Annotated in this window: 57 protein-coding genes and 1 tRNA gene (2 of these 58 running past the window's edge); 46 read left to right on the top strand and 12 right to left on the bottom strand. The window is 47.6% G+C overall.

Annotation, left to right across the window (positions count from 1 at the left end; translation table 11 throughout):
- The 39 genes from BM202_RS37250 to BM202_RS15120 all read left to right on the top strand — a co-directional run.
- A protein-coding gene (locus tag BM202_RS37250) for a hypothetical protein (RefSeq protein ID WP_177236599.1) crosses the window boundary here: on the top strand, positions 1–77 show its final stretch. Its footprint begins 85 nt before the window's first position; only the last 77 of its 162 coding nucleotides appear in the window; the start codon falls outside the window, past its left edge; the stop codon is at positions 75–77.
- Positions 77–469 (top strand): hypothetical protein, encoded by a 393-nt coding sequence (locus tag BM202_RS15310; RefSeq protein WP_093827558.1) that lies wholly within the window; start codon positions 77–79, stop codon positions 467–469. Before BM202_RS37250 ends, BM202_RS15310 begins: the two co-directional genes overlap by 1 nt.
- Positions 456–776 (top strand): hypothetical protein, encoded by a 321-nt coding sequence (locus tag BM202_RS15305; RefSeq protein ID WP_093827556.1) that lies wholly within the window; start codon positions 456–458, stop codon positions 774–776. The genes BM202_RS15310 and BM202_RS15305 overlap by 14 nt, the downstream gene beginning before the upstream one ends.
- A gap of 145 nt (positions 777–921) precedes the next feature.
- Positions 922–1365: a response regulator transcription factor gene (locus tag BM202_RS15300; protein ID WP_093827554.1), complete on the top strand. Its 444-nt coding sequence runs from the start codon at positions 922–924 to the stop codon at positions 1363–1365.
- A gap of 813 nt (positions 1366–2178) precedes the next feature.
- Positions 2179–2703: a hypothetical protein gene (locus BM202_RS15295; RefSeq protein ID WP_093827552.1), complete on the top strand. Its 525-nt coding sequence runs from the start codon at positions 2179–2181 to the stop codon at positions 2701–2703.
- A 50-nt stretch (positions 2704–2753) separates the two neighbouring features.
- Positions 2754–3350 (top strand): hypothetical protein, encoded by a 597-nt coding sequence (locus BM202_RS15290; protein ID WP_093827550.1) that lies wholly within the window; start codon positions 2754–2756, stop codon positions 3348–3350.
- 23 nt (positions 3351–3373) lie between these two features.
- Complete coding sequence (locus BM202_RS15285) at positions 3374–6859, top strand: hypothetical protein (protein WP_093827548.1); 3486 nt, start codon at positions 3374–3376, stop codon at positions 6857–6859.
- Between the two features lie 112 nt (positions 6860–6971).
- Positions 6972–7856 (top strand): S49 family peptidase, encoded by an 885-nt coding sequence (locus BM202_RS15280; protein ID WP_093827546.1) that lies wholly within the window; start codon positions 6972–6974, stop codon positions 7854–7856.
- Between the two features lie 55 nt (positions 7857–7911).
- Entirely contained in the window at positions 7912–8355 is a 444-nt protein-coding gene (locus BM202_RS15275) for a hypothetical protein (protein ID WP_093827544.1), read from the top strand.
- 84 nt (positions 8356–8439) lie between these two features.
- Positions 8440–9429 carry a hypothetical protein gene (locus tag BM202_RS15270; protein ID WP_093827542.1) on the top strand — a complete coding sequence of 330 codons (990 nt, stop codon included), beginning with the start codon at positions 8440–8442 and terminating at the stop codon, positions 9427–9429.
- Between the two features lie 93 nt (positions 9430–9522).
- Entirely contained in the window at positions 9523–10212 is a 690-nt protein-coding gene (locus BM202_RS15265; protein ID WP_093827540.1) for a hypothetical protein, read from the top strand.
- 177 nt (positions 10213–10389) lie between these two features.
- A complete protein-coding gene (locus BM202_RS15260; protein ID WP_093827539.1) occupies positions 10390–11106 on the top strand; it encodes a hypothetical protein in 717 nt (238 codons plus the stop codon).
- Between the two features lie 288 nt (positions 11107–11394).
- Positions 11395–12084 carry a hypothetical protein gene (locus BM202_RS15250; protein ID WP_143100698.1) on the top strand — a complete coding sequence of 230 codons (690 nt, stop codon included), beginning with the start codon at positions 11395–11397 and terminating at the stop codon, positions 12082–12084.
- A 24-nt stretch (positions 12085–12108) separates the two neighbouring features.
- Positions 12109–12918 carry a type 2 periplasmic-binding domain-containing protein gene (locus BM202_RS15245; RefSeq protein WP_093827533.1) on the top strand — a complete coding sequence of 270 codons (810 nt, stop codon included), beginning with the start codon at positions 12109–12111 and terminating at the stop codon, positions 12916–12918.
- 190 nt (positions 12919–13108) lie between these two features.
- Positions 13109–13639, top strand: coding sequence for a hypothetical protein (locus BM202_RS15240; protein ID WP_093827531.1), 531 nt, complete (start codon positions 13109–13111; stop codon positions 13637–13639).
- Complete coding sequence (locus BM202_RS15235; protein WP_093827529.1) at positions 13632–15215, top strand: hypothetical protein; 1584 nt, start codon at positions 13632–13634, stop codon at positions 15213–15215. The genes BM202_RS15240 and BM202_RS15235 overlap by 8 nt, the downstream gene beginning before the upstream one ends.
- Before the next feature lie 257 nt (positions 15216–15472).
- Positions 15473–15817 carry a hypothetical protein gene (locus tag BM202_RS15230; protein WP_093827527.1) on the top strand — a complete coding sequence of 115 codons (345 nt, stop codon included), beginning with the start codon at positions 15473–15475 and terminating at the stop codon, positions 15815–15817.
- Position 15818: 1 nt separating this feature from the next.
- Positions 15819–17123 carry a hypothetical protein gene (locus BM202_RS15225; protein ID WP_093827526.1) on the top strand — a complete coding sequence of 435 codons (1305 nt, stop codon included), beginning with the start codon at positions 15819–15821 and terminating at the stop codon, positions 17121–17123.
- Positions 17104–18090, top strand: coding sequence for a DUF6712 family protein (locus BM202_RS15220; RefSeq protein ID WP_093827524.1), 987 nt, complete (start codon positions 17104–17106; stop codon positions 18088–18090). Before BM202_RS15225 ends, BM202_RS15220 begins: the two co-directional genes overlap by 20 nt.
- The gene (locus BM202_RS37245) at positions 18087–18314 is read left to right on the top strand and encodes a hypothetical protein (RefSeq protein WP_093827522.1); all 228 of its coding nucleotides are present in this window, start codon (positions 18087–18089) and stop codon (positions 18312–18314) included. Before BM202_RS15220 ends, BM202_RS37245 begins: the two co-directional genes overlap by 4 nt.
- Positions 18315–18326: 12 nt before the next feature.
- Complete coding sequence (locus tag BM202_RS15210; protein ID WP_093827520.1) at positions 18327–19118, top strand: hypothetical protein; 792 nt, start codon at positions 18327–18329, stop codon at positions 19116–19118.
- An 83-nt stretch (positions 19119–19201) separates the two neighbouring features.
- Positions 19202–19705 (top strand): hypothetical protein, encoded by a 504-nt coding sequence (locus BM202_RS15205; RefSeq protein ID WP_093827518.1) that lies wholly within the window; start codon positions 19202–19204, stop codon positions 19703–19705.
- A 177-nt stretch (positions 19706–19882) separates the two neighbouring features.
- On the top strand, positions 19883–20185 hold the full coding sequence (locus BM202_RS15200) for a hypothetical protein (protein WP_093827516.1): 303 nt from the start codon (positions 19883–19885) through the stop codon (positions 20183–20185).
- Positions 20182–20499, top strand: a complete 318-nt coding sequence (locus BM202_RS15195; protein ID WP_093827514.1) for a hypothetical protein — start codon at positions 20182–20184, stop codon at positions 20497–20499. Before BM202_RS15200 ends, BM202_RS15195 begins: the two co-directional genes overlap by 4 nt.
- The gene (locus BM202_RS15190; RefSeq protein ID WP_093827512.1) at positions 20477–20827 is read left to right on the top strand and encodes a hypothetical protein; all 351 of its coding nucleotides are present in this window, start codon (positions 20477–20479) and stop codon (positions 20825–20827) included. Before BM202_RS15195 ends, BM202_RS15190 begins: the two co-directional genes overlap by 23 nt.
- Positions 20824–21669, top strand: coding sequence for a hypothetical protein (locus BM202_RS15185; RefSeq protein ID WP_093827510.1), 846 nt, complete (start codon positions 20824–20826; stop codon positions 21667–21669). The genes BM202_RS15190 and BM202_RS15185 overlap by 4 nt, the downstream gene beginning before the upstream one ends.
- Positions 21670–21821: 152 nt before the next feature.
- Positions 21822–22370, top strand: coding sequence for a hypothetical protein (locus BM202_RS15180; RefSeq protein WP_093827508.1), 549 nt, complete (start codon positions 21822–21824; stop codon positions 22368–22370).
- Positions 22371–22420: 50 nt separating this feature from the next.
- On the top strand, positions 22421–22786 hold the full coding sequence (locus BM202_RS15175; RefSeq protein ID WP_093827507.1) for a hypothetical protein: 366 nt from the start codon (positions 22421–22423) through the stop codon (positions 22784–22786).
- Positions 22783–23253, top strand: a complete 471-nt coding sequence (locus tag BM202_RS15170) for a hypothetical protein (RefSeq protein WP_143100697.1) — start codon at positions 22783–22785, stop codon at positions 23251–23253. The genes BM202_RS15175 and BM202_RS15170 overlap by 4 nt, the downstream gene beginning before the upstream one ends.
- A complete protein-coding gene (locus tag BM202_RS15165; RefSeq protein WP_093827503.1) occupies positions 23250–25280 on the top strand; it encodes a DUF5977 domain-containing protein in 2031 nt (676 codons plus the stop codon). The genes BM202_RS15170 and BM202_RS15165 overlap by 4 nt, the downstream gene beginning before the upstream one ends.
- 2 nt (positions 25281–25282) lie before the next feature.
- A complete protein-coding gene (locus BM202_RS15160; RefSeq protein WP_093827501.1) occupies positions 25283–25810 on the top strand; it encodes a hypothetical protein in 528 nt (175 codons plus the stop codon).
- Positions 25811–25874: 64 nt separating this feature from the next.
- Positions 25875–26321 carry a M15 family metallopeptidase gene (locus BM202_RS15155; protein ID WP_093827499.1) on the top strand — a complete coding sequence of 149 codons (447 nt, stop codon included), beginning with the start codon at positions 25875–25877 and terminating at the stop codon, positions 26319–26321.
- Between the two features lie 70 nt (positions 26322–26391).
- Entirely contained in the window at positions 26392–30039 is a 3648-nt protein-coding gene (locus BM202_RS15150) for a hypothetical protein (protein ID WP_093827497.1), read from the top strand.
- A 1-nt stretch (position 30040) separates the two neighbouring features.
- Positions 30041–31456, top strand: coding sequence for a hypothetical protein (locus BM202_RS15145; protein WP_093827495.1), 1416 nt, complete (start codon positions 30041–30043; stop codon positions 31454–31456).
- Positions 31457–31516: 60 nt separating this feature from the next.
- On the top strand, positions 31517–31855 hold the full coding sequence (locus BM202_RS15140) for a hypothetical protein (protein WP_093827493.1): 339 nt from the start codon (positions 31517–31519) through the stop codon (positions 31853–31855).
- A gap of 167 nt (positions 31856–32022) precedes the next feature.
- Positions 32023–32331 carry a hypothetical protein gene (locus BM202_RS15135; RefSeq protein WP_093827491.1) on the top strand — a complete coding sequence of 103 codons (309 nt, stop codon included), beginning with the start codon at positions 32023–32025 and terminating at the stop codon, positions 32329–32331.
- 215 nt (positions 32332–32546) lie between these two features.
- Entirely contained in the window at positions 32547–33362 is an 816-nt protein-coding gene (locus BM202_RS15130) for a TIGR04255 family protein (protein WP_093827489.1), read from the top strand.
- Positions 33337–34029 (top strand): hypothetical protein, encoded by a 693-nt coding sequence (locus BM202_RS15125; protein ID WP_093827487.1) that lies wholly within the window; start codon positions 33337–33339, stop codon positions 34027–34029. The genes BM202_RS15130 and BM202_RS15125 overlap by 26 nt, the downstream gene beginning before the upstream one ends.
- Positions 34030–34060: 31 nt before the next feature.
- Positions 34061–34651, top strand: a complete 591-nt coding sequence (locus tag BM202_RS15120) for a hypothetical protein (RefSeq protein ID WP_143100696.1) — start codon at positions 34061–34063, stop codon at positions 34649–34651.
- Between the two features lie 50 nt (positions 34652–34701).
- On the opposite strand, the gene BM202_RS15115 is transcribed toward BM202_RS15120, so the two are convergent.
- The 6 genes from BM202_RS15115 to lipB all read right to left on the bottom strand — a co-directional run bounded on the left by BM202_RS15115 (position 34702) and on the right by lipB (position 40799).
- The gene (locus BM202_RS15115) at positions 34702–35934 is read right to left on the bottom strand and encodes a site-specific integrase (protein WP_093827483.1); all 1233 of its coding nucleotides are present in this window, start codon (positions 35932–35934) and stop codon (positions 34702–34704) included.
- Positions 35935–36040: 106 nt separating this feature from the next.
- Positions 36041–36112, bottom strand: a tRNA-Arg gene (locus BM202_RS15110).
- 79 nt (positions 36113–36191) lie between these two features.
- Positions 36192–38654 carry a ribonuclease R gene (gene rnr / locus BM202_RS15105; protein ID WP_093827481.1) on the bottom strand — a complete coding sequence of 821 codons (2463 nt, stop codon included), beginning with the start codon at positions 38652–38654 and terminating at the stop codon, positions 36192–36194.
- A 102-nt stretch (positions 38655–38756) separates the two neighbouring features.
- A complete protein-coding gene (locus tag BM202_RS15100) occupies positions 38757–39494 on the bottom strand; it encodes a 3'-5' exonuclease (protein ID WP_093827479.1) in 738 nt (245 codons plus the stop codon).
- Between the two features lie 70 nt (positions 39495–39564).
- Positions 39565–39969 carry a hypothetical protein gene (locus BM202_RS15095; protein WP_093827477.1) on the bottom strand — a complete coding sequence of 135 codons (405 nt, stop codon included), beginning with the start codon at positions 39967–39969 and terminating at the stop codon, positions 39565–39567.
- A gap of 68 nt (positions 39970–40037) precedes the next feature.
- A complete protein-coding gene (gene lipB / locus BM202_RS15090) occupies positions 40038–40799 on the bottom strand; it encodes a lipoyl(octanoyl) transferase LipB (RefSeq protein WP_093827475.1) in 762 nt (253 codons plus the stop codon).
- A gap of 109 nt (positions 40800–40908) precedes the next feature.
- On the opposite strand from lipB, the gene BM202_RS15085 reads away from it, so the two are divergent.
- The 3 genes from BM202_RS15085 to BM202_RS15075 all read left to right on the top strand — a co-directional run bounded on the left by BM202_RS15085 (position 40909) and on the right by BM202_RS15075 (position 43305).
- Positions 40909–41262 carry a YraN family protein gene (locus tag BM202_RS15085; protein WP_093827473.1) on the top strand — a complete coding sequence of 118 codons (354 nt, stop codon included), beginning with the start codon at positions 40909–40911 and terminating at the stop codon, positions 41260–41262.
- Positions 41263–41484: 222 nt separating this feature from the next.
- Positions 41485–42960 (top strand): nicotinate-nucleotide adenylyltransferase, encoded by a 1476-nt coding sequence (locus tag BM202_RS15080; RefSeq protein ID WP_093827471.1) that lies wholly within the window; start codon positions 41485–41487, stop codon positions 42958–42960.
- A gap of 165 nt (positions 42961–43125) precedes the next feature.
- The gene (locus tag BM202_RS15075; RefSeq protein WP_093827469.1) at positions 43126–43305 is read left to right on the top strand and encodes a hypothetical protein; all 180 of its coding nucleotides are present in this window, start codon (positions 43126–43128) and stop codon (positions 43303–43305) included.
- A 148-nt stretch (positions 43306–43453) separates the two neighbouring features.
- Here BM202_RS15075 and BM202_RS15070 read toward each other — a convergent pair whose 3' ends face one another.
- Positions 43454–43999, bottom strand: a complete 546-nt coding sequence (locus BM202_RS15070; RefSeq protein WP_093827467.1) for an RNA polymerase sigma factor — start codon at positions 43997–43999, stop codon at positions 43454–43456.
- 261 nt (positions 44000–44260) lie between these two features.
- Between BM202_RS15070 and BM202_RS15065 the strand changes: the two genes are divergently transcribed.
- Both BM202_RS15065 and BM202_RS15060 read left to right on the top strand, forming a co-directional pair.
- A complete protein-coding gene (locus BM202_RS15065) occupies positions 44261–44734 on the top strand; it encodes a DUF6794 domain-containing protein (protein WP_093827465.1) in 474 nt (157 codons plus the stop codon).
- A 601-nt stretch (positions 44735–45335) separates the two neighbouring features.
- Positions 45336–48065 (top strand): bifunctional YncE family protein/alkaline phosphatase family protein, encoded by a 2730-nt coding sequence (locus BM202_RS15060; protein ID WP_093827463.1) that lies wholly within the window; start codon positions 45336–45338, stop codon positions 48063–48065.
- 143 nt (positions 48066–48208) lie between these two features.
- Here the strand turns inward: BM202_RS15060 and BM202_RS15055 are convergent, their stop codons facing one another.
- The 5 genes from BM202_RS15055 to BM202_RS15035 form a co-directional block, all read right to left on the bottom strand.
- Positions 48209–48838 carry an HAD family hydrolase gene (locus tag BM202_RS15055; protein WP_093827461.1) on the bottom strand — a complete coding sequence of 210 codons (630 nt, stop codon included), beginning with the start codon at positions 48836–48838 and terminating at the stop codon, positions 48209–48211.
- 57 nt (positions 48839–48895) lie between these two features.
- A complete protein-coding gene (locus tag BM202_RS15050; protein WP_093827459.1) occupies positions 48896–49987 on the bottom strand; it encodes a sensor histidine kinase in 1092 nt (363 codons plus the stop codon).
- 563 nt (positions 49988–50550) lie between these two features.
- Complete coding sequence (locus BM202_RS15045) at positions 50551–50952, bottom strand: LytR/AlgR family response regulator transcription factor (protein ID WP_093827457.1); 402 nt, start codon at positions 50950–50952, stop codon at positions 50551–50553.
- 354 nt (positions 50953–51306) lie between these two features.
- Complete coding sequence (locus BM202_RS15040) at positions 51307–55416, bottom strand: hybrid sensor histidine kinase/response regulator transcription factor (protein WP_093827455.1); 4110 nt, start codon at positions 55414–55416, stop codon at positions 51307–51309.
- Between the two features lie 278 nt (positions 55417–55694).
- On the bottom strand, positions 55695–56276 hold the full coding sequence (locus tag BM202_RS15035; protein ID WP_093827453.1) for a hypothetical protein: 582 nt from the start codon (positions 56274–56276) through the stop codon (positions 55695–55697).
- A 56-nt stretch (positions 56277–56332) separates the two neighbouring features.
- Here BM202_RS15035 and BM202_RS15030 point away from each other — a divergent pair, with 56 nt between their 5' ends.
- Both BM202_RS15030 and BM202_RS15025 read left to right on the top strand, forming a co-directional pair.
- The gene (locus BM202_RS15030; RefSeq protein WP_245776671.1) at positions 56333–56998 is read left to right on the top strand and encodes a response regulator transcription factor; all 666 of its coding nucleotides are present in this window, start codon (positions 56333–56335) and stop codon (positions 56996–56998) included.
- A 394-nt stretch (positions 56999–57392) separates the two neighbouring features.
- Positions 57393–57671, top strand: partial view of a DUF4468 domain-containing protein gene (locus tag BM202_RS15025; RefSeq protein WP_093827451.1) — the 5' portion only. It continues 300 nt past the right edge of the window; the window shows 279 of its 579 coding nt (coding positions 1–279); its start codon is at positions 57393–57395; the stop codon falls past the right edge of the window.

Raw genomic sequence — 57671 nt, 5'->3', positions numbered from 1 at the left:
CGTTTAACGTGGCCACATTTGGCGTTGATGAAGCCCAAAAATTAAAGTATTTCCCACTCTTCAAACAGAAACGATAATGAGCCACACAGAACAACCCATTCAATTAGGAGCAACCAAAAAAAAGAATGTAGTCATCAATTACATTCTTCAGCAAATGGCCGTTCTGATGCTGGCTGAAACGCGCCCGGATGACAAGTTCACCAGAGCCGTTCAGGAAGCCGCCGACAAGACCCGGAAGCGGTTGTTGGCTTCCCATACGGAAGATGAATTGAAGCCGATTATGATAATGAAGGACGTGGCCGTGGGCATGGCGTTAAAACTGACAACCGTGGAAAGTTTTGACGCGTTGAATTTATGCCGCCACTACATGGAAGAATTAACCGCCGGGCGTGTCATCATTATGGAAAATGACTTGGATGTTGACCCGGACCAACTAACCCTTCCCGCTTCAGATAATGACCAACAATAGGTTTGTTCAACTCTTTACGTGGTGGACAAACCCAACCGGAACGCGTCAGTTTTGCGTAGTGGAAAAGTTTGGCAAGTTCACCTATCAGGAACGCGCCGGGGGTAAAGTGGAACTATGGGAGACTACCCAAGTGAAGCTGATTGAAGTACTGAATCCAAACCCCATAAATTGGGATACAGACAAGTTTTGGGACTTGGTTGACCGCGGCAAGCTGATTGAATACATTCCAGGCGTCACAACGTTTACTGACGCTAAAAATGAGTCAATTCCATGGCGTAATCCAGAGAACGAATTTTTAACCGTTTAAAACAGAATCCCCGTACTGAAAAGCTTGGCGGCAACAGTACGGGGATATAAACACCCAACCAAAAATCAAATGTTTACCCGGCAAAAATACGCTTCCCGTTTGAGGGATGCAACCGCGCTGACGGGTAGGCTTTACTCTATCAGCTATGAAAAAAATAAGCAGCTTAGACCAAGACGCTCTGACGGCCCTGAAAACGGCGTTAGACGGCTTACAACGCTTTGATTCAGACGGAACCATTCATCCCTACTTCCGGCGAATTATAAACGCCTTACTTGGCTCAACGGATGACATTAATGTTTGGGCAATCCGGGAATTAATCAACAAGGAAGACGAACGAAGAAGCCGCCGGACGACGCTTCAGATAGCAGACCCGGACGCCTTCAAACGGATTAAATCATTGGGACCACAGGAAATCCGGGTCATGAAGTTAATAGGGGAAGGCTACCATAATGAAGCCATTGCGGGCCTGTTATCTATCAATATTCGGACCGTGGCCAACCATAAAACTAACATAGCTTCCAAGCTGGGTTTGGCCACGGTCCGGGACCTTCCACGGTTCGCGCAAGCCAACCTGACAGTCCTTCAATAAACAAACACACATCCGCTTTTAAGCCGCTTCAGCGGCACACCAACACGTCCGCTTTTATAGCCCACTAAAAAAAGATCGTCCGTCAGGAAGCAAGTGTGGAATCTTAGGAAGTTACAATTCAAAAGGCCCGGAAACGGGTCTTTTTTTTTGCCCATGCCCGGCCCTTTGGTTTCCTTGCAACCTTCCCAACAAAAACCCTACGGATTTTTGTAACATTGTAAACATAGGACGATAGTACTACTTACAAGTCTCAAAATCAGCCGATAAGGTTTTATTTTATTTTTGTTAACAAGTATAAAATGTTACAAAAAATAAAAATATAATAGTAAAGGGGGGGGCCGCTTTTAGCTGGAAATAAGGGGTGTTACAAAAAAAAAGGGAGTTGTTATAAAACGAAAAAGAGAGTTTGTAACAAAAACGGCGTTGACGCTCAGTCAATTGACACCCAAAAATGCAATGTTACAGAGTTACAAAAAAAATTGACCTTCAGACCTTGGCGTGGTGGGGACGGCGGCCGGGTTTTCGCGTTGGCCAAAAAGGGCGATTCTTCAGGAAGTACAATTTCACGCCCATGTTGGCCCCATGCCCACTTCCGTCCAAGGAAGCCCGGTTCCGCGGACGTCATCTTTATGTCAGGCAGTAAAATAATTACTTCCAAGTGGGGAAAAGTGTAGAGAAATTTCCACACTTTCTTTGTATCTTAGTAACAACAAAAAACGCCCGCGGGAACGGGCGTTTTGGGGAATGTCTGCCGGAAAGCAGGTGTGTTGACAGTGTTGCGCTGTAAATATACCCTAAAATACTTTCTATCAGATGACCTTATCAATACCTGTAAAGCCTCACATCAAAGAATTTTTTCAGTCTGTTGAGATTTTTGGCCCGGAACCCATAGCTGTCCGGCGCAACTCCCGTTTGGGCGAACTGGTAGCCGCTACCTTTAGTCAGTACCCATTGCGGTCTGAAGACTTGGAAGACTTAGAAGCGGTGGACCTGTTGGAGCCAACCCACTTGAATCTGAAGCTGACATTTGAGCTTCAGACGCGCTTGATTACGGACGGCAAATTGCTTCAGTTCGGTAAGGTATTGGAAATATTTTTTGAACTCTATTCAATCGCCTTTGTGAAAGGGAGAATGGATGTTTACCCAACCATGAACGGAGCCGCGGACCGATTTGTCAAGGTTCATCAAATCTCAGATGAACATTATTCCGCGGACGCAATACGGAAGATGGTTCAACGGAGCCGTTCCGCGTCAGACCCGTTCTTCACTAAGTTGTCCGTGAACGAAAAAAGAAATGTTGTCCAACTTTCGGCAAAACCCGTCCAACTTGCGGCCTAACGTGTCCAATGGAAGGGGTGTTTTGTCCAACCACTTTTCACGCCTAAAAAATGCAATTGCCAATCCTTTTTGAGCCGGAAGATTTAGTCTTCCCCCAAGAATCAACCAACGTCGGGGGATTGCGGACGCTTCGGATTTGCCCGGCTAGGCACGTTAGTCTGATAGCGCCGGAACGGTTCGCCTTGCCCCAACATTTGGGCTACTCGGATTTTACCGTGTCATCCCAGCATTTAATTTTTTCGGCCGGGGCAATCCTGACGAATGTGGATGTCATACCGGACTACTGTTCTTTTTCGGATGACATGGAAACCAGTGGCCACGGCGAACTTTTCAAGCCAACGATTCAACTGATACTTCCCAAGGTCCGGCCGGACGTGGTGGTTTGGGTGCAGAAATACCGGGCGGTCCGCTGGCTGGCTTTCTTGGAAGATCGCAATGGCTACTGCCGATTAGCCGGAACGCCGGAACAACCCTTGGAACTTGGCGTAAAATCCGGTCAGGAGTTGGGCAAAGGTCGCAATCAGACGGTCTTGACGTTTTCAGGACTTGCCCAACAACCGGCGTATTTTTTAACCGGCATAACGGACGCCGATTTAATGTACGAAGGTCCCTTTGACCCGGCTTTTGGATTCGCTTTTGACGCTTAAAATTCTTTCATTTTTTCTTCACTATGGACTTAAATCAAATCAATTCAGAGATTGACGCGGTTATCAAAGATTCACCGCCCAAAAACATTTCCACGTCCCGGTTTCGGACATTGCTGAAAAGTATGACGTCTTACATACAGGCAACGTCCACAACGGTTTTGCAAGCCAATAATTTCAAGCCATTGGCAATCTGGAACGGAACCAAATTGAAGCTTCAGAACCCGGACGGTTCCTATACGCCGGAAGTGGATTTGGTGGGACCGGCGGGTCCGGGCTTGGGTTTGGTGGATGTCGATGCAAGCGCCAGTTCTATACTTGCTCAGTCGATGACGGACCAAATTGTTTCGGCAACGGTAGCTGAAAAAATTACGCCCGGCGTCGTTCCCCATACGGCCGTTGTAGGCATTTATTCGACGTACGGAAATGGCCGGAAGGGGTATATGACCCAAGCCAAGATGTTGAGCAACAAACTGATTTCCCGCTTGGGAATCTACATTGGCGGGGCGGCCGTATCCGGTGGAACGGCCACAGCCTTCAGCGGTCAGTTACTCGTGAAGGTGTTTTTAAATAATGCGCTGGTTGATACGGTAACAGTCTCCAATGCTACGTTAAATACAAAAGTGGCCTTCACCTCAGTGGCCAACGCGGAATTATTGGTCAACCTGAATAAAACGATTTACGCCCGGACCAATGACCTGCTGACGGTAGCCTATGAGCATACGGGGCCGGAATTTCTGGCGCTGTTTTATAACTCGGCCGCGGTTGATGCCGCAAAGGAACTTGGCGCAAATATGCACACGGATTGGACGGTGGACTATGTGGGTTCTCTGACGGCTAAACCAACCTTTTCGTCAAACAATACATCATTCTACGTGGCATTAAAGACGTATAGCGTAGTGAAGTTAGATCAGAATGTGGCTACGTTGCCACTGACGACAAGCGCCGTGGCCGCTATGTCATTGGTGGATAAAACGAACTATATTTTTGCTCCCAGAGTGGCCAACGATGCGAATATTGTTTATAATTCATCGAATAGTTTTAGGCGGAAGGCCCAAGCCGTGTTCCTGAAGGGATTAACGGTGAAGAATTTCAACGCTATAACCATTCCGCTAGTAAGGAATCTAGTAGACGAAACATTTTTTACGGACGGGATAACGGTTAAAGTCTTCCTGCGTAGTGATGTGGCCATTACCAAGGTTATTCCATTCTCCGATTTGGCGTATTACAATACCCTGACACGCACGGACACGGCGGATAAGTTTGATTACACGTTGATTCTGGATACACCGTTGGTACTAAATCCGGGGGACATCCTGTATGTAGGTTGGGAGTGTAACGCCTTGACGGATAAAACCGGGTCCCTGTTTAAGTTCAATACGGCGTCCGATGCGACCGAATTCAGCCGGAACTATAACTCGTTTTCGGATGTCGCCGGGGCGGTTTCGGCCCTGTCAGCCATGCCGGTTTTGCCCGCTAGTAACATTTATTATTTGCGGGTTTCGCTTGGCTACGCAACCAGTAAACTGCCCGTTGACCCGGTTGTATCAACGAATCTGGCCACATTAAATAGTGCCGTGGCGCTTAATACTAGCTTCATTTCGGCCGTTTCGCTCATTGATAAAACCAATTACAGTTTGGCCGCCCGCGTGACCAATGATGCCGCGGTTGTGTGGTCCGCCGGTCAATCATACCGCGGGAAAGGTATGGCCACATGGTTCAAGGGTTTGACCGCTAAAAACTTCAACGCCATTACCATTCCGTTGGTCAGAAACTTGTTTGATGAGCAATTTTTCACAGATGGGGTAACGGTTAAAATCTTCCTGCGGACTGATATTGCCATTACCAAAGTCATTCCCTTTTCAGAGTTGGCGTACTACAATACGTTAGGACGGACCGATACGGCGGATAAGTTTGATTACACGTTGATTCTGGACACGCCCTTGGTTCTAAATCCGGGGGATACGCTGTACATAGGTTGGGAATGTATAGCGGCTACAGACAAGCTTGGGTCCCTGTTTAAGTTCAACACGGCGTCCGATGCGACCGAATTCAGCCGGAACTATAACTCGTTTTCCAACGTCGCCGGGGCCATTTCGGGTCTGATAGCCATGCCGGGTTTGCCCGCTAGTACGCCGTTTTATATACGGGTTTCGTTAGGTTATGCCAGTGCGCCCAGTGCCATAAAAGGGGATTATGCGTTGGTAGCGCCTAAAAAGGTTTATACCGTCTGCAATGACCTTGTGGCGGCAAGTAAGGGCTATAATCGAAATATGTCCGCGGCCGTTTATCTTGACCATATGCTGACGGGACTGACGACGGAAGTAGACGCTAAGTTTGACGCAACCAAGTCTGATAAGCTGGTTTTTACGTCTAAAATCGTTACCACGGACGCCAATGATTCAACCCAATTCAATGAAGGCTTAACCGTAAAAACGTATGACGTTTCGGTGGCCATGATTGGGAACGAAGTGAAGAAGAAAACGGCCACAATTAAGCACATTAGTACGCTGGCGTCAGCCAATAAAGCCGCCTTCCCCAAAGTGCTTTGTTTAGGGGATAGTATTACATGGGGCGAATTGGCCGGGATTAACGGTTCCACGTCGGAAGCGGATGTGTACTGGTTGTTAGCTCAACAGTTGCTTGATATGGACCGGGTGGACAATGGCTTGGTGGCCGGTCAATTGCAAAGTCTATTTGTTGGTCAGGTGGTGGCTAAAACCCGAACGTATAGCTATAATGGTTCAAGCCGGACCATTAAAGGTTTCGCGGAAGGCCGCCGGGGGTGGAAACTGACGGATTATTTGGGCCAAACAGCAACCGGCCAATCTGCCGCCAATCCGTTCTATAATGCCGCCGTTGCTGGCAATGCTAAGTTTTCGTTGCTGACGTGGCTGAATAAGTACCGAACGCTGGCCAATGATGGGGTCACGCGTTTGGTAGTAGGCAGTACGGCCGGGACGTCCGTGACGGACGTAAACGCGTATGACGTTTGTGTTCCTACGCATATAGTTGTTAATCTGGGAGCCAATGACAATGACCCGGTGAATTATGTTCAGGGAATCAATGATTTGAAAGCCGCTATCAAAGCCGAATACGCGGCCAATGGATGGGGTGTGGTGAACATTGCGGTTGTGTTGCCGGATTACAACGGAACCTTCTTTCCGTCAAAATATCCCGCGTTTGGTGAATCGGCGGCCTTTTGGAAATCGACCAACAACCACGCGGCCCGGTGGCAGATGATGAAAAACTACGTGGATACGGTGTTGGCCGCGGATACGGAAGACGCGGACCGGGTTCATTTATTGCCCTTCTATTGGGTTCAGCCAACGGCGTGGTCTGTGGCCTACCGTTCGGCTTCCTTGCCGGATGCCATGACCACAGAACGCCGGTTTGATTCCCGGATTGAAGTGGATTATGGGTGGGTTCCGTTTGTGCACCCCAACGGAATAGCCCATTGGAACTTTGCTTATCAGTTGTATTCCTGGCTAAAATATACCCATACGCTATAAGCCAAGAAGCCGAATAAAAGCCCGTCCACTCACATGGCCGGGCTTTTTTTGTGTCCTATTGGGGGCTGATTTAGGTGGATAACGTTGTAAAAGCTTTTTCAATCTTTTAGCGATGTTAGACCGAATTATTGCCGCTAAGTGGGCGCTAGACAGTACATACCATGACCGTATGTATGCTATTGCGTTGCGCCGGATTCAGAATGGCCAAGCGCCCTTTGAAGTCAGTCAGGACCGGCCAACGCCCTATCTGGTTGATGTGGAACGCCCAAACATTGGGGCGTCCGCCGGATACAACCGTTTAGCCCGCGCCAATACCAAGTCCGGTCAGGTGTTGGTCCTTCCCATGCTTGGGGCAATTTCCCGCTATGGGGATTTGTGCAGTTACGGCGCGGAAGATTACGCGTCTTGGCTGATGGAAATGAATCAGGATGACACGATGTCTGCGGCCGTCCTGAATCTGAACGGTCCCGGCGGTGAAGTGGACGGGATTGAAATGTTGGGGGAAGTTATTAAGCACTCCAAGAAACCAATTGTGGCATATGTGGCAGGTTGGGCGGCTTCTGCTCACTACTGGATTGCTAGTCAATGTCGGGAAATTGTCATGGAGTCATTGACCACTTCTTCCGTGGGTTCCATTGGCGTTCTGGCCATGCACGTAGACGCTACGGAGTTCTACAAGAATGAAGGGTTGAAGGTCACAATTATCCGTTCTGATGGGTCCGATAATAAAGCCCGCTTCAATTCTGTGGAGCCATTGACGCCGGAATTGGAAGCCGAAATCCGCGGAGAATTGACCGTCATCCGCGGGACATTTATTTCCAAGGTTCTTTCCATGCGTCCCAAAATTACCGACACGGCCGACACGCCCAACGGCGTCTTCAGCGGAAAAATGTACAACGGCAAAGAAGCCCTTTCCAATGGCTTGGCGGACCGAATTGGCTACTTGGGGGATGCCATTTACCGGGCGGATTTATTAGCCCGCAAACAAGCCGCCTAAACCTTTAGGCGCTCACAATCAACCATTGCAACTTCTTACAAATCAATAAAATCCAATGAAAAAAGTACGTATCAGTTTGGCAAGTTTATTCCGGTCCGTGACTGGAACGGAAGATCAAAATGAACAAGCGGAAGATAAGTCCGCTGAAGGTGGCGAAACGTCAGCCACGGAAGGGGAAGTCAGTGACGAAGAAGACGAAACCGGCGAAGAATCGGAAGAAGCTGAAGGTAAAACCGGCGAAGAAACCCAGACCACGGACGAAGTGGAAACCGTAGAAATGACGGCTTCCGAATTCAACAACATGAAAGCGGACGCGGCCACTTATCGGAACGTGAAAGCTGAATTGGAAACTCTACGTGGCTGGAAAGCAACCATGGACGGCCTTGGCGGTGGGCTGGCCAAGGATGACCAGAGCAAGCGCAACGCCAAAACCGGACCGTCTATTCTGGATAATTCGTGGAATAAAGAAGCCATTGACTTGGCCGCGAAAGCTAAGTAAAGCTGTCCTATAGGACGGCCATGAAGTAGCCCAATTTCAAGCCTGGAAAGCAAAACGCAACAATTAACTTTTTTCATTATCACAATGGCAGATTCTTTAAATCTTACCGCCTTGGCCGCGTCGCTGGAAAACTACGCCCGCGATAACAAGGAACACATCTTCCAACGGGCGCTTGTTCCGGGCGTTGACGAAGGTATTGCAGACAGTCCGGTTGTCCCCATTGCGGACTATATGACAACCATGCAAGCGTCTGATGAAGTCGTTTTGACCAATCTGGAAGTGGGAAGCGTGGCACAACCCGGCGGAAAAAACGCCTTCACGCCAACCCTGAACGCGGTTAATTTTAAGCCACGTAAAGGAAAGGTCCGTCAGGCTAAAGTTGACCTTCAGTTCACCGACAAGCAAATCATTGCGTTGTACAAGTCGTACTTGGGTCAGGTTCGCGCCAAACAGATCAACCCGGAAGAACTACCCTTTGAAGAGTATATCACGGCCCGCGTGATTGCTAAATTCAAAGAAGACATCCGGGTCCAAACCCTGTTCAATGGTGTGTATAACCCAACCGGAACGGGTGCGCTTGACATTGCGGACGGTCTGCGGACCCAAATTTTGGCCGCTATTACGTCGGGGGACATTCCGTCCGCCAACGTCATTGATACGGCTATCATTACGGCGTCCAATTCCGTGGGTGAAATTGACAAGATTTTGGCCGGTGTTCCTGACGCTGAGTTTTACGCGGGTCTGATTTGCGTGTGCTCACGCACATTCAAGACCAACTACGAACAAGACTACAAAGCGCGTTGGGGTACGCTTCCTTACAATACGGGTCAACTGAAACCCACTATTGTAGGAACCAACATTCCCTTCATTGTGGAACCCGGTTTGTCTGGTTTCAACCGGCCAATCTTCACGCCTAAAGGCAACTTGGTTTATCTGTATGATGACCTAGCCGGACACGACACGTTAGCCGTGGACTACAACAAACGTCAACGGGATATTGCGTGGATGATGGACGCCCAAGTTGGCGCGGGTATCGCCATTGCGGAACGTATTTGGACAAACGACGGGATATAGTTTGCCCAACCATTTAGGCCGGGTCTGATAGTATCAGACCCGGCCAATGTCAAGTCAACTTCAATCATTTTTAGAACTTTATTTCTTAAAGCTGTGAAAGCAAAATCAATCTTACCGTTTTTAAAGGTCGCTTTCGTCATTGCCCTTGCCATGGTTGTTTCCCACGAATTGGGCGCTTTGGCGGCTGACGTTCATACCCAAGATTTGTTCCACAATACGCCAATGTTTGGAATGGCCGGTGGTGTTGTCTCGTTTGCCAATCTGGACGCGTCATCTTATGAAAAGCCCAATCCGGGCGGCTTTCGCCGGTTGCTGATTATCAAATCAAAAGACATTGACGGCGTATGGCCAAAACTGGCTGATATAACCGCCGGGGAAATTGTGGAAGCGCCGGAATTTGTGACCGGGGCGAAATTGGCGGAATACTCCTTCCCAGACGGTTCCTTTGACCTGACGGACGCGTCTGACGGTGATCCGGGTTTCCAATCCTTCAAACACGCCGGAACGTTCATGATGGCCGGTTTTGGGAAGGCACTGACGGCCGAAATTATGAAGCATCTGAACGCCGGTTGTATTCTGATTGGGGAAATGAATGACAATCAGTTTGCCGTGGCCGGGACGTCTGACAATCCGTTGTACGTAAAAACCGCCTTCAGTTCTGGGAAAAAAGGAGCTGAAAAACGTGGTTATACGTGCAAAGCAGAACAGGACGGCTTTATGTTCGGTGTGACGCCATTGAAAGCGGAAATTGCCGCTCAGCTTCCTTTGATTGCTGCGGTTTAATCAAGTAAGGGATGCTTACAAAATTCATATTGGTCAACGTTCCTGACGGGGGCGTTGACCATTTGGTTGAAGGACGGCGCTATTCAATCAATGACCGATTAACGGATAAAGACGCCGAATTTTTAACAACCCGCGGACTTGGAAAATACTTCCAACGTCTGCCAAAAACCCAAGGCAATGACCAAGGCCAAATCAGTACAACAGGCAAAGGAACCGAAAGTGAAACCAGTGACGCCGGAAGCGCCCATTCAACCAGTAGCGCTGGAAGCACCCATTCAGCCAATAGCGCCGGAACCGCCGGTCCAACCAGTGACGCTAACGGAAAAACCGGAAGAGACAAAAACGGACGATTCGTTTCAGTCAAACCCGGAAACGTTTGACTTTTTGGCGTTCCTGAATGACTGTCTGACGGAAGAAACGTTGACCGATGACGAACGGACGTCAATAGTTGAAATTATTGATATGGTGAAGGAATATCCAGAACAGGACGCGGAGTTCATTAAACTGTTTGTTACGACCTTACAAGGTCAATTGCGGGCGTACCATGCCGCAATGACCAACGTGACCGAAACGTTGCCAACGTTGCTTCCTGAAGACGATGAAACGGACGTGGAAGAAGATGACCGGGCGGAACGGTTACGGGCCAACGCTCAGTCTGAATTGGCCGCTATGCGAGCCGCGTCACGCCAACGTCAGGAAGCCGCCGGAATCGTAGAAGAACCGGAACCGGCTGACGATGAAGAAGAATTGGACCCGGAAGAAGTCGAACGGGCGGAACGACTAAAGGCCAACGCTCAGTCTGAATTGAATGTGATGCTAAACGCGTCACTGAAGCGTCAGGAAACGGCTGAAGCCTTGGCACAACCTGAACAGGTGAACCGCCGGGCCAAATAAATTCCCTAATTAGTCATCCAAAAAAAGCCGGTCCAATCCGGCTTTTTTTGTTAGAAAAAAACCAGATGCAGAAGCCCGAATTGTTCCCAAGCTTGGCTGACTTCCTAACCGCTTCCGATATTGACCCGGTGGCGTTAATGCGTACCATTGAAGACTATATGGAAAACATTGGGGAAATCGTTTCAGTCGATTACAACCACTATGAAGACCCGTATGGGTTTCTAATGGCTGAATCCTACCGCCAAGCAATTGAAAGCTTCCTAGTTCTCTTAAAACGCGCCAAAACCGATGACAACACAGGAATGGAAAACCCAACGCAACAAGGCGGCCGCCAACTTGGAATTGCTGAAGATGAAAAAGCGGGCGGGGCTGGCAAGCCCGGCCGACGTTCAGAACGCGGAAGCCATACTTCAGGGATTGGTCAACTACCGCCCGGAAGCGGAACCGGCCGTCAAATCGGAAGCGCCGTCAAAACCGGAAAAATGCCCAAGTCTTCAGGCAAGCCAACCCGTTGACATCCCGGCTATGCCGGTTTTAGAGTTCACGCGGTTATTGGAAGAACTGACGCTTCAGAAAGCCGGGTTTCATAAGGAAATGTCCATAAGGTGCAACAGGCTGAAGGACATCCCGGACCATGAGTCCGCCAAAGAATTGGTGGACGAAATTGACGATTTGTATGAAAAGCGGACGGCCGTGGCCGTAAAAATCAACTTCCTGAAGGCCAATGGCCGCTTGCCGGAAGAAGCCGCGCCGGAACTGACGGTGGAAGATATGAAGCTGAAGTTCATGGAAAACTTGCCTACTGACAAGTATGACTTATCAAAGTTACTGTCTACCCTTATGCCTAATCTGTCGAAAGCCCGCGGACGGCTTCAGCAATCAAAGGACCCGGTGAAGAAAGTAGAGTATAGTCAGAAGGTGGCCAAACTGGAAGCGGAAGTGGCCTTGGTACGTAGTAGATTAAAGGCATTTTCGTAGTTTAGGAGCATAACTAATGCCACTATGAAAACATTCTTATGTTTGTTGATTGGCCTGTCCATGTTGTTAACAACAGTTCAGGCCAACCCAAACCCTATTGACTCTCTAAAGAAAAATCAAGCCTTATTGATGAAACAGTCAGAAAGGCTAATGAAACGATCAGATAGTATTATCACTATAATGCATAAAATGTCTCATACTAATGATTCCTTGAATAAAGAACTATATTACTATAGAGCTAAAGATGATTTTTATGTGATGGCTGTTGATCGACAAGGAAGCCATTTTGAATGGTTGTTGGCAACAATAATTGGCGTGGCTGGGCTGTTTAGTTACACTTTTTTTCGCCGTGAGTTGAATAAGCAGAGAGAAGAGTTTGATAATCAGCTAAATGTAGCTAGTGAAAAGTATAAAATATTATTGGATGATTTAAGAGAAACAAAAATTGATTTATTTAAAACTATATCCACTATAAGCACTAAAATGGTGCAATTTGATGCACAGAATACATCGTATGCATCTATGTCAAGCACTTTAAATAATGTTATATTTAGAATGGATTATCTCCATAAAGCTTATAAGTTAAGCGAAGGAGAAGGAAAGGTCCATTTAGCGGATGAATTAAAGATAGATATTAAACATTTTGGTTTAGTATTAGATGACATAGAACAAGCATATGCTGAAAGAGCAGATAGGCAAGAATTTTATGATCTATTCAGAAAAGATAATGGTTACGTTTTAACATTAATGGATAAATTTATATATGATAATAACAGAGATATTTCTCAAGAAGCAGTACTAACAAAGACACGGCTAATTTATTTTTTAAAATAATTGTTTAAGTACTCGCTAACCAATGCAAAGAAAACCCGGCCGTAATACAGCCGGGTTTTGCCGTTTTTTGATGTTTAACCACATAACCCGTTAAAGCCATGCGATTGGCACAAAGCTACGTTTAAACGCGTCCTGTTGTATTCATTTTCCGCCATGTAACCTTGTTAAAAGCTATTTATCAAGAAGTTTTATGGCAAAAAATAAATCATTATCCCGGCTAAAAAAATCGCTTCAGATTGAGCCGGACAAGCTGGACAAATTTTTGGATTATTACCATTCCGGGAAGCCCTTGGCTGACACGGATATGGTCATGTTGGAACGTTACCGGAAGGCGTGGTCATGGTATTCTTTAGGGCGGCCGTTTGACAGTATTTTGGCTATGCTGATGAAGGAATATGGTCTTCAGGAACGTCAATGCCGCTACATTATCGCGGAAGCGGTGGCCATTCATGGCAATATCAATCAGGTTGACCGGGACGGGAAAAAGGTGGCTTCCGCCAATTTCTTCCGTATGGTGGCAAATATGGCCTTAATGAATGGAGAGTGGGACGCGGCAACGCGGGCATGGGATAAGGCGGACCATATGGACGGTTTGCACGAAGAAGAAACCGGCGGTGGATGGGACCCGGACGCCTTCAGTAAGCCCGGAAAGTTCGTCTTCATTAACAACGTCAACGTCCTTCAGCAACACTTGAAAAACCAGATGGAAGACGATGAATAAGCTGTATAGTAGACCGATTGCAACGCGTGAAATTTACGCCAACGCCAAGCAATTGAAGTTTATGAAATCCCGCGCCCGGCGGAAAACTTTTCTAGGCGGCCGGGGAAGTGGAAAGACCACAACGTTGGGTTATACATCCGGCCAAACGTTTGAAAATATGCCGCGGGCCAAGTACGTATTGACCGGGCTGACATACGTTCAACTTGACCTGATTGTCTTGCCGGAACTGAAGAACGCGTTGTCCCGGATGGGTTATGTTGAGTATAGTAAATCAACGCCATGGGGCGTCTACGTCATTGGGCAACAACCGCCGGAACATTGGGTCAAACCCTATTCAAGTCCGGGGAAACGGGGTTGGCAGTACTGTATGACGTTCATTAACGGCTTTTGTATTCAGTTAGTCAGTCAGGACCGGCCGGATAGTCAACGCGGAATCAACAGTGACGGCGTATGGGTGGATGAATCGGCAACGATGTCTGAAGACTTTTTAAACAAGATCATTCTTCCGGCCAAACGTGCCAACAAACTCGCCCCATTTGCCAAGAATCATTTGCACCTATGCTTCTATGATTTCACGTCCGCGCCGTGGACCGTGGAAGGTGGGTGGATGCTAAAGACGGAGGACAAATGGAAAGCCGAATTGGAACAACGGGCGCGGATGTCGGATTCTGAAAAAATAGCCCTTCCTCCAGAAAATTTATTTCTGGAGAGTACGTGGGAAGACAACCGGGAAGTCTTACCCGATACATATTATAAGGATTTGGAAGAAACGTTGGACGCCTTGACGCTTGATGTGGAAGTCTGGAACCGACGATTCACCCAGCGCCCGGACGGGTTTTATTATGCCTTCAGTACAACAAAACATTGCTACCATAGTGCGTTCAGATATGAGACAGACGACAAGACCGGCTTGACGTTGCATCAATCGAACGATTACCGGGACGACCGTAAATTGGAAGTATCATTGGACTTCAACGCGGCTATCTGCTGGCTTACTATCTGTCAGGAAATAGGGCGCGAATTCAGGCAGATTAATAGCATATTCAAGAAGCCAACGATTGGGGTACAAACAAACCTGATTATACAATTGGCTGATGAATTCGATACTACGTACAGTAGTCATCCAACCAAAGAGGTAGACGTATGGGGGGACCCCTCAGGCAAGGCCAAGAGCGCGGCCACGTCGGAGAGTAATAAGCCTTTCCTTGACCAGTTCGCAGACCATTTAACAAAGAAAGGGTGGCGTGTTACTAGGAAATACACTGGTTTTACCTACCCTTCCCATAAGGATAAATATACTCTTATAAACTACTTGTTTGAAGAAGGGTCAGATAGGACACCAAGACTACGCTTCAATCAATATACTAATAAGCCTTTCGTGATCGCTATACAACAGACGCGGACTAAGGACGGCTTCCAAAAGGACAAAGGAAGCGAACTGACGGCCAAGAATCGGGAGTTCGCAACGGACGGAACGGACGCCTATGATTACATCATATGGGGCAAGTATCGCAAGCTGATGCCCAGCGGAACCAAGAAGGGTTTCAGTAATTCCATTGTGATAATATCCAGCTAAAAAAAGTAAAGTTGTTACAGGATTCAATCCACGTTTACGGGGTTTTATATTCCGATTTTCGTTAATGGCAATTGCCTTCCCGGTAAAGGGTGCGTTGCATTCGCGTGTTTGATTGGACGGAAAAGCTAACGAATTCAGTATAAGGGTCTGTTGACGAACGAATTGCAAAAAAAGAGACTGCAAAACGGGATTCAACAGGCCCTTATTCGTGCCAAAAATCCGTCCTATAGGGGCCAAAAAGGTGGATTTAGCTTGCAATGAATTCAATCAAGCGGGCAACCATGGCGGACGAAAAACAAAAAATTACGCTGAAGACAGTACTTCACGAAATTCAGGAAGCCGGAACGGAATTCAGTTTGAAGTTTCGGAAGGCGGACGGGTCAATTTCCTACAAACAGCGGGTCAAGAAAAACCCAACGGCCCCAAAATCGGCGGCCGGTGGCGGGAAGCTTCCGCCCAAAAAGGACCTGTCATCCATTCAGCGGAACATGAACCATTCCGGGGCGCTATTGCTGTTTGACTGTATCCACAAACAGACGTTTGAATGTAAGGTCCGGCGCTTGGTTGAATTCAATGGGATGAGCATTTTTCACAACTATTGATATGACCAAGATACGGAAGTTAGGTACAAACGTTTACGCGCTTCAGTCCGGCAAAAACGGCGCGGTGGTCACGTTCGGCAACGCGGACACGTCTTTTTCCAGTGGAAAAGGTGGTGGAAGTGGTGGACGTGGTGAACACGTTCAATGGGGGGATAAGGATTTGCAGTTGGGCAATATGCACAAACTCGCGTCCGAATCGCCCAACAAGTGGCGGCTTGTCAAGACACGCCGGGACTTTGTGGTTGGCCGGGGCGTCTATACCCATGCCGATGAAAAAGCGGGCCAAGGGTCTGACACGCTGTTTGAAGTGAAGAAGTTTAAAAGCTTTGAGCAATGGCGTATTCTGTCCGATTGGGACCGCGTGTGGATACGCCAAAACCTTCAGTATGCATTTTCGGGAAACGTCTTCCTGAAGATGATTCTTGAAGCCGGGAAGAAAAACGTTACCTATGAAGTCATTGACGCCTTCAAAATGCGGGTCCGCAAACCGGCCGCTAATGAAACCAAGATTACAGCGTACATCTTCAACGCCAACTTTGGGACCAAGGCGTATAAGCCCGCGGACAGTACGGTCATCCCAGCGTTTGACCCGGCCGACCCAACCAAATTTCCGGTCTGTATTCTTCACTTACGGGATGATTTGCCGGGCCAAGATTTCTATTCATTCGCGGATTGGTGGTCAACGGAAACGTGGACCCGCGTGGCCAACAAAATCCCAATCTTCCATGACAGTGGCCTAGATAACGGCTATAATATCAAATATCATATTAGTGTCGCGGACGACTATTTTGATAGGGATGACCAGACACAGGAAGAAAAAGAAGCCCTTCAATCGGAAGTTCTGCGAAAGATGGGCGAAACGTTGGCTGGTATCGAAAACACGGACAAGGCGTTGGTAACATTCCACAAAGTGGACATCAACGGGAAGGAAATTGCCGGAATCAAGATTACACCGATAACCAACAAAATGTCTGATGATGCTTATACGACGCTGTTTAATACGGCCAACGTAGCGCAAGCGTCCGGCCATGGTGTATTGCCTTCACTGGCTGGAATTGATACCGGCGGGAAGCTTGGCGGTTCCGGGAAGGAACTGGAATCCGCGGCTAACTACCAACAAAACTTCCTGACGTATGTGGACCGCTTTATCCTGTTGACGCCTTTACGTATTGCCAAAATAATCAACGGCTGGGAAGAAGAAATGGACTTCGATGTCCGCAATATCCAGCTTTATAATTACGACGTAACGCCTAAAAATTCAGGCGCAAACCCAAATTCTTCTGACAATGAAAATGCTGATAAATGATATTGCCGAACTGAAGGCGCAAATTGGCGGAGTTCAGAAAACAATGGCATGGCCAACGTGGGAACCGGCCGTCCGTCAGTCAGAAATGAAGTACATAATCCCGGCCATTGGTCAGGAATTTTATGACGAACTGACGGCGGTGACGGTTCCGACGGCCCAACAAAAACCCTTATTGGACCGGCTGAAAGCGGCCACGGCGTTTTTTGCCTATCTGGAAAATTTACCCTTCCTGATGGTGGCAACGGGGGACGCGGGTATGGTGGTCAGTAGTCCGGCCAATACCCAGATTTTAACCAAATGGATGTTTGTGGCCACGCTGAAGGACGTGACATCCAAGGCGGATTTCTGGCTGGAAGATTCGCTTCAGTATTTGGAGAAACACGCGTCCGACTTTGAAACGTGGACGGCTTCAGACGCCTATACGGTTAGTCATGGCCGGTTGATTCCGTCCGCGTCCGCGTGGACGGCCGCCTATCCGCCCGCGCAAAATTCCCGGCGGCTATTCCTTCAGGTTCGGGGGTATCTGCAAAACGCGGAAGATTCGTTCATCCGCCCAATACTTGGGGCGGATTACTTTGAAGCACTCATGGCCAAGCTGAAAACGGCCGGGACAACCCTGACGCCCAAAGAAACCAACGTGGTCCGGTTGGCCCGGATTGCGCTGGCCAATTATGGCTTTTCCAAGGCGCTTCCGTACCTGAATATGAACGCGGACTTTCGTATTGTTTCCGAGACTGACGGTATTGTCAATGAAGACGAATTGGACAATGTACGGCTGAATGTTGTGCTGAAGGAATGTCAGGAAGCGGCCGCCAATACTGCCCTTCAGTTGACGGATTATCTGAACGCCAACGCGTCTTCCTTGGTATTCCAGGAATATTTTTTGTCAGATCGTTACCGGCCGCCGGTATCAACCAAGTCCGCCGGGTTCAAGAATGATTCATCCAATCCTTTTTTCGTCTTATGAGTCCCCAACTAAGCTTCTGGTTTTTTCGTCGGACGCTTCCCCATTGGTGGGTTTTGGCGGCCGTCACGCTTCCGATTCTGAAGCTGTGTTCCGTCCTGAATGGGTCATGGTGGTGGATTTTGCTTCCGGCATATGCGCCAATTGCTGTCCTATTCATTTTACCCGGTTCCGCCTTGTTTTGGGTCATCATTTATTCATTCTACAAGTCGAAAACGAAATTTTAACTAATGGTATCCATGAACGATTCAACAAGCCCATTTCAAGGAAAAACCGTTCCACTCCACGGGAAGCCAATGACGTTTGAAAATATTGAAGCCGCCGGGCTAACGGAAGAAGAATTGGAGATTCAAGCCGTTGAAGAAGGCTTGGCACAACGGAAAGCCCAGCTTCAGCAACAGAAGCAAGCCGCGGCCGCTGAAGAACGGAACCGTCTGACAGTTCAGTTGAATAAGGCGAAAGACGCGGGCGTCAACTTCCGCCGGGAAGCCAGAGAAACAACCAGTGAAGCCGAAAAGCGCCAATTGTACGAATGGGCAACGGAAGCTGACTTGGAAGTTGGCCGTCTGGAATCGGAATTGGGTATTGTTCGGAAAGCCGATCAACCGGCGGTCCGTCATCAAACCTTCTTTCAGCGGAACCGTTGGGCGGTGGCCGTTTGTCAGGTGTTGGCGGTTCTGGTTGCTGTGCTGTACTTCCACGGACAATTCAACAATTTCGGGGACAACATACGCGAAATAAACCATGGCCTTCAGGCGGACGAAAAAATGAACGCCTATGATGATACGTCCATGCAAAAGTTGATGTATGAAAAAATGGTGGTGTTCATTGACATCCCCTTGGCCTTGTTACTGCTGTTTATCGTTGCGCCGTTTATGGGAAATTACGTCCTGCCATTCATGAAATCAAAGAAGGATTTTTACACAGAATTCTTTGAAGACTTAACGCCATGGCAACGAAGTATTATCACTATTATCTTATCGTTGGGCTTGCTGTTTTACTTAGCAGTTTCCCACAACGTCAAACCATAGGGCAACCCAAAAAAACGTCAAAGCTGACGGTTGCCTTAAAATCTAGGCAATCGTCAGCTTTTTCATTTGAGTCGGAAGCGGCTATGAGACAAGCCGTTTATGACACGGCCGCGCGCTTTATTGGGATGACCGAACGGACCGGCAACAATGACGCTACATGGATAGCCATTATCAATCAATCCTTTGATTTGCCAACCCGGTCCCATTACTGCGCGTCCGCTTTTAACTACTGTCATGCGTTGAATGGAATACGGCTTCCGGTTGGGGATGGGGTTGGAATGGTCAGTTCCTACTTCCGGGACGCGTCTAAGATCATTTACAAGCGCAACGGCCGGGGAAACCAACGGATTGGCCGGAAGCCCCAACGAATGGACGCCGTTTCCCTGTTTGCTTCCCACATTGAAGGCTTGGCCCAAGATGACTTTGACCCGGATGAAGATGACATGGTAAAAGTTATCGGCTTCAATACGACCGGCGGGAAGGGGACAAAAGCGGGCTGTTATGTCAATTACCGCCGAACGTCCGACATCAAATTAATTGCCAACTGGCTGACTCCCTATTGGCAGTCTAAACACCCAAAAAAATGACTCAGGACTTTTACGAAGGGATGACGCTAGGTATTGCCGTTGCCTGTTTGGGGATGTATTTACTTATCAAATTAAGTCTTCCGTCCGGCCGTCATTCTCCCAAATACCCAAGTCTGCTTCCGCCCTTAGAATGGCCGGAACCGGGTAAAGATCAAACCAGTAAAACCAATCAATCCAATGGAAAAACAACCGTCAATTCTGGACCGCTTGCAGACGCCAAGCCCAAGTCTATTTGTCAAACTCCAAAAATGGGGTGTAGTGATTGCGGCCGTTGCCGCCGGTCTGACCGTGTTCCGGTCTAATCTGGCTGGCCATGACATCTTCCTTCCGGCGCTGGCGTCAAAAGTCATTGAAGTGGCTGGCTACATTTCGGCGGCCGTTGCTGGCGTGTCAACGCTTCCCATGGATGACGCCAAGCGGAGCGGGAAGTCCGTGTTTGGCGCTATCGTTGACCAACTGTTGGCCAAGGTGGTGAAATGAAACGAATCCTAATTGAAGTAGTGGTGGCCGTCATCCTGACGGCCGCCACTTGGATGGTTTGCCAGTACGTGAACGGCCGGGAAAATCTGGTTTGTATGGAAGAAAAGGAAGCCATGCGTCAGCAATGGTTGGCCCAACAAGCCGAAATTGACAAAGTGATTTATGAAAGCCGGTTGAAAACGTCGGATTCCTTACTTACCGTAAAAGATGACAAAATCTTACTACTTCAGCTTAAAATGGTTTCTGACAGTATTCAGTCTCTTTCTGACCTTGAAGCTGTCCGGGCAATCAATGAATACACGGTTCCAAGGTGATAGCGTGGCGGCCGTAAAGCAGTACGTCAGCAACGCCCGCGCCGTACTGGATTCATTAAGCCACTTTGAATTCCTGAAGGTGCGGACCGGACAACTTCGGACGGACCTTCACGACTCGCAAAGTGAAAAGTTGGGATTGAAACTTCAGTTGGTCCGGGTTGCTGTCAAGTTAGACAGTAGCGGCCGGGCCAATGGTCCGCTGAAGGAAAAACTATCCACTACAGAAGCTAAATTGAAGGGGTCAAGGGCGGAAAATTGGGTTTGGCGGTCTGTCGCTGTTTTGACATTATTGGAGTTGGCGACAAACCTTATAAACGTGTTTAAATGAAGACGGTCAGAATTAACGACAAGCCCTATAAAGTGGCTGAATCTTGGGCGGAATGTACGGAAGAACAAAAAATCCGGTTGCTTCCGCTTCAGTTGGTTGAACTCAATGAAGATGAAGACCCGATGGGAGCCGGGAAGCTGAAGGCGCTGGCCTTGAAAGTCCTGCTTCCTGAATTGGGTAAGTATCTGGCTGATTTGACGGACGATCATTGGTTTAGTCTTGGCCGGTTGACGAAGTGGATATGGTCAACCAAAATATCAGAAAAGCCGTTTGAATCCTTCAGCTTGGACGGCGTGGCCTACCTACTTCCTGACGATAATTTCAGCAATACTACGGCCGTGGAAATTGCCATAGCCAACATTCAATATTTAGCGTTCACGCGCCCGGAAAAGCCCAATCCGGCGTCCGTCCGGCTGTTGATCGCTACGTTGTGCCGACCGGCCCGGAAGGACTTGAAGACGTTCCAAAAATCGGTTGATTGGAGTGGCGACAAGCGGGAAGAATACAACACAATCTTGGCGGAAGAACGGTCCGTCCAATTTGGCAGACTACCCTTTGGCGTCATTATGGCCGTCACCCAGTACTTTGAAGCCATGAACGGTCGCTTCCTGAAGCAATATCAGGATGTGTATGAGCCGGACCCGAACGCTGAAGAAGAAGCGCCCTTGTATCTGAACGGGGAAGGCTTGGTCACTACGTTGATGGACATTGCCAAAGACGGCGTTTTTGGGGATTTTGATAAGGTGTGCCGTCAGAACGGTCATACGATTTGGCTGTATCTGCGGGATAACAACAAGAAGATAAAACGGGCCAACGCCCGCGCTTTACGGGAAACGGATTGACATAGGGGGTTAGGTTAAACAGAGATGAAGGGAAAGCCCGGTCCGTGTTGTGGCCGGGCTTTTTTAGTTTAAATGACGGAACTGGCCTAACAATTAAAACTGTTTAAGGGTGTTGTCTGAGTAGATAGCAATACTAATAAATTAAGAAACGTATGGAAGAAAATTCGCTTTTTTCAGTTGGTGATTATGTTAAATACACAGGCAGTACGAGAACATTGGGGTTGCCACCACGCTCTCAATATATTGGTAAAATTGAAGAGATTGAAACACGTTTGGGTGAACAGGTATGTAATATAAGTCTCGTTGATAGCGATGCTCGTATTTGGGCCAGATTTCGCGAAATAGAAAAATTAAGGACATCCCCTGAATTACTTAAATCTATTGGTTTTGTCGAATCTGAAATGAAGGGAGGTAAGTTGTACTTCTTAGGTGACATCTGTGTCTCTGGGATGATGATAAACATTGGTTTTCCTCGAAACAATTATATTGTTGATACAGGATATTGTAATGTGAATTTTGTATATGAAAAAGAAAAAATAAATGTCGAAAAGTATTTAGTTAACGGAAACTTCGGCTCAGAATTCAGCTTAAAATTATTTTACAAAGACTATCCTTCCGTATATTATTTCAATGATTTGCTAGTGCTATTAAGTGAAGAGGGAATCGACGTTGATGTCGAAGACGCGCTAAAAAATATATAAGGGTTGTTAGTTACAAAAAAGCCCGACCAATTAATTGGTCGGGCTTTTTTATGTCCTATTGGAAGCCATGGGCGGTCAATACCTTCATGTTGTACAATCTAAACGCCGTCAAAATGTTGACTACAGACTATAGGAAAACGCCGGAATTCAAGTGGACTAAAGAAAGCCCGGAATTGTATTTGAAAGTGCTTCAGCTTCAGAACGAACTTAGGGAGGCAGGCGTGGCTTGGCACAATCCATTTAGTAACGAATGCAATGCTGATTTTTCTTGCTGTGAAGGCCACGGACCGGGCGTTCATACGTTTGTTCCTTCCATTTATACAATCCAGAAGGACGCAATCTTGGGCTTTGCTGACTTCATGGGTATTGATGCCCTAGACGTCAATTATTTCATTTCAATTTTTCTGAAGCCATGATGTTAAACGCCAATCTGAAAACCTTCAGTGATTACTTCAAAGCCTTTGCAACGGGTCATCCTGATTTAAAATTCTTCTGTTTTGGGAGCGTGGAAAAAGGGATTGCTTTTGCCCGGTCCCTTGAAGAGTTCGATTATCCATTCTTATGGTTGGAAGAGCCGGTGGCCACAACAATAGACAACGGAGCCGCCCACATAAATGACCGCTTCAGTGTGGGCATTACGGCGCTGGTTACTGCGCCACTGGATGACAATGACGCCCAGATTGACGCCTATTCCTTGGGCTATCAGATCGTAACGGACTTACAGGCCAAAATGAGAGCCGACCGGAAAGCCGGGATTATTGACATGGAGTTGGAAGGACAACGGAAGTATCCGGTTTCTCAATTGTGGGTTGACGGGAATTTTGGTTTCCGGCTTGAACTGCTGATGGACTTAAATATCAACGCAACTATTTACAAACCATGACCGCTTCATTTTTGCCGTTAAATCTGGCCTTAAATCCTATTGTTGTGAATGTGGATGCCGCGGACCCGGTGGCCATTGTTGGGCGGTCCGGGTTGCGCTACTTTCTTCAACTCATGGTCCGGGACTACTACGGGGCCAATACCTTCAGCCAGTTGATTGAATTTGAAGGAAGCGAAAGTCCGCCGGAATCGGTGGCCGGTGGAACCATTTTCCGCGGCACTTTTTTTGAGTTACAAGACCAATTGGAAAGTCTGCTTTATCGGACGGCCCCAACATTTGGGCAAACCGGATTGTCTGTCTGTGATGGATTAGTAACGCCTTACTACGTCAAAACCCGGATTGAAAACAATGACGTCTTGTTGTCGGAAGATACGTCAACGGTTCAATATGCCATTAAAGCGGGCGTGGCGGAACGTGACTTTCTAGCCTATAAGGATACGTTCTTCACGGACTTCATTGGTAAGAATGGGCGCTTTTTGACGTGGGCGGAAGATGGAAAGCGGGTGCAACCCGGCCAACCCGAATTTCTATACTGGTTGTGCAATTGTTCGCCGGTCCCGGCCCAACTGAATCTGATTTGTGAAGTTATTACGTCCCTTCCCGATCAAGACCGGGACTTCTTCACAGTATCAAGTCTGACCAACCTGACGCCCATGACGGTCTTTTCGGCGGCCGTTGGCCCGGACGCCTTGGGCCTTAACAACCGAACGGTCCCGGTGGCGGCTTATCAGGTTTGGTTGGAAGATGAATCCGGGAACCGATTAACGGAAGTACGGACCTATCGAATGGACCCGGAATTCCGCCGGAACGTCCGCTTCATTTTGTTTGCCAATTCGCTGGGTGGGTATGATACCATAAGTTTAACCGGCCAAGGGGAAGAAGAAGTCAAGGCCACGCGGACCGTATCAGACCGTTATTCAGATTATAGCTTCAGCCCTCAGTACGCCGAAAAAGTGATTGATGCCGTAACGGGGGACCGTCAACTGACGGTCAATTCCGGTTGGATGAGTCAGACCGCCCGCAATTATTTAATGGAACTGGTATTGACAAAAGACGCCTATGTGGTCACGGACCGGGCGTTCCTTCCCTTACTGCCAACGCTGGAAACCATTAAACAGACGGTGGACGATGAAGGCCCCATTGGGCGTCTGTTAACGTTCCGCTATGCCAACCCGGAACGCAACTTCAGCAACTTGCCAATCAGTCCGGCCGCCGGTTCGGTTCGCCCAACGGGGTGGCGTCCCAAGGCCATGGCGTGTCTGTTAAATGCCAACGGGATACGGACCGGATTAATGGCCGTTACCATGATTGAAAAGTATTATTTGGATACGGGCGTCCGGGTGGTCAATGCACCCATAAAGCCAAACCTTCCGGGTTCTGAAGGCTACATTCCGCCGGATTATTCGTTGGCGTGTCAGACAACGCCGTTTCTGTCTGTGGCCATTAACCGCCCTACTACGGTGGTCCGGTCCAACTGTCCGGCCGGTCAGGTTGGCGGCCCGGCTACCATTGTGATTCCGGCCGGAACCTATGGGAGTGAATTAAGTTTGAAGGACGCCAACGCCAAGGCGGAAGCTGAATTCACGCGCCTAAATACTCAGGCATATGTTGACGTGAACGGGACGTGTATCATTGCGCCGGAACTGTACAACGTGGTTGTTCCGGCTGACAAGTGGCACTATAGAAGTAGTACGCCCACGAAAATGGCCGTTGTTTTCCGCAATTATGACAAGTATCCGGTATGGGGAAATTACATCAACTATCAAGCGCCGGATAATGTCAATACGTTTGCGTTTGGCTCAAATGATTTAAACTTCCCGGCCACAACCTACGGCTATCTGAATATTAACGTGTACGGCATTTCCGGGACCAAGAAGCGGTTGATGACCTATAAAAACGGGGTGTTGCTGACGACTAAAAATCTGGTTATGAATCAGGACGGCTATCAGTTCACGGACTTTTTGCCGGATGGGTTTGCGTTTGGGGTAGGGGATAAGTTTTACTTCCGGTTAGAAGATATAGTTTAGTTATGGAAGAGTTTTTGGAAGACTTCACGGACGAAGCGGTTGAAATTGCCCAAGAAGCCATTGACGCTTTCCGGCGCAACATTGAACGCGCTGGCTTGGAGCTGACGGAAGAACTGAAGCAGGATTTTCAGTTTCATGTATTGCGTCAGGTGAATCAGTTGACAATGGAATTTGACTTCCGGGAATACGGCCGGTTTAAGGATATGGCCTATTTACGGTATGGGTCCCATATGCCGCCCGCGGAAGCCATGGAATTCTTTGTGGACAAGATTGGCTTGGATAAGTTCGCGTATGTTCAAGGCTATGAAGGAAAGCAGGTTCCAACCGTGAAGAACGCAACCCGGCGGCTTGCTTGGGCTATTGCCATGGGTAGACGCCGAATCCCTTCCGTGAAACGGGACTACCGCGGGACGTGGTACAATGACGGCAAAATGAAGGTTATCAACGCGGCCAAACAGCGCGTCCGTTGGCGGGCGTCCGAGTGGATTACCTTAAACCTGAAGAACAAATTGGAAACGAACGGCGAATAAAAGCCGTCCTTCCGCCGGGGTGGGTTGGTGCTGACATTCGCTTCAGTATCAACCCTTTTTTATTATGGCTTCACGTAGTATCAATGACCTTCACCCTATGCTTGCCTATGCGTATGGGAAAGCGGAAGTGGAATGGAAGATCAATAACCCAAAACGGCCCTTCCCGTTTCTGACGGCCACGTTTCGGCCGGGTGTTGAGCAAAACGCCTTGTTTGCCCAACCCACGGACAAAAAAGACAATGATGGGGACGGCAAAATTGACGAACCTGACGAATTCGTGACCAACGCCCGCGCCGGTCAAAGTCCCCATAATTTCAACCCGTCATACGCTTTTGATGTAGGATTCCAGGATGATAAGGGAAAGACGTATTGGAATGATTTGACCTTGTTCAATGACTTTGCCAAGCTGATGTTGAAAACGGCCGGAATCACATGGGGCGGCAACTTCAAAAAGCTTCAGGACCGGCCACATTTTGAGTTAACCGGGTGGGAAAATATGCCCAAAAAGTAGGGCCAAAATACTGTCCTGTTATGGGGGAAAGCTTCAGTCCAACTTGGTCTGAAGCTTTTTTTATATATCCATGAACAACACAGAAACCGCCAAATTGAAGGTGGAAATTGAAGGGGATGAAGCGGATAAAACCCTTCTTTCCCTTCAGTCGCAAGCCAAAGACATCAACAAGGCCCTGCGCGATATGAAGGACGCCGGGGAAGAAGGGTCCGACGCGTGGAAGGCCCTGAAAAATCAACAGAAGGAAGTCAATGACGAGATGAAGGAACTCGTCAAAAATGTTGATTTGAATGACGCGTCCATGGCTGAATTGCAAGCCAGTTCCAGACTTTTAAACCGGGAACTTCGGGACCTGAAGATTGGGTCTGACGAATGGATTGAAAAAATGAAGGACGTCCAAGAAGTGGACGAACGTATTGAAAAAGTCCGCAAAGAAGTCCGCGGACTGAAGGATGATGCCGACGAACAAAAAGGCGTCTGGGATTCATTCAAAGGTGCTTTTATGGGTGCGTTTACCTTTGAAGCCATTACGGAAGCGGCTGAAGCCATTTATGAATTTGGTCAGGACGTGGTTGAAACTACCCGGACGTTTGAGAAGTACAACGCTATCTTGGAAACAACCTTGGGGAGTGCTGAAGCGGGCGCGGCCGCCTTCAATATGATAACCGAGTTTGCCGCCAAAACCAATTTTGGCGTGGAAGAACTGACGGACGGCTATATCAAATTAGCCAACCGGGGCCTTCGTCCCGGTCAGGAAGAATTGATGAAACTGGCAGACGTGGCCAACGCGACCGGGAAGCCCATGGGGGATTTGGTGGAAGCAATCAATGACGTCAATAATACGGAACGCTGGAATGAATTTGGAATCAAGGTTACTACGGAAGGCGACAAAGTAACCATGAAATTCAAGGAAATGACCCAGACCGTTGACCGGACGGAAGAAGGCGTCATGAGTGCCATTGAAGCGTTTGGCGGAATGGAAGGTGTGATGGGAATGACGGCCAAAATTTCGGACACGTTGGACGGTCAACTTTCTAATCTTGATGATAATTTCAACCGGCTTGAAGCCACGATTGGCGGGGATTCGTCGGACGCTTTCAAAAAACTGGTTGGCGTCGGAAATGAACTGATTGACGCCTTCATTGAAATATGGAAGGGAACCGCGCCGGTCCGTGAAAGTATGGGGGATTTAGTGGACGTCGGTTCCCGGTTCGGCGCGTCGCTGGAAACCCTTATCCGTACTATGTTCGGGTACGATGATAAAGCCAAGGGGACGTCTATTGTAGTCGATGCCATTACGGTGGCGTTCCGGTTGGCGGCTACTGCGTTAATCGCTGGCGTGTCCGCCGTTCAGCTAATGGCGGATGGACTGTCCGCGTTGATGAACAAGGGGAAGGAAGTGATGAACTTCTTCGGGGCCAACTTCAAAATCAACCCAACGGCCAACTTTGACACGTTGGTCAAAAACTTTGAAGAAAATGGCAAGGCCATGGACAAAGTTTGGGCGGATAACGAAACGAAGCGGGAAGACACGACCAAAAAAGCCAACGCCAACATTACCGCGGACCATGCCAAAACGGGTCAAACGGTAACGGCTGAAGCCAAGAAAGAAGCCGAAAAACGGGCCAAAGAATCCGAAAAAGCGGAACAAGATAGCCTGAAGAAAATAGCGGATATGCAGGTGAAAGCCATTGCCGACGAAGCGGAACGGAAGGTGGCTGAAATCAACTTGCATTACGACCGGGAAACGGCCGCCGTCAACAAATCGTTGGCGTCAGCCAAGACCAAGGAAACCCAATTGGCGCTTCTGGCTACTGAACGGGAGTCCAAAATTGCCAAGGCTGAAGAAGACGCCCGCGCTAAAAAGGAGAAAGAAGAAACGGAAGTCAACAACAAGTTGGACATCCTGAAAGCCAAACTTCTGAATGACGATTCCGCCCGCAAAATTGCCGAATTGCAGTCCCAAGCGAAACGGGATACGGATTACGCCACTAAGTATATAACCGATGAAACCCGGCGTCAGGAAACGGTCAAATTGATAAATGATAAGTTGGTCACTGACGTCCAAGCGGTCAATGATAAACATAGGGCTGACGAAGAAAAGAAGTCCCAACAATTGCGGGACGCTCAGTACAAGCAGACCAAAACGCTGTTTGAAAATGAGTATCGGGAAATGGTGGCCACGTCGGACCTTAAACTGATAAACGCCAAGGATAACGCGGATAAAATTTATGAAGCCAAGCTTGAAAAGTTAAAAGCGGAATATCAGTACAACCGTCAAAAGCTGGAAACGGAAGCCGCTGAAGAAAAGGCCAAAAATCAGGCATTAATTCAGGATACCGAACGCCGGGCGGAAGCGAATAGGTCAATTGACGAACGGCTGAAGGCGCAATTGTCCGCGTCAGATGCCAATTATGAGCAGAATAAAACGCGGTTGATGGAAGAGAATTTGGCCAAGCGGAAAGCCAATACGGACCAATTCTTCAACGCCGTGGATAGTCTGATGGAAGGGGACTATTCCAAGTTTATGGACTTCCTGAATAAGAAGCTGAAGAATGACGCGGCCGCCCAAGATACCAAGCTTCAGAACTTTTCCAAGACGTCAACCCAGATTCTTGACATTGCAAGTAAAGCCGTTGATACGCTTCAGACCTTGAATCAGAAATACTTGGAATCTCAGTTGGCCAAGCTGGAAAAAGAGAAAAACGCGGAGTTGGCCAAGAATAAAGAATTGTATGACAAGGGGTTGCTTTCAAAGGAAGAATATGAAGCCAAAACCGGCGAAATCAACAAACGGTACGCTGAAATTGAGAAAGAAGAAAAGTTGAAAGCGTGGCGACGTCAGAAGGCGTTGTCCATTACTCAGGCTATCATTGGGGGCGCTCAGGCCGCCATTATGTCACTGGCAACTATGGGTTGGCCGCTGGGTTTGATTGGCGTGGCCGCGGCTGCTATTGCAGTAGCCGCCCAAGTGTCAACCATTAACAAGCAGGAACCGCCGGACTTTGCCAAAGGGGGTTCCGGGAAGGTGAAAAACGCGGGCGTAGTTCGGGGAAGTCGTCATGGAAGTAAGTATGGGGAAGCCGGTATCAGTATGATTGACCGGCGGACCGGGACGGAAGTTGGCGAAATGGAAGGGGATGAACCATTCATGATTCTTTCCCGCAATACCTACAAGAACAATAAAGAAACCGTGGATATGTTGTTGGATTCGTCCCTTCATCGAAACGGAGCGCCCATATATGGGGACGGTGGAACGTATGGGGATTATGTTGGCAAGCGGTCATCCTACGAAAAAGGCGGCTTAAAACGCATTAGCGGCCGCCGGATGTATGATACAGGTGGTCTTGGGGATACTAGCTATATAACCGATAACGCGGAATACACATCCACGGCCGCCGGTATTACGGCCACGTCCGCCGAAATTCAGAAGAGTCAGCAACTAATGGATGACATTGCGGCCAATACGGAAGAAACGGTGGCCACGCTGAAGAGTATGGAAGCGTTTTTGGCGGGTGACTTCCTGAACTCGTTTGCCGCCCAGAATGACGCCTTCACGACGGCCATAAAAGGTCAGGTTGGTCAGGTGGTTTCCGGTCAGGATACGGCCAACGGCTACTTGGCCCGAATTGCGGCCAAGGAACTGTCCGTGTCCGTGTCTACTGTTGTGAACGTTTGGAATCAAATCAACGTCGTAGCGGGCAAATCTGACTTATAAAATGGTTGATATTCGTTTGAATGGTGAAAGCGTTGAACTCCTTCCCGGAACCACGTTGGTTCTGGAAGGATTCAACCCAATGTTGGACTTTACAACGGTTCGGGGAACGCGGGTCTATGGCTTCACGTTGCCGGATACAATCAAAAACCGGCGGGTCTTGGGCTTCTTCAATTCGGCCCAAGTATCGTTTGCAAACCGGAAGTTTTATTGTGAAAAGTACGTCAATTCCCAGCTAATTGAACGGGGTTATGTGATGATACAGGACTCACCGCCGGGAAGCTATAATCTGTATTTTACGCAAAACTTGGGGGAAGCGTTTGGCGACTATCAGACAACCATGTTGACAGATATAAACTTTGGGTCACTGTCGATTCCTGAAGACCTGTCCGCGTCCGCTGGCTTACTGTCCGCGTCCGTTCGGTTTCCCATGATCGAAAACGCCGGGCTATATGGTAACGCGGCCGTTACTGGCTTCAGCGGGATTGTCAACAATTATTCCGCGGAAGCCGGTTATGACCCGGCCGGGCGTGTCCCCATGTTGGCGTTGCGCTGGCTTTTTGATGCGTTTGGTTTGGAAACGGGTTGGTTTTTTAAAGGCAACTTTTTTGATGACCCGGATTTATCCCAATTGTTGCTTTATAACCTGTCTACGTTGGACGGTCAAGCGGCTATCCTGCTTCAGAATCACTTGCCGGAAATGAACTTCCCGGACGTCCTGAAGGCCCTACGTCAGCTATTCAATCTATACCTAGATTTTGACATCCGGCGCAAAGAAGTAACCATTGATTTTGTTGACGACATCCTGAAAGCTGACGTGTTGCTGGATTGGACGGCCAAAGTTGCACCCACACACGCAAAGGTTCCAGACCTCCAAAACAGGCTTGAACTGTCGTATAACATTGACAACAATGACGCCTTAATGAAGCCCATTCCTGACGCGTTCGGCACGTATTCAACGCCGGAAATAGGGAACGCCGTTGGCGGTTCTGTGACGCCCATACGGTCCGCTTTCAGTACGTTGCAGACCAATCCGGTTTCCGGGCTGGCCATGACCAGTCAAGCCGGGATTAGTCCGTCCAACAAAGAAAACGCGGCCCGGTCATTGCCTAAGTTGCTGTTTTGGAATGGGATGGTTGATGGGAAGCCAGTGGCCACGAATGAACGCAATGGAAAAGCCTTGGTTTGGAGTGGTCCGGGGAATCTGGTTGATACGTATTGGAAGCAATTTGAACGCTTTAAGGTCAATACGTTCCTGATTCGGAAAGCGGTGGTATTGACGCCCGCGGATTTGGCCCGCTTCAGCTTCAGAAACAAGGTTCACATCCGGGGCGTGAACTACCTAATTGGCGGATACAAGGCTGTTTTGGGCGCGGATGAAAAAATAATTCCGGCGGAATTGGAGCTTTGGAAGGTATGACTATGATGAACGGCTTTGAAGTTGTCTGTGTTTCATGAATATGAACATGATCGTAAAATAATGGCTACATTTTGGATTTATTTAATTGCTGATTCTAATACTGATAAACGGGTAGTATACCATGTAGACGTGCATGACTATAATGAAGATATACCTATAGAAGCCGAAAGATTTTTTAAGGAAGCTAAAGCCAAAAATATAGGTAACGATATAGAAGATGTCACCAACACGCTAAGACAATGGTGGGAGTTATTGCCTGAGCAAGTACGGCGTAGAGTTAAAGTATCTCCGAATGATGAAAGTATACAACCTGTAACTTCAGTCGAAGATTTTCTTAATTCAACTGATTTTATTGGACTTCAAACAGTTTTGTTTAATCCGAAACTTAGTATAAGATAGACTGATTAATAATCGCAAAAAAAGCCCTTTCACGTCGGAAGGGCTTTTTTTATGGTTAAAAATAAAAATGCCCAAACATTTGGGCAAATAGATAAAATGCCCTAATATTGGGGCGTGGTTGCAAGGGCAATCATCTGATGGTTAATCATATAATATTTTAAACTTTTATGACGATTGAGGAAACTATCCGGGCGTTTATGCTTGACCCGGAACGGCGTGGAATGTTATCAGTCAGTTACATTCAGAAAGCGGCTGGGATTCCTGAAGGCAACTTGGCCAAGTTCCTATCCGGCAAACGATCGAAGCTTCCGGCGCTTCAGATTATGATGTTGATTGAAAAACTGAAGCTGATTGGCTTTGGCGTAGTCGCAAACGGAACAGGTACGCCAACGCCTTCCGTTCTCATGTGGGGAAATACACTTCCTTTATTTGAAGAATTGCTAGTTACTGAATTGGAAACAGAACAAGCAGTTTGACCAATAGCTAAGAAAATCTAAAAAATTTTAGATTTAACATAATTAACTGACATATAGTGAGTTGATTTGCAACAAGCCATAGTATTGCTAATGCACGGAGGCTTTACAAAAGAAGCTGAAACGCTGTAAGCTTAAGTAAAAAGAATGTGAGGCTAATTTATAGCCTCTTTCACAATGCAAGAAATAAAAGGCTATTTTTGTCCGAAAATAGGAAAATGATGTTTGGATTTCCCAAATCTGATAGGTCAGAAGCTAAAACGTTTACACAAAATTTTCTACGACAGGTAATCTGGCAAGTAAAGTTTGCGTCAAATGATCTGATTGCGACAAGAAAAGATGGTATAGTAGCAATCATGAAGGATTTATTGCCCCAACTAAACACCAGCCTGGTTCGAGACTTTGAAATAAAAGAAGAAGCTGACGGTCCTGTATTCAAGCCTAAAACACCGTTGTCACCGGCATACGAACTAAAGTCAGAAGATGGACAGAAGATGTTGTCTGTTGATAATGAGTCTATTACCTATATTATACAAGGTCCAGCGTATAAAAACTTTGAAAATCTGAATGCAGAAATAGATAAAATAAGTGGCATATTCTCTTTATGTGAAATAAGCGTATTTAATCGCATTGCGATCAGGAAAATAAATATGATAAATTTTGCATATAAAAATGGCGGACAAACCCCGTCTATTGACTTTTCATCATATATGATTAGTGCTAATGCTGGGGTTGACTATTTGCGTTTTCCTAATCGTCAATTAATACAACAATCCATTCATTCTGTCAGTTATGTGTCCGATGCAGGTTCGATGAATTTAAAATATGGGTTAATTGTTCCTGAGATTAATAATAACAGTGGTGAGTATGTAATTGATATTGATATTTTCAAACAGAGCCAAGTTAAAGTTGATGAATTAGAAGCTAGTTTTTTATCAATCAATGATGAAATTTTCAACGTTTTTAATTGGGTTATTTCTGACACCGCTAAACTAGTCTTAAAGCAAAATGACCACACACCAACAAATTCCTGAACTTATACAAATAAATAATTTTTCTGATTCGGAGTATGGGGCTAAAACTCTGGATTCAATAGTTGAAAACAAGCTAATAAACGGAAGCACTAATGGTGCTTATAGTCAAGTTAAAACGGGAAGTATTTCTAGCAAGGTTCTTGTACTTGCCGGGGGAATGATGGGAGCTGTTTTTACCCCCTCAAACGTGCTTGGTCAGCAGATTGTTCTTATAGATCAAAGTAATGAGCAAAGTTTGAAGGAATATTTAGAAACAGTGGATAAGCAACTTGATGCTTATTTGAACAAAATAAGTGGTCTTAACTGTAAACCAATCCGTCGCGATTTAATTAATGCAATTAATTCCTTTACGGAAATGGAAGAAGATTGGGATGGATATGGGGCCAATCCTTTAGGAGCGGCTAGTGCAGCAAATGCGATAGCCTTAGTTGAAAAGTTAGGCAAATCGTCTTTAAACAAAATAAGCCTTGTTTATCCAAATTCAAATAGTACCGTCTCGGTAAAATGGGATAATGGGATGGGAGAGAAAGTGTCTTTAGAAGTTGGCTCTAAAACCTTTTCTTACTACATTAAACTAAACTCCTATCCAAAGCCCAAGTTCTTCAATAATGTTCAAATCAATACTGAGACTGTTAACCAATTGGATCAGCATATTAGTTGCTTATAAAGGAAAGATTAATAGTAATGTGTCAGATAAAATGGAGCATACACTTGATGTTCATCAAGTGTATAACCCTATGGTGGCACCATTCAATACTTCTACAGAAGTATTGAATGGTGCAGAAATTAATAAAGATAATTATACGGAAAGTGGTATATTGATTCCTAATATAGTTGCTGATTCAGAGCGAATAGTACGTACCGTTTATGCCCCCATTCATCTCAAGAAAAAAGTTAATGAACTAAGGTATCAAGCATTTTCCTCTCCTGTTGACATGGATGAGATTTCTGTCACTAGGTTAGAATATAGTAATGCTGATTTTTGCAAACAATCCGGTAAAGAGAACGAAAAGCCCGATAAAAGAAGAACTTATTTTGGGTTGGCGGTATTATTAGCCTCAGAAGTTCGGGAAGTTTCAAGATCGCTAGATATGCAAGGCGATGTAATATACTCACCAATAGATAGTAATATAGCCCATGCTGATATAAAACTTGGGTTTACACCAATAAAAGACCAACAATTGACAGGAGAGCAAATATTGTTAATGGAAACTCTAGCAGACCAAGCTAGACTATTTCCTGACAATGATATGGATTCAAATGCTTGGACTAGCGGTGAATTAAATTGAGAAATGAATATTGGTTTTTCAATTCTTTCTTCTTTATCAATAAATGGTTGTTAAAGTTCCTTCTTGAATAGCTTATCAAAAACATTTATCCTCTCCTTCTTTCGCTTTTCACTGATGTGGACATACTTCATAGTTGTCCCAAGATCGCGGTGTCCCATGTAATCTTTAAGCGTTACCACGTCCCCCCCCAACTCAATAAACAGCGTCCCGAAAGTATGCCGGGCGGTGTGGGTTTTTAGCTTGAAATCTATTCCGGCCGCGTCCCCTATTTTTCCCAATTTCCGGTTGGTGTATTGCTCTGAATACGTTTCAAACAGATAACCAATGGACGTTTGAATTAACGCCGTGGCCATAGGGTGAAGTGGTATCCTAACGGTCTTTTGTTTGCCCAATGTCTTCTTTGGCATAATGACCAACCAATCACCTTTCACGTTGTCATGGTTGACTGCCTTGACGTCTGATATTCGCAAGCCAGTGAAGCAGGAGAATAGGAAGTGTCGTAATATAGCCGTCCATGTTCCTGGAATACTTTCGTCATTAAACAGCTTCATTAGGCTTTCCAATTGATCCACTGTCAGGACATCCGGCCACGTTTCGGGCTTGGTTACTTTAACGGTTTTAAACGGGTCATCAAATACGTTGCCGTCCGCCAACGCCCGCTTCACATACGTCCGTATGTTCTTCATGTGGTTTTCAGTGGTGGACGGAATGTTGTCTTTATGAGACTTCAGCCACGCCCTGAAGTTTTCCAGAAGTTTAGGCGTCAACGCGTTGAAGGGTAAGTGGTCCGGTTCGCCTTTTTTCTTTTTGGCTTGTTCCCATGCCCAATACTCTTTCAGGCTGTTAAGGCTAGCAAGTTGGCCTTTTTTGGTCCCTAATTCAATCTTCCTCCGCTTATAGCGTTCATTGGCGTCATTCTGGTAAAACGTGAAAAAATCCTTCCGGGACGTAAATGAATTGTAGTCCTTCAGTAGTTGGCCAATGGTCAACGTTTTTCCACTCAAACGGTATTCCTTGAAGATTTCATTGATCTTCCCAACTTCCGTATCAATCATTAATTGATAGTCTGACGCGTCTTTGTCATCCTTGCGCCGGGGAAGAATTTTTCCAGCGTCCCGGTCAAAAAAATCTTTGGACCAAGACAGTTTTAGGGGTATTCGGTCGAATTCGCCGTCAATACTTACATGGATGTATAGTGGGCAAGTGCCGTCTTTTTTAATGTAATCAACCTTAATAATGACCTTTTTATTGAAGTTCTGGGCGGTAGGTTGGGTCTTTCCCATTCGTAAAATATTCGTAAAAAGGGGGGTGTTTATTCCGGTTAGTAAAAGGATTCGTAAAAGAAAAACCGCCTATACGATGCGTATAGGCGGTTTTGGTACTGTTTCGTGCTCCCGAAGGGATTCGAACCCCTATCGTCGGTACCGGAAACCGAAATTCTATCCATTGAACTACGGAAGCAGGATGTCCCTTTTGGGAGTGCAAAGATACGGAATCGGACCACTAAAATCCAAGTCTATCGCTGAACAACTCGTGTTTTTTACCGACGTCCGCGGCCTCCACGGCGATTTTCGCCCTTAGCCGCTGGACCTTCACTACGTTTAGAACTGCCTCCTGATCGTGATGAAGATGCTGTCCGCGAATTGCCCGAGCGTGAACTTCGCGTATTGCTACGTTGCTCAAGATCTGAATCCGTTGCTCGTCCTGCTTTATCACTTACCAGTTTAAAATCCATGCTTCGGCGGGCGAGATTCGTTTCTTTCAAACTGACAACCACCGCGTCGCCGAAGGTGTACATTTTCTTATGACGCTGGCCAATGATCCGGTAGTTATCCTTATCAAAGTCGTAGTAATCATCAGTCAGATCCTGCATCCGGACTAAACCTTCGCAGTTATTCTCGGTGATTTCGACAAAGAAGCCGAATTCCGTAACACCCGAAATAACACCTTCAAATACCTGGTCGGGTGCCATACGACTCATGAACTCAACCTGTTTGTATTTGATGCTGGCCCGTTCGGCTTCGGCGGCCATTTTTTCCCGCTCCGACGAGTGTCGGCATTTGTCTTCATATTCGTCGCGGTCGGCGGGTTTGCCTTTGTCTAAATAATGCTGCAATAACCGATGCGCCATCATGTCGGGGTAACGCCGAATGGGAGACGTGAAGTGCGAATACCGTCGGAAAGCCAGACCAAAATGCCCAAGATCTTCCGTGCTGTACCGGGCTTTCGACATGGTGCGCACGGCCAGTTTTTGCAACATCCCGGCTTCGGGTTTGCCTTCGATGCTGGCCATAAACCGATTCATGGATTTCGAGAGTTGCTCATCGTCTACGTTCAGTTTATAGCCGAGCTTACGGGCAAACTCGGAGAAACTGCGCAGTTTCTCATCATCCGGGCCTTCGTGAACGCGATACACCATGGTGTTCTCTTCGCCATTCTTATTCCGTTTCGATAGCGAATGCACAAACTCAGCCACCCGTTTGTTAGCTAGCAGCATGAATTCCTCAATGAGTTTGTTGGTGTCCTGCCGAATTTTCGGGTAAACGCCCAGCGGAACGCCGTTCTCATCCAGGCGGAACCTCACTTCAACCGTCTCAAAATTGATGGCTCCATTTTTGAACCGTTCATCGCGAAGCTTGTAGGCCAGTTCGTTCAGCAAACGAAGCTCTTCCAGATAATCGCCACTGTTGTTGTTCAGGATGTCCTGTGCTTCTTCGTAAGCAAAACGCCGGTTCGAGTGAATGGCCGTTCGACCAAACCACTCATTCACGATTTTGGCTTCGGGTGTTAGTTCGAAGACGGCCGAGAAAGTGAGTTTGTCTTCGTTAGGACGTAGTGAACACAGGCCGTTGGACAGCTTTTCGGGAAGCATGGGCACCACGCGATCCACCAGATAGACTGACGTCGCTCGTTTGTAGGCTTCTTCTTCCAGTTTCGTGCCGGGCAGAACGTAATGCGTTACGTCGGCGATATGAATACCGATTTCGTAATTGCCATTGTCGAGTAATTGCACCGACAGGGCATCGTCGAAATCTTTGGCGTCAACAGGGTCAATGGTGAAGGTCGTTACCTCACGCATGTCGCGCCGTTTGGCTAAATCCTTCGCCAGAATTTTGGTTGGAATAGCATCCGCTTCCTGCTCAACATCGGCCGGAAAATGAATGGGCAAACCGAATTCAGCCAGAATAGCGTGCATTTCAGTGTTGTTTTGACCCGCTACGCCCAGAACGGTAATAACCTCACCTTCAAAGCGTTGTTTATTGCTTTTTGGATCAGGAAATTTGGTCAAACGTACAATGACTTTTTCGCCATCGCTGGCTCCGCCAAGTTTTTCTTTGGGAATGAAAATGTCATCGTAAATCTTCTTGCTGTCAGGAACGACAAATCCATAGGTTGGCCACACTTCAATGCGACCGACCAGTTCAGTACGTCCCCGTTCGATAACATTCGCAATTTTACCTTCAACGCGTCTGCTGCGGTTGCCTGAGTCATTAAAGCGAACCACCCGTACGCGGTCGCCATCAACAGCTCCGGCAAGGTCGTCAGTCGAGACCCAGATATCATTGTTGCGATCCCCCCGAATGCCACTGGCCGTCGTAGGAATGACGAACGCAAACCGTGAGTTTACGTGGTCGACTACGCCCTCGATAATGTTCGCGTCGGCATCGGCACGGTAGCTACCATCGGCCTGGCGGATAATGGAACCTTCATCCGTGAGTTCACCAATGAGGCCATGCATAATCAGTTTCATCCTACGGTCGCCCGTATCGAAGTGATCGAGTACCTGTTGCTGGGTAAACGACTGATCATCATTTACCTGAAAAAATGCCATCAGGTCGTTTTTCATTTCGTCCAGAAAAGAATCAGCCTGTTGAATAGGCCGAGTTTTTGCTGATTTTTCTATGCCCTTTTCACGCGGACGAGCCGTATGAGGCTGTCCGGTGCCGGATTTGGCTGATCCGGCCTTACTATATTTGTCTTGTTTCGGTTTTCCGTTTTTCATGTTATGTGCTCGCTATATCAGCAAGCTAAAATGTTAAATACAGGACAGACTGTTGGTTCACAAGGTTTATCGGAACCTCTAAAATGCTCCGTTTCTTTGTTATCAGTCACTCTGTACAATATGCTCGTCGGCCACGAGCGGGGCACCCACCATTTTTAAATAGACCTGCACGAGCATGACCATGGAATCGCGGGCGTATTGCTCAATACGTTGCCAGTCATGTTCGCGGTAATAAACCTCGCTGGTGCGATCGCCCGACCATTCGAGCGGGTGAGTTGATACGTTCAGCACGGCTGCCAGCAGGTCGAGTGGCACAAAATGCCGTTTATCGCCAAACTGCCAGTATTCGAGCGTATCCTTATGCGGAATTTCCCACGGTTTCTTGCCTGAAATCTGCAAAGCGGGCGGTAGGGGTAACCCGTTTACCATCAGGCGCCGACACAAATAGGGAAAGTCAAATTCCTTGCCGTTATGCGCGCAAAGCGTCAGTTCGCCGGGTGGGTAGCGGTTAACGATGGTGATGAATTCTTCAAGCAAGGCGGCTTCGTCGTCGTTGCTAAGCAATTTTACTTTCAGATGGGGTTTATCATCGTCATCGAAAAACAAACCACCAACACCCACGCAGATTATCTTACCAAATTCGGCGTAGTAGGAGGCTCGCCGGTCGTACCAGCCAGCGGCAGAGAGTTCATCTTCGCTTTTGAAGAAGCGGCTTTTCTCTTCCCATTGTCGTTGCAAACGCGGCTCGACTGCCAGGAGCGATGGTTCACCCGCCACTGTTTTAAGGTCAATAAACAGGAAATTTTTGAGTCGACGTTTCCAGGAGATGGGTTGAGGCATAAAGGTTAGGTAATGCGGGCGGGAGCCCGCGATTATATCAAATAAAGCCGCGGGCTCCCGCCCACGTTACTCAGGCATGCAAAATTCCTTCCAGCCCCAGGACAGGAATCGTGACGAGATGATCGTCGACAATACTATCGGGTACAAAGATAAATTTTTTGTCAAATATCTGGTTGTCAATGTAGTAACTCACCCAGTACTCATTATTCAGGTGAAATACATCAGGCATAATTGACTCGACAATTTCATAACCCTTTGCTGGTATTTCAACAAAGAAATGGCGTAACGTTGAGGTTTTCTGTTCCTCTTCGTCTTTCAGACCATACCCTTTCGACGTAACAAATACGGTCTTGATAGGTACGTCGTTCTGATTGATCAAAAAAACCTGCCAATCGAATCCCTCAATTGGATTCACTTTCCGGGCGATAACTATATGCACGCCCTCAACGGGCAAAAAATTAATATCTTTTTTCATAATGAACTCAGAAACAAGAAGTACTAGTATAGGCAAACCATACGTATCGCCTAACGCTATATAGAATCTTACATCTGGGGCCTTGCAATTTTTGTCCCAATTAATTCCATGTCAAACAACACAGCCATATGCTGTTGGACATGATCAGCTACTTCGACCAATGGTATTTCACGGCCTAATTCAACCGCCATCGACGTAACGGCTTTGTCGGTAATGCCACAGGGGACAATATGGTTAAAATAACTCAAATCTGTATTCACGTTCAGGGCAAAACCATGCATCGTTACCCAACGGCTCGCTTTTACACCCATCGCACAAATCTTTCGGGGTCGCATGCCTGGCTGGCCATCGCCCCCGTCGTAATCGAGCCAAACGCCCGTTAATCCGTCGATTCGGCCCGCGCTCAGGCCATAGTCGGCCAGCGTGAGGATAATACTTTCCTCCAGCAAGCGCATGTAGCGGTGAATATCGGTAAAGAAATTATCCAGGTCCAAAATTGGATAGCCTACCAGTTGGCCGGGGCCGTGATACGTAACGTCGCCCCCGCGCCGAATCTTAAAAAACGTTGCGCCCAATTCAGTGGTTAATCGGGTTTCGTCGATCAACAGATTTTCGGCGTGGCCACTCGTCCCCATCGTATAGACGGGTGGGTGTTCGCAAAAAAGCAAATAATTCGGGGTAATTGTCTGCTCGTCGGCGGGAAGGGTTCGGTTCCGCAGTTTTTGATCGACAACGGTGGCAAACAGGCGTTCCTGCTCATCCCAGGCTTGTTGATAGGCAATCAGCCCCCATTCCTGAACCTCCACTTGTTTATTGACTCTACTATTCATTGCTCTTACGAAAGAGCAATCCCTTTCCTAAGGCTACCTCCCGTTGGTTAGATAACAATCACTTCGGTATCTTTCGTTCGATTCGTCATTTGTAACCTAAATCAAAACAATGGCCCAACACAACGAAACGGGGAAGCAGGGTGAACTAGAAGCCGTTCGCTACCTACAGGAGAAAGGTTACGAAATCATGACCCAAAACTACCGGTATCAACATGCTGAAATTGACCTTATCGCCAAAAAAGGGAAGCTCTTAGTATTTGTAGAAGTGAAGACGCGCACGAACCTCAGTTATGGCAATCCTGAAGAATTTGTTTCGTACACGAAAGCAAAACTGGTTATGAAGGCTGCTGAGAATTATATTTTCGCCAATGACTGGCTTCATGATATTCGCTTCGATATTGTGGCCGTTACAGTAGCAGGGAACGAATTGCGCATAAATCATATTGAAGATGCATTTTTTTGAGGTTTTATAGAAGATCATCCATAATTAGCAATCAGGCTGGCAAGTCAACCTAATTGCTTCATGATCAGCTAAGGAAGTTCGGGGTGAGAGGGCAACTGTTTGGCTGCTATAACGCGTTGAACGTACGGCATTATTATTGTGTTATTTCAAGGGACTAACAGCTTAGAAGGGTGTTTTTGGCGTTTTATAATGTAACTTTAGCATCAGCAAGCAGCCACCACTATGTACGAAAAGAATATAGGTACTAAGCAAAAAGCACTACGTATTAACCTCGACCGCCGGATCTATGGCTCTTTTGCTGAGATCGGCGCGGGCCAGGAAACGGCGGCCATGTTTTTTAAGGCAGGCGCATCGTCGGGGACTATTGCTAAAACCATGTCGGCCTATGACATGACCTTCAGTGACTCAATTTATGGCGTCGAAGAAAGCGGACGCTACGTAGTGGAATCCCGATTGGTGAAAATGCTGAGTAAGGAATACAGCTTGTTAGAGAAGCGATTAGCTGAAAAACGTGGTCCCGATACTACGTTTTTTTCGTTTGCCAATACGGTCGTGGCGCTCAATTATCAGAAGACCAATGAAGCGCATGGCTGGATCGGATGTCGATTTCAGTTAAACCCACAGTCAGGCTATAATGACGTGATTATTCACGTCAGAATGATTGATAACGAGAATATATTGCAGCAGCAGGCTCTGGGCATTATTGGGGTCAACTTGATTTACGGTTGTTATTACTACGCGAAATCGCCTGAAACGCTGGTATTATCGCTCATGGACGACCTTTCCCCGGATCGTATTCAAATTGATATGATTCGGTTTAGCGGACCGGATTTTGCCGATGTGGATAACCGGTTGATGAGCTTACACCTGGTCAAAAACGGGTTTACCGATGCCGCCCTATTCGGTGCTGATGGACAGGTTTTACAACCATCGGAAGCGCTCTATAAAAAGCATATCCTGGTCATGCGCGGGCGACTGCGTCCCGTTACAAATGTCCAGATGGATATGATCGAAAATGGCCTCAAGCAGTTTAAAGACGAGCCTGATGTAGACGCCAATCGAGTGGTTTCTATGGCGGAGCTAACGCTTCATAATCTGAAAGCCAACGAACAGGGTATCGACGAGAAGGATTTTCTGGATCGTGTGGATATTCTGTGTTCTATGGGCCAGACCGTGATGATTTCCAACTACCTGGAATATTACAAACTGGTAGCCTACCTGGCTCGATTGACACGGCTCAAAATTGGTCTGATTGTCGGTATTCCAAACCTTGAATATATTTTTGAGGAAGGCCATTATGAGTTTCTGCCGGGTGGTATTCTGGAGTCGTTCGCTACGTTGTTTAGCCGGAAAGTCAAGCTGTTTGTCTACCCAACGTTGAGGCATGGTGCGATTTATACCTGCAACGAGTTTGAATTGCCGCCTACCCTGGAGCCCCTGTTTCAGTATCTGGTTCGTAATGACAAGATTGAGGATATTACGGATTTCAATGAGCAGAATCTGCACATATCGACCGATGGTGTGCTGGAAATGATTCAACGGGGCGAAGATGGCTGGGAAAAACTGGTGCCAGAACGGGTCGCTGAACAAATAAAAGCCAATTGCCTGTTCGGGTATCCCTGTGAAGTTGAGTATGTGCCCATTGGGCAACAGGTACGTCAGCAACAACAGGATGAAATACAGGCAGTAACGCGCTGATAAACGACTTTATTTACTATATAACACCCCTGAGACCCCGTAATCGCTGGTAACAGGGGTTTTGTTTTCGTATACAACCCTGGTTGGACACTAATCTGGCCAAAATAGAGTTCTTATACTAGACATCGTGCGCAAACGACACATGTAAACATTAACATTTAAGTTATGAGCAAACCCATTTACACCTCTATTCCGCCAACAACGGACAATGCCTACTGGTTAGTTAAGTCGTCAGACGGGAAAACCAGTATTTATGTACCGCGTGATAAGGAGCTTGATCGGCAATTGAAAATCAAGTTTCAGGCGGAGGTAGCTGCCAGAACATCTATCAAGCGAAAAAGGTAGTACTGGGTAACGCTGTGGCATCTCCACGATTCCACTGTTATGTAAAAATCTCATATTGAATTTTGCCGGATGAGCCTTCAATTGATTGGCCTCATGCGGCAAAATTCGTTATATGGCTATATTATATTTACATCACTCGCGTTGTCACTCAGTCTGCGTAACTTACTGAGCATAACTGCTGCAGTTTCTCCCGGCTTCGCTTCAGGCGCATCTTAACTGCACTGGTTTTGAGCCTGTATATTTGGGCGATCTCCTCAACAGTCATTCCTTGTTCATACTTCAGGCGTAATAAGGTTTGCTCCTTCAAAGGAAGGCTGGCCAACGCTTGCTGGAACGACTGAAACGTTTCCTCCTGCAAGCCAGCTTCCCGGGAATCCGCCAACTCGTGATTTTCATTCAGTGGAGTCGTGTTAAGCCGTTTGGCTATACGTAACTGATCGGAGCAATAATTAAAGGCAATTGTGTTCAGCCAAGTCGAAAAATTGGCCCGTTCCTGAAAGGCATCCAGTTTGTCGAAGGCCTTTATAAATATGTCATGGGTGAAATCCTGTGCTTTTTCAGAATCTTTGGTCATATAAAGGCATCGTTTATAGACCTTATTAACATATCGATTGTAGAGCGTTTCGAAAAGTTGATTGGGCTGAGCAGGCAAATAATGCCGAATCATCTCTTCATCCGTTAAAGTTACGTTCATTGGAGAATGGCAAGTTGATGCTTTTTAAATGTGTTAACAATACACATACGATTGCTATAACTCAATTAGATGTTTATACATTAAAAAAATCATTCATTATTTATTAAACGGTGTGTAATGACTTAGTGACAACTTTTTAGCCCATGTATATAGGTTTGGTAGTTTTCTGATGTGCTTTGGTTAAGAAATTACCTGGAAATAGCCATTCGCCTGACAATGAAAACATCGGTTTTAGAGTTGAAAACAAAAGACTATTAATGTATGGAAATTACGCTCAGAACCGAAGTAGAAACACTCATCAAGAAATACCGTAAAGAAAATACCAGTTCTCCCAATGGTGTACTCGCCGATTATTTGACTAGTTCGTTGAAGGCCTTCGATAAAGTGCTGGACTACCACCATGAATTGATCGAAAAAAATACGCCCGCAAAAGCCTCCGAGTCGACAGCTGACAGCGTGACCTTGACAACGCTGGATGAGGCTGTTGCCTATCTGCTGCCTCGTTTTGAGGGTATGGAAAAATATATGGGAAAGAGTGAAGAAGAGTTTACGGCTTTCTGCCATAGTGAACTAAGCGGAGGCATTGGCATGAAGATACAGCGGGAGTTAAAGCTATGGGTGGTTGAGTCGCCCTTGCATCAGTATTTTTTGCGGAAACACAACCTGCTTCATCTTGATGAAATGAGCGATTTAATTATCCGGGGGGTGTACCAGAAATTTAATCGATCCAACTAGCCAACCGGTTATCCTGAAAAGATTATCCCGGCGGTTTCCTGCCCGATACGTAGTGGCGCAGATGAAGAAACGGCAGGGCAATACTTTTATCGACTAAAATAAAAAAGCATATACAGAGCCTGTATATGCTTTCCAGTTTATAACCTAACCTAAACTAAATCTATGAAGTCGACTATGGGCTCATTAGGCCAGGGAGTCGGAATTTTCTTTCTGCAATTAGCTTCCTAAACGGCCTGGCAGTTGCTCGGTCGATTTCTTCTATCCAGTTGCAACTATCATACCAGCTCATTAAAAACACCGTGTGTACTCATATCGCGCTACTGGCGGGGCACTCATTGTACGATTTCGGACAAACCCCGTCCGCTTATGTACAGCTACGTAGTAGGAGTTGATAATGAATCACCGTGTCGTAAGTGACGTAGCGGAAGCCGACGAAGCCAATGCGCATTTGCTTTTTTTGCTGGAAAGACACACAACGACCATCAAATTTTGAGTAAACCTTGCCTACTTTGCTTTCCTTCCGGGAAATTGGCGGGTTATGTACCTGCCAATTTGATCATTTCGGATTTCCTCGCCTAATGCTGTCTGGCAGCTGCATCGTATGAAAATCAACGTTGAGTCAATCGTTTACGGATTATTTGCCTTTTACGGCTTGTTTTTAGTGAGTGGTTGTCATCAGTTTGGCCCCACCACAAAGTATACGTCAGCTTATAAAATCGCGACAGACGACAGCACGTTAGCGGGCGATACATCTCCGTTCCTGATGCCTTATAACCGCATTATCGATGCGGCCGGAAAATCGGTCAGTTTTGGCGATGCCAGCCTTGAAAACCATAGTCTGGATGCCGTGTTGCTACCGGATAAGAAAACGCTGGTTGTTGAAGATCGTTTTGGCATCGCTTTTTTTGATGTAAAACAACAGCAACTGATTTCGCGCTGGGATTATACGAAAGGCTCGAATCTAAAAGGGAGCATGAGTTCCTTCTCAGGCATCAAAGCCATCGTTTACCACGATTCGACCTACATTTTCTGGGGAGCTGGTGGTCGGGGAAAACCGAATTCATACGTTATGCAGGCGGTGTGGGACGGCTCGCGCGCCCGACTGGTTCGGACTATTCCGTTTGAAGCCATCGCTCCGGCAACTATTGCCTTACCCAACGAAGTGGCGGTTAAAGAAGAAGCCGGCGAATTGTATTTGTATGCCGTTTTGAACGGCAATAATCAGTTCGTTAAAGTCCGGATTGCTGATCAAAAAGTGATCTGGACAGCCCCCACCGGAGTTGCCCCGTTTGGGCTGACCATGATTGAGGAAAAAGCCTACATTACTAACTGGGCTGGTCCCGTTCCCGACGCTAGCAATGGGCTGGAAACGGCTGGTGTACCCTGGGGGAGCGCTTACATTGATCCCAGAACGGGCGCTATGGCACGGGGAACGGTTTCTGTCATTGACATTCGACAAGGGAAAGTAGACCGGGAATTGCCCGTGGGTCTGCACCCCAACGCCATAATCAGTAGTCCCGATCACCGATTTCTATATGTAGCGAATGGCAACAGCGATTATGTTTCTATTATTGATGCTCAGAAACAGCAGGTTACCGACTCTATTTTTGTCGGCCTGTTCAATCGGGGAAATGGCTACATTGGCAGTACACCAAATGCTTTGGCCATTAATCCGCAGGGCACTACGTTATACGTAGCGAATGGCATGGATAATGCGATCTGTGTGGTTGAGTTGGGAAGTAAGGCATCAACTACCGCTACGGGCAATCATCAAATCAAGGGCTATATTCCTACCCAAGCCTATCCGTCCGGTATTGTGCTGAATGAGAATGAATTGTACGTAACCAATTTAGAAGCCGTTGGCCCCAGAGTTGCCAATGTGGTCGATCAGGGTAGCCAGGGTAAAAATCCACAGCAGGATACCAAAGCCTATAATTCTCACAAACAGTTAGCCTCTATCTCGTTTATTCCAGTACCTAATGCCACCGAACTGGCGGCCCTTACGGAGAAAGTAAAAAAACAGAGTCTTGAGTTTCGGCTGGCGTTGACCGAACAGGCACCCCGACCAAATGTTGCCCCAAAACCTGTTCCGGAACGTATTGGCGAACCGTCGGTATTCAAGCATGTTTTGTATATTATTAAAGAAAATCGCACCTACGATCAGGTGCTGGGCGATATGCCGCAGGGAAACGGGATGCCTTCTTTGTGCATATTTGGGGATAGCATAACACCCAACCAACACCGGCTGACTCAGGACTATCTATTGCTCGACAACTACCACGTATCCGGAAAATCATCGGCCGAAGGACATCACTGGTCCAGTGCGGCAATGGTTACGGATTATACAGAAAAGAGTGTTCGGGCCTGGTTCAGGAGCTATCCGCACGTATTATATGACGCGATGGTCTACGATAAAAAAGGGCTGATCTGGAACAATGCACTTGATCACGGCAAAACAGTACGTATCTACGGCGAAGCCTGTTCCTGCGCCTTTGACAAGAAACAATACGACTGGAGCAAGCTGTATCAGATGCGTCAGACCAGCCAGCCTTTTTCGTACACGAACACCACGACTATTTCTCGCGTCAGGCCCGTGCTGTCCATGAATTTTCCGGGCTGCGACGACGAAACCATCAGCGATCAAATGCGGGCTGATGCGTTTATTAAGGAATTGCAGGAAGCCAATGCAAACCCTAATGCCGATTTGCCCAACCTGATGGTTATGTCGCTGCCCAACGACCATACGGCCGGTCTAAGTCCGGGATTTCCCGTTCCCAGGGCAATGGTGGCCGATAATGACCTGGCCGTTGGCCGTATTGTTGAAGCGGTCACTAAAAGTCGATTCGCAGCGTCGACGGTCATTTTTATTACGGAAGACGACTCGCAGGCGGGTTGGGATCACGTATCGGCCTATCGGACAACGGGTTATATCGTTAGCCCTTACTCTCGCTTACAGAAAACCATTCACACCAATTATAATCAAACATCCGTTGTGCGCACGATGGAACAGATTCTGGGTTTACCGCCAATGAACGTTATTGATGCGACGGCCCTGCCCATGTTCGACTGTTTTGTTGACAAACCTGATCTGTCATTTACCTACAAAGCACAACCCAATCGCGTTGATCTGGCCGAGATGAATCCGGCAACTGGCCTGAAAGGAACGTCGCTTCGTTTCGCCAATCAATCCACCAAGTATGGCTTTCACTTCATTGACCGGGGACATGATGATTTACTCAACCGGATTTTATGGTTTTCGGCAAAGGGGAAAAAACGGTATCCCGCCGAGTTAGCGGGCGCTGAAGACGATGATGACGACGACGATGATTAGGGAGCTGTCAACTAAGGGCGCATCTTTTGAATAATCAACAGAAACTAATCACAATTTTTGTCCACAGAGAACACAGCGTAGTGTACTTTTATTCCGCTGTGTTCTCTGTTCCGCATCGGTGGACCGCTCTGTGGACAAAAAACTCAGTCCTCAGTTATTGAAAAACCCAGTGTCGCCAGTTTTTGGCAGGTCGATTCATAGTCGAGATGCTGAAAAGCTTGAATGCCGACTGACTGCGCTACTTCAACAAACATCTGCCGATCATCGAAATAAATTACCTGTGCTGGGTCTATCTGGCTAATATCCAAGGCTATACGGAAAATTTCGGGGTCAGGTTTACGCACGTGAACGTAGCAGGACGACATAAACGCGTCAAAAAGTTCTTTGAGCCCAAAGTGCTCAATTCGGTACGCATTGAGTTCCCGCCCTTCATTGTTGACGGCAAATAGCTTTAGTCCGTATTGCTTTTTTAGCCGACGAAACAAATCAATCATGGCCGTATGGGGCTCCGATTGATCCAGGATGAATTGCGTAAACGTTTCGCGGGAAAAGTCGCGGGGTTCGTAAAAGACAATCCGCGTCAGGTACTCGTCCAGCGTCATTTTGCCTGACTCATACGTATCAAATATGCGGTGGTGGCGCTCGTTCAGGACGTTGAAATCGAGGCCAAATTGCTGAGATCCCCGCTGACGTGCCTGCTGGTCCCAGCCATTCGTTAGTAACACGCCACCAATGTCAAGGAAAATTGCTTGTATCGATTGTTGAGCTATCATGCGGCAATAAACTAACTATTTTGTTTCCGGCAAGATTCTGGGGCAAGCATTTTCTACTCAAGCCAGCAGCGGCAGTACAACCGTAAACTGAGTATCTGTCTCTTCAACGATAGGCTGGGAAAGATGTAGCATCTGATATTTTGCTACGATATTGGTCAGACCGACACCATTCGATAACACCCGGCTTGTTTTGCGCTGTAGCGTATTACTGACCCGTAACCAGGCCTGTTGATCGACCGTAATCTGAATATAAAGGGGACGTTTGACCGACGCTACGTTATGTTTAACGGCATTCTCGACCAACAACTGAAGGCTCAACGGAGGAAGCTGGTAGGAGAAATAAGATTCGTTCACCGCCACATCTAAATGCAACGCTGCGCCGTAGCGAGTTTGCAGGAGATGGTAATAGGCGTCAATAAACTGCAATTCGGCATCCAGCGTTGTGAGATGCTGTTGGTTGGACCGAAGCAGATACCGGTACACTTCGCTGAGTTTATCGACAAATCGCTCGGCCTGCTTCGGGTCTTCACTAATAAGAGACGACAGTGAATTTAAGGAATTGAACAGAAAGTGCGGATTGACATGCTGTTTAAGCGCGTCAAGCTGGCTTTGCAGATGAGCCGCCCGAAGCTCCTCCCGTTCCTGCTCGGCCTGTCTCAGTCGATGCTTATTCAACGATACATCCTGAACAAAAAACAGGATGCCATAAACAACCAGTAAGAAAAGAGCATATTGAATGCCGTGCAAAAAGTCAAAACCGTAGAGGGATAGCTTGATGGTCAGATTATTGATCGTAACCGACATACCATCGTGACTACCGAAGTAATTGGCTAGTGTTCCATGGATGGCCAGGAATTCGAGCGCATTTGAGAACCAGGATAGGAATGTAGTGGACAGGGCACCGCTCAGGAATGTCAGCAACAGGCGTTTGGTTACCTGGCTCCTGGCCGGAAATGCGGCCTTATACTGGAGAATAATCGTCCGGTTCAATTGCCATGTCGCTATGGTTGTGCCAGCCCCGATCAGGAATTTGACAAACACCATCCCGGTAAGCGGCTGGCGGTAGAAGTCATCAATCGTAACGGATACCACGACCAGCAGGGTAATCCCGATGATACGTAGCCACTTATCCTTAACGTAGTCCTTCATTCATTTTCAAACTGTCTAACCAAATGTAGTAAGCCCACGCCTATATTGAGGCATTCTTACCAGAGTATTCAGCGACTCAGCTTTATTTCTTACGTCAATGTCGCGTACCGTCGCCGTCAACGCATCCGCGCTACGAACCCCTCCCAAATCGGAATAAATGGAAAACATTGATCGGCTTTGATGAAACGGAGAATCCAGTGCTTGCTACTTTTCGTATATGGATCATCCTGGATAGTTCGAGTGCTACGTGTCAATTCGTAATTAGTGGCATGGACCAAATCAACAACTCGGGCTCTACTGGCTTATCTCATCTATGGAAAACTGAACTTTGTAATTTTACGGCGAATGCACTCAGGCTACCTTATATCAAGGCAGCCTGATTTTATCTTTCTCTTTTGGATTTTATGGCTATCTATTTTTCTAGGCCCGTCAATCCAATTCCCTGCCGGATTGCGTATGTACGGCTATACAAAACGTACTGAAAAACTTGGCTTTGCTACTTGTGGAGGAGTTTCGGGCTGTCTCGCTGGGGCGGCCTGAATTGTTTTCTACATACTGAGCTCTTAGGCCTTGCCAGTTAAGGTGTACCGGTCAGTAATGCTGGGCAGACTCTGATAAATTTTCCGGATCGCCACCCACCGCCGACGCGACACCGGCAGCACATCCCCAGAACGCAGATGAATGAAGCCCCCCCGGTCTGGGTAGGTAGGCACCATCCGCTCGATGTAGTGAATGTTTATGATGCAACTGCGATGAGCCCGCACAAACAACTCGATGGGTAATTGCGGTTCATAGTATTTTAAGGTGCGGGGCAGCAGCATACGCTGGCCGTCTTTCCAATGCAGCCAGCTATAATTGCCCGTCGCCTGTAAGAACATAAGATCCGCAAATGGAAGCGTAATTTTGCCCGTATTACGAACGTGCATTTTAAGCGCACTGGTGGGTTGATTGACCGAAGTATTCATACCTAAAAAAGAAGAGAAAGGTTGAGTGGAGGATCCAATCATAGTAGGTCCGAATGAGTGAACAAATGTGGTAGTTTAGCCAAGTCAGGTGTTAACTCATTTTCAGCATTCTTTGACTCATTTCCAGCATTTGCCTGTGAAACGTCGTTTTGGGGCAGGAAAGGCTATAGGTTCGTCCATCAACGGTTATCTTTCCACCGGAAAATGATTTCCGACAAAAGTCTATATCCGGGTTACATTCCAAAGCAGCAAAAACACCCGATTACGAAAACGGGTGTTTTTGCGGGGGTGTTAACGAAGAAATTTGAGTTGTTTGGGTGCTGGCCTTCCAGGTATTTTCAGCCGAAAAGCTTACTACGTTTCCGCGTAGGCTGACGGCAGTACGCCAAACTCTTCCTGGAACATTTTGGTGAAATAGGATAGGTTCTCAAACCCTACCTGATAGGCAATGGCCGAGACGGTCTCATCGCCCTGAGCTAGCAGGGTAGCCGCACGCTGTAGCCGATATTGTCGCAAAAACTCCACAACGGTCAAGTTCGTCAGGGCTTTGAGTTTGCGCAGCAATTGTGACGGACTCAGGTTCATGGCTTTGCTGAACGCTTCGACCCCAAATCGACTATCGCTCAGGTGTTCCTCAACAATGGCTCGGGCCTTTTTCAGAAAAGCGTCTTCGGGAGACGTAGCCTGAACCGAAACGGGTTCGTGAAGGAGCAGGCTACTGGTATAATGGAGCCGAAGGCGTTCCTGTTTGTCGATTAGATTCCGCACCCGTACCTGAATTTCCGCCCGGTTAAAGGGCTTGGTCAGATAGTCGTCGGCGCCGAGCTCGAAGCCTTCTATCCGATCCTCAATGGTGGCTTTGGCGGTGAGCATTACCACCGGAATATGACTGGTAGCTTCCTGCGTCTTCAGCATCCGACAAAAACCAAAGCCATCGAGCCGGGGCATCATCAAATCGCAGATAACAATGTTAGGCAACGTAGCCGTGGCTTTTTCCAGACCGTCCAGACCATCAATAGCGTCAATAATCTGGTAATCGGTCTCAAAGATACTCCGTACATAAGCTCGGATATCGGCGTTATCGTCGATGATGAGAAGAATATTCTCGGAAACCGGAGAATCAACTAATCCATTGATCGGCACTTCCAGGGGTAATATCCCCACAGGAAGCGGCCGCCCGTCCATAAAGGAGGCTTCACCGCTGGAGGTGTCATCAGGGGTTTGTGTATTGTCAGCCGCTATGGGTGCGGCCATCGGCGTCAGTGGCAGATGAACCGTAAACGTAGTACCCTTGCCTTCGAGGCTATCAACCGAAATCGTGCCTTGTAAGACCTTCACCAGTTCATTGACCAGCGCCAGGCCAATACCCGTGCCTTCGTAATTTCGATTAGACTGACTATCTACCTGATAAAAGCGGTCGAAGATTTTGGGCAGGTTGGTGGTAGCAATGCCAATTCCCGTATCAGCCACTCGCAGGATGACCCCCCCGGGCTCATACGCTACGTTCAGGCGCACTACGTTACCATCGGGCGTAAACTTAAAGGCGTTGGACAGCAGATTCGTTATAATTTTCTCCACCTTATCACGATCAAAGCGAACCCAGTGCGTAGGTTGATCCTGCGTGAAGATGAACTGAATGGCCCGGCTATCGGCCAGCGAACTAAACGAGCTGGCCAGTGTCCTGAGAAAGGCGGCAATGTCGCCCGGTTCGGCCTCCGTTTTCAACTGACCCGCTTCCAGTTTGCTCAGGTCGAGCAACTGGTTTGTCAGACTGAGCAGCCGCTGGCCGTTTCGCTCCATCAACGTGAGGTCAGAATCATCAGGAAATCGTTCTTTCAGGTTATCCAGTGGTCCCAGAATCAACGTGAGTGGAGTGCGAAACTCATGCGAAATGTTGGTAAAAAACTGCGTTTTGAGCGTATCCAATTCCACCAGCCGACTGGCTTCCTGTTGCCGGAAGACTACCTGTTGCTGAAGCAGTAGCCGCTGGGTCTGGATTCGGTGCAACTGCCAGGTAATCAGGGCCAGCACGAGCAGATAAACCCCATACGCCCACCAGGTCCGATAAAAGGGCGGATGCACCCGCACCTGTAACGCTATGGGTTTACTCCAGTGCTCCCCCTCCACCGACCCACTCATCTGCAGGGTGTAGTTGCCCGGTGGTAACTGGGCGTAGTTGGCAAAGCGATTAGTGCCTGCCGACACCCATTTCTCATCAATGCCATCGAGTCGATACCGATACTGGTTTTTCGCCGAATTGGCATAATCCATCAGGCCGAACTCGAACGTAATTAGGTTCTGGTCATGAGCCAGGTCAATGCGCTGGGTGTTCTCAATGCTTTCCGTCAGAATACCATCGGGGCTTCCCACGTCAATGGCTTCATTATTAACTTTCAGGCCAATCAGGTGCACCTGTGGCGTAGAGCCCCCTTTTCGCACCAGGTCTGCAGCCCGGAACGTCGTTAGTCCATTAACGCCCCCGAACATCAATTCCCCCGAAGAACTTTTGAAAAATGAACCCGTGTTAAACTCATCGTCCTGTAAGCCGTCAGCTTTGGTGAAGTTGCGGAACTGCTTTGTTTTGGGGTTGAACTGAGCCAGGCCCCGGTTGGTACTCAACCAAAGATTCAGGAACGTATCGGTCAGAATTCCATATACCACCTTGTTGGGCAGGCCTTGCTTTTCCGTAAAGTGGGTGAAGTGCCCCGTCTGTTTATCCAGGCGGTCAAGTCCACCGCCTTTCGTACCCACCCAGAGGTAGCGACCCGGTTCATGGGGGTCATCAAGCAGGCTCAGCACAATGTCGTTGCTCAAACTCTGGCGGTCTGTCGGACTGTTTTTGTAGAGCGAAAATGTTGGGCTGGTTTGTGTGTGGTCGGCTCGTACTAGTCCCTGTTGGGTCGCAATCCAGAGCGTACCGGCCTGATCGAAGTACAGGGCATAGGTTTCGATTTCGGCTCCTTTCTGCGGTAACAGCGATTGATAGGAGAAAACTCGAAATGTTTCCGTCTTTGGATCGAACCGAAGAAGTTTACCATCGATTGCTCCAAGCCAGAGCTTACCGGCTTTGTCCTCAACGGTCTGATTGTAGTAGAACCCAAACGATGTATTGGATGGCAGGGGGTATTTTTTGAGGAGCTGCCAATCGGCACTAAACTTAAACAGGTGCATCTGGTGCGTCTGGAAGTGCGTGTTCGACACCCAGAACGTGCCCTGTCGATCCTGCATCAGGTAGCGCTGCCGTTTATCAGCGGGTGGCAGCGCATCGCCCAGGAAAGGCTGAGTCCGGTTATTGAGCCGATCGAATTGGTAATACGAAAACTGATGCCGGACGTAGGTGCGCCCCTGCTGATCCGCATACAGATAAGAAAGGGTCATACCCGGTAACGTTGACTGAAACTGCTTGATCTGAGGATTGAATTTCCGCAGGCCATATCCGCTCGTGCCCACCCATATATTTCCTGTCCGATCTCTGAGTAAGTTAGTAATCGCATAGAGGTCGGTTGGTAACGTGGTAAAGGCATTACGTACCGTAAGGCTATCCTGTCGCATGAATTCGTCCAGCGACATGATCCAGAGGAATTCGCCCCTGGCGATGGCCAGTGTGGTTGAATTGAGGGCATTCAGGCTAATGACAGCGTCCTTATCTTTCCGTACCAGGACGGTCTTCTGTCGGCCCCGCTGGCGGCAGACGACTTTATTCTCCTCGTCGATCGTCGCCAGCAGGGCATCCTGATTTATATCACTGTAAAAGGTCAAACCCCTGGCGAAATCACCTGTAAAGCTATTGAACGTGCTCGCTTTCTGGGGATGTTGCCAGTTAAATGAGAGTAAGCCATTGGTGGATATGGCCATGGCCTGACCGTCGGGACGAAAGTTAAGCTGCTTGATGAGGTCCGTCACTTTTCCGTCAACTGAAACCGGTATGATCTGTACCTGATCAGTTAAGTTAGCCTGATCAGGGGAGCCGTTTTTAAGGGCGTTGGCTAACTGGATTTTAAATAATTTAATCTCACCCGCCACCACCCAGATCGCGCCCTGTGGATCTTCGAAAATAGTATTGATGGCATAATTTCCCGCGTTGGGCAATGCCTGGTCGCGAATGTTGAGGTGATAAAAGCGCTGGGTGCGCGTATCGAACAGATTAAGCCCTTTGTTAAGCGTACCTACCCAGAGCCATCCGCGGCTATCGACCAGCAGCGACGAGCAATTGTTGTCGGAAAGACTATAATCGTTATAAGGATCGTGGGTAAATACGGTGAAATTATAGCCGTCATATCGGTTTAGTCCATCTTTGGTGGCCACCCAAATGAACCCTTTCGGATCTTGTTTGAGGTCATACACCATCCCCTGCGACAGACCGTCAGAAATAGTAAGCTCCTGCCAGCCTTTGGCCGTCCGATGGGTCGGCTGGGCAACTAGTGTAAAGGGAAGCAGAACGAAGAGTAGGTGGAGTAAACGCATTCTGGCACACCATTAGTTTTCTAACTACGAGAAACCAGACGCTTTCGATTTCTTCGTAGTGGCAAATTACTGGTTTGTTACATAAAAAGATAGCTTTTTGGTAATATGATACTAATTGAGTGATCGTTTAAAGACAGATTAGACCCTGTGTGAAAACGGTGACTAATCTCGTGTACCTTACACGCAAAGAACCAGCCAGACCTACGCCTAACTGGTTCTTTTTTCGATGATTATAGACCGTTACCCCGATGTATAGCAACTAGCCGTTGTCAGTCTTCTTATTTATTGAAATATTCGACCAGGTCAGCATCCGAGTTGTTGGTCAGCTGCAACTCCCCAATAGCACTGCCCATTACCAAAGCACTGATACTTAAACGACCTTTGGTATTGCCCGGCCGTAGTTGACCGCTCAAACGCACCGATACTTTCGCTCCCGCCCCCAGACCCCTTGTGCTGAGGATGTAGAAACTCTCGTTCGAGGTCGCGTCAAACTGCCACACCGTGTTCTGTACCTGACGACCCACCACCAGCGTGGTCGCCGGATCGAAACTGAGGCTGAATAAGGTATCTTTAGCCAGGTAGACCTGGATCAGCCCGTTACTAGACCGACTGTTGAGTTCCACGACGTCCACCACTAGGTTAAGCGTACTGGTCCCGTAGACCGTCGAGGGACTAGTCAACAGGAGAGGAGTCAGATCAGGCTGGCAGAGGGCCGTCAGATCCACACGTCGACTCACCTCCACGCCGTTCTGGCGGGCCTTCACCAGAACCGTCGTGGGATGATCCCGCAGTGACTCGGGTACTTCCTGCGTGGCCAGGCTGGTCCAGTCCGTAATGCCCTCGGCGTAAAACTCCACCACTGTGCCATTGCCGCCCGTGGTCTGGAAGGTAATCCAGCCGCCTGAGCAGTTGTAGTATGAATTCTATTCGAGTCGCTATTGCTGACGACCAGCTGTTGTTTCGCAAAGGCATGATGGCTATTGTCGATACGTTTGAGGGCATAGCCATTACCCTTGAAGCCGACAATGGTCGCGCCCTGCTCGACGCGCTGGCTACCGCCGATCCACTTCCCGACGTAGTGCTGCTCGACCTCTCGATGCCGGAACTGAACGGTGTCGAAACGATTAAACTCATCCACCGGGACTATCCGACGCTGAAAATCATAATTCTGTCGGTCTATAGCGAAGATCGGTTCTTGGCCCACCTGATGGATTTGGGCGTGAATGCCTACCTGTTCAAGAACGTAGAGCCGCAGGAAGTGGAGCGGGCTATTCGAGCGGTAGTCGAGACGGATTTTTATTTTAATGAAGCCTTCCTGAACGCACTGAAAAATCGGATGCTGGTGAAAAAGCCCCACCGGTTGCTCACTGACGATTTGCCCGCTACACTCACGAGTCGTGAAATTGAAGTTTTAAATTTGATTTGCAAGCAGTTAACCGCTCCGGAAATTGCCGATCGACTCTCGCTCAGCATCCGTACTGTAGATGGCCATCGGGCGAATCTGCTCGAACAGCACCAATGCCCGCAACACCGCGGGTCTGGTGCTGTTCGACATCAAAAACCGCCTGCTCGATCCGGCTGATCTGCTTTAAATGTGTGAACCTGTCCTGTATTTTCTAGAAAGATGGCATCTCGATGATCCTTTGCGGTGGATGCTTTGGCCGTTTCTAATCCCGATCTCACGTTAAAATAGGTTGTAGGGATACGGGGCTTTTTTGGGATTTACTTTCGGTAAAGATGGCCCTCCTTTACCAGGACGACGAGAAAGCTCTGGCCGGTATACCATGGATCAAGCCTGTCGCTGAGGTTCTTTCCGTATAAAAATAGGATCATTGAAGCAGGCAGAGGCCTATTTTGGTTTACTTTGAGCAACGGATCGCCTAATATAGTTTACTACCCTTGCTGGTAACGCCGTTTAATAAGTTGCCAACAGCTAGTCGGGGTAATTGCTATACTTTGCCCGAAAATCGACGGCAATGAACTACATATTCCTGTTACTGCTTTGCCCTATTTTATGCCTTGCCCAAAAGAAAACCTATACACTCGCAGACACTAATATTCGGATTGATTCGGTAACGGGCGGTATGTTTTATACCGACGTAGTCCCCGTTGAGGGAGCCACTATAGATAAGCTTTACAGCCGGGCGAAAACGTTTCTATTGACCTATTTTAGAAACGAAACACCTGTGATCCAAATTGACGATAAAGAGGCTGGCGTAGTGGGCGGACGGGGTAAATTTGTTGAGAATTTGACC

The sequence above is a fragment of the Spirosoma endophyticum genome (assembly GCF_900112365.1).
In the GTDB taxonomy this organism is placed as follows: Bacteria; Bacteroidota; Bacteroidia; order Cytophagales; family Spirosomataceae; genus Spirosoma; species Spirosoma endophyticum.
Note: the sequence above shows the minus strand (reverse complement) of the source record. Positions and strands in the feature narration are given on the sequence as shown.

Excerpts from the sequence above, each read along its gene's own strand:
- BM202_RS15290 (WP_093827550.1), top strand. The coding sequence starts at position 2,754 with ATGCAATTGCCAATCCTTTTTGAGCCGGAAGATTTAGTCTTCCCCCAA.
- BM202_RS15200 (WP_093827516.1), top strand. The coding sequence starts at position 19,883 with ATGGAAAAACAACCGTCAATTCTGGACCGCTTGCAGACGCCAAGCCCA.
- BM202_RS15135 (WP_093827491.1), top strand. The coding sequence starts at position 32,023 with ATGACGATTGAGGAAACTATCCGGGCGTTTATGCTTGACCCGGAACGG.
- BM202_RS15195 (WP_093827514.1), top strand. The coding sequence starts at position 20,182 with ATGAAACGAATCCTAATTGAAGTAGTGGTGGCCGTCATCCTGACGGCC.
- BM202_RS15165 (WP_093827503.1), top strand. The coding sequence starts at position 23,250 with ATGACCGCTTCATTTTTGCCGTTAAATCTGGCCTTAAATCCTATTGTT.
- BM202_RS15060 (WP_093827463.1), top strand. The coding sequence starts at position 45,336 with ATGAAAATCAACGTTGAGTCAATCGTTTACGGATTATTTGCCTTTTAC.
- BM202_RS15140 (WP_093827493.1), top strand. The coding sequence starts at position 31,517 with ATGGCTACATTTTGGATTTATTTAATTGCTGATTCTAATACTGATAAA.
- BM202_RS15145 (WP_093827495.1), top strand. The coding sequence starts at position 30,041 with ATGGTTGATATTCGTTTGAATGGTGAAAGCGTTGAACTCCTTCCCGGA.
- BM202_RS15300 (WP_093827554.1), top strand. The coding sequence starts at position 922 with ATGAAAAAAATAAGCAGCTTAGACCAAGACGCTCTGACGGCCCTGAAA.
- BM202_RS15240 (WP_093827531.1), top strand. The coding sequence starts at position 13,109 with ATGGCAAAAAATAAATCATTATCCCGGCTAAAAAAATCGCTTCAGATT.
- BM202_RS15235 (WP_093827529.1), top strand. The coding sequence starts at position 13,632 with ATGAATAAGCTGTATAGTAGACCGATTGCAACGCGTGAAATTTACGCC.
- BM202_RS15050 (WP_093827459.1), bottom strand. The coding sequence starts at position 49,987 with ATGAAGGACTACGTTAAGGATAAGTGGCTACGTATCATCGGGATTACC.
- BM202_RS15230 (WP_093827527.1), top strand. The coding sequence starts at position 15,473 with ATGAATTCAATCAAGCGGGCAACCATGGCGGACGAAAAACAAAAAATT.
- BM202_RS15220 (WP_093827524.1), top strand. The coding sequence starts at position 17,104 with ATGAAAATGCTGATAAATGATATTGCCGAACTGAAGGCGCAAATTGGC.
- BM202_RS15055 (WP_093827461.1), bottom strand. The coding sequence starts at position 48,838 with ATGATAGCTCAACAATCGATACAAGCAATTTTCCTTGACATTGGTGGC.
- BM202_RS37245 (WP_093827522.1), top strand. The coding sequence starts at position 18,087 with ATGAGTCCCCAACTAAGCTTCTGGTTTTTTCGTCGGACGCTTCCCCAT.
- BM202_RS15285 (WP_093827548.1), top strand. The coding sequence starts at position 3,374 with ATGGACTTAAATCAAATCAATTCAGAGATTGACGCGGTTATCAAAGAT.
- lipB (WP_093827475.1), bottom strand. The coding sequence starts at position 40,799 with ATGAATAGTAGAGTCAATAAACAAGTGGAGGTTCAGGAATGGGGGCTG.
- BM202_RS15245 (WP_093827533.1), top strand. The coding sequence starts at position 12,109 with ATGAAAACATTCTTATGTTTGTTGATTGGCCTGTCCATGTTGTTAACA.
- BM202_RS15065 (WP_093827465.1), top strand. The coding sequence starts at position 44,261 with ATGGAAATTACGCTCAGAACCGAAGTAGAAACACTCATCAAGAAATAC.
- BM202_RS15120 (WP_143100696.1), top strand. The coding sequence starts at position 34,061 with ATGGAGCATACACTTGATGTTCATCAAGTGTATAACCCTATGGTGGCA.
- BM202_RS15030 (WP_245776671.1), top strand. The coding sequence starts at position 56,333 with ATGAATTCTATTCGAGTCGCTATTGCTGACGACCAGCTGTTGTTTCGC.
- BM202_RS15310 (WP_093827558.1), top strand. The coding sequence starts at position 77 with ATGAGCCACACAGAACAACCCATTCAATTAGGAGCAACCAAAAAAAAG.
- BM202_RS15115 (WP_093827483.1), bottom strand. The coding sequence starts at position 35,934 with ATGGGAAAGACCCAACCTACCGCCCAGAACTTCAATAAAAAGGTCATT.
- BM202_RS15280 (WP_093827546.1), top strand. The coding sequence starts at position 6,972 with ATGTTAGACCGAATTATTGCCGCTAAGTGGGCGCTAGACAGTACATAC.
- BM202_RS15250 (WP_143100698.1), top strand. The coding sequence starts at position 11,395 with ATGACAACACAGGAATGGAAAACCCAACGCAACAAGGCGGCCGCCAAC.
- BM202_RS15070 (WP_093827467.1), bottom strand. The coding sequence starts at position 43,999 with ATGAACGTAACTTTAACGGATGAAGAGATGATTCGGCATTATTTGCCT.
- BM202_RS15305 (WP_093827556.1), top strand. The coding sequence starts at position 456 with ATGACCAACAATAGGTTTGTTCAACTCTTTACGTGGTGGACAAACCCA.
- BM202_RS15190 (WP_093827512.1), top strand. The coding sequence starts at position 20,477 with ATGAATACACGGTTCCAAGGTGATAGCGTGGCGGCCGTAAAGCAGTAC.
- BM202_RS15080 (WP_093827471.1), top strand. The coding sequence starts at position 41,485 with ATGTACGAAAAGAATATAGGTACTAAGCAAAAAGCACTACGTATTAAC.
- BM202_RS15160 (WP_093827501.1), top strand. The coding sequence starts at position 25,283 with ATGGAAGAGTTTTTGGAAGACTTCACGGACGAAGCGGTTGAAATTGCC.
- BM202_RS15075 (WP_093827469.1), top strand. The coding sequence starts at position 43,126 with ATGAGCAAACCCATTTACACCTCTATTCCGCCAACAACGGACAATGCC.
- BM202_RS15155 (WP_093827499.1), top strand. The coding sequence starts at position 25,875 with ATGGCTTCACGTAGTATCAATGACCTTCACCCTATGCTTGCCTATGCG.
- BM202_RS15125 (WP_093827487.1), top strand. The coding sequence starts at position 33,337 with ATGACCACACACCAACAAATTCCTGAACTTATACAAATAAATAATTTT.
- BM202_RS15205 (WP_093827518.1), top strand. The coding sequence starts at position 19,202 with ATGAGACAAGCCGTTTATGACACGGCCGCGCGCTTTATTGGGATGACC.
- BM202_RS15275 (WP_093827544.1), top strand. The coding sequence starts at position 7,912 with ATGAAAAAAGTACGTATCAGTTTGGCAAGTTTATTCCGGTCCGTGACT.
- rnr (WP_093827481.1), bottom strand. The coding sequence starts at position 38,654 with ATGAAAAACGGAAAACCGAAACAAGACAAATATAGTAAGGCCGGATCA.
- BM202_RS15045 (WP_093827457.1), bottom strand. The coding sequence starts at position 50,952 with ATGAATACTTCGGTCAATCAACCCACCAGTGCGCTTAAAATGCACGTT.
- BM202_RS15210 (WP_093827520.1), top strand. The coding sequence starts at position 18,327 with ATGAACGATTCAACAAGCCCATTTCAAGGAAAAACCGTTCCACTCCAC.
- BM202_RS15100 (WP_093827479.1), bottom strand. The coding sequence starts at position 39,494 with ATGCCTCAACCCATCTCCTGGAAACGTCGACTCAAAAATTTCCTGTTT.
- BM202_RS15295 (WP_093827552.1), top strand. The coding sequence starts at position 2,179 with ATGACCTTATCAATACCTGTAAAGCCTCACATCAAAGAATTTTTTCAG.
- BM202_RS15040 (WP_093827455.1), bottom strand. The coding sequence starts at position 55,416 with ATGCGTTTACTCCACCTACTCTTCGTTCTGCTTCCCTTTACACTAGTT.
- BM202_RS15185 (WP_093827510.1), top strand. The coding sequence starts at position 20,824 with ATGAAGACGGTCAGAATTAACGACAAGCCCTATAAAGTGGCTGAATCT.
- BM202_RS15180 (WP_093827508.1), top strand. The coding sequence starts at position 21,822 with ATGGAAGAAAATTCGCTTTTTTCAGTTGGTGATTATGTTAAATACACA.
- BM202_RS15150 (WP_093827497.1), top strand. The coding sequence starts at position 26,392 with ATGAACAACACAGAAACCGCCAAATTGAAGGTGGAAATTGAAGGGGAT.
- BM202_RS15170 (WP_143100697.1), top strand. The coding sequence starts at position 22,783 with ATGATGTTAAACGCCAATCTGAAAACCTTCAGTGATTACTTCAAAGCC.
- BM202_RS15270 (WP_093827542.1), top strand. The coding sequence starts at position 8,440 with ATGGCAGATTCTTTAAATCTTACCGCCTTGGCCGCGTCGCTGGAAAAC.
- BM202_RS15130 (WP_093827489.1), top strand. The coding sequence starts at position 32,547 with ATGATGTTTGGATTTCCCAAATCTGATAGGTCAGAAGCTAAAACGTTT.
- BM202_RS15085 (WP_093827473.1), top strand. The coding sequence starts at position 40,909 with ATGGCCCAACACAACGAAACGGGGAAGCAGGGTGAACTAGAAGCCGTT.
- BM202_RS15175 (WP_093827507.1), top strand. The coding sequence starts at position 22,421 with ATGTCCTATTGGAAGCCATGGGCGGTCAATACCTTCATGTTGTACAAT.
- BM202_RS15225 (WP_093827526.1), top strand. The coding sequence starts at position 15,819 with ATGACCAAGATACGGAAGTTAGGTACAAACGTTTACGCGCTTCAGTCC.
- BM202_RS15260 (WP_093827539.1), top strand. The coding sequence starts at position 10,390 with ATGACCAAGGCCAAATCAGTACAACAGGCAAAGGAACCGAAAGTGAAA.
- BM202_RS15095 (WP_093827477.1), bottom strand. The coding sequence starts at position 39,969 with ATGAAAAAAGATATTAATTTTTTGCCCGTTGAGGGCGTGCATATAGTT.